The 47378-nt window shown below is 61.7% G+C and carries 49 protein-coding genes (1 of these 49 running past the window's edge); 20 read left to right on the forward strand and 29 right to left on the reverse strand.

Annotated elements, in window-relative coordinates; all coding sequences use genetic code 11:
• The 17 genes from B5F12_RS05055 to B5F12_RS05135 all read left to right on the forward strand — a co-directional run.
• Nucleotides 1–1104, forward strand: partial view of a penicillin-binding transpeptidase domain-containing protein gene (locus B5F12_RS05055; protein WP_087231264.1) — the final stretch only. It extends 1317 nt beyond the left edge of the window; 1104 of the gene's 2421 nt are visible here — the last part of the coding sequence; its start codon lies beyond the left edge, outside the window; its stop codon occupies nt 1102–1104.
• The gene (locus B5F12_RS05060) at nt 1058–1615 is read left to right on the forward strand and encodes a hypothetical protein (protein ID WP_143482335.1); all 558 of its coding nucleotides are present in this window, start codon (nt 1058–1060) and stop codon (nt 1613–1615) included. Before B5F12_RS05055 ends, B5F12_RS05060 begins: the two co-directional genes overlap by 47 nt.
• A 31-nt stretch (nt 1616–1646) precedes the next feature.
• Nucleotides 1647–2633 (forward strand): phospho-N-acetylmuramoyl-pentapeptide-transferase, encoded by a 987-nt coding sequence (gene mraY / locus B5F12_RS05065; RefSeq protein ID WP_087231270.1) that lies wholly within the window; start codon nt 1647–1649, stop codon nt 2631–2633.
• Between the two features lie 57 nt (nt 2634–2690).
• Nucleotides 2691–3917, forward strand: a complete 1227-nt coding sequence (gene ftsW / locus B5F12_RS05070; protein WP_242954898.1) for a putative lipid II flippase FtsW — start codon at nt 2691–2693, stop codon at nt 3915–3917.
• A gap of 10 nt (nt 3918–3927) precedes the next feature.
• A complete protein-coding gene (gene murG, locus B5F12_RS05075; protein ID WP_087231273.1) occupies nt 3928–5037 on the forward strand; it encodes an undecaprenyldiphospho-muramoylpentapeptide beta-N-acetylglucosaminyltransferase in 1110 nt (369 codons plus the stop codon).
• 56 nt (nt 5038–5093) lie between these two features.
• On the forward strand, nt 5094–6347 hold the full coding sequence (gene murA, locus B5F12_RS05080) for a UDP-N-acetylglucosamine 1-carboxyvinyltransferase (RefSeq protein ID WP_087231276.1): 1254 nt from the start codon (nt 5094–5096) through the stop codon (nt 6345–6347).
• A gap of 23 nt (nt 6348–6370) precedes the next feature.
• Nucleotides 6371–7282 (forward strand): FtsQ-type POTRA domain-containing protein, encoded by a 912-nt coding sequence (locus tag B5F12_RS05085; protein ID WP_087231279.1) that lies wholly within the window; start codon nt 6371–6373, stop codon nt 7280–7282.
• A gap of 216 nt (nt 7283–7498) precedes the next feature.
• Nucleotides 7499–8551: a cell division protein FtsZ gene (gene ftsZ / locus B5F12_RS05090; RefSeq protein ID WP_087231282.1), complete on the forward strand. Its 1053-nt coding sequence runs from the start codon at nt 7499–7501 to the stop codon at nt 8549–8551.
• Between the two features lie 70 nt (nt 8552–8621).
• Nucleotides 8622–9548 (forward strand): tRNA glutamyl-Q(34) synthetase GluQRS, encoded by a 927-nt coding sequence (gene gluQRS, locus B5F12_RS05095; RefSeq protein ID WP_087231285.1) that lies wholly within the window; start codon nt 8622–8624, stop codon nt 9546–9548.
• Between the two features lie 58 nt (nt 9549–9606).
• The gene (guaB, locus tag B5F12_RS05100) at nt 9607–11082 is read left to right on the forward strand and encodes an IMP dehydrogenase (RefSeq protein WP_087231288.1); all 1476 of its coding nucleotides are present in this window, start codon (nt 9607–9609) and stop codon (nt 11080–11082) included.
• A 337-nt stretch (nt 11083–11419) separates the two neighbouring features.
• Entirely contained in the window at nt 11420–12451 is a 1032-nt protein-coding gene (locus B5F12_RS05105; RefSeq protein ID WP_158096753.1) for a glycoside hydrolase family 25 protein, read from the forward strand.
• A 109-nt stretch (nt 12452–12560) separates the two neighbouring features.
• A complete protein-coding gene (locus tag B5F12_RS05110; protein ID WP_242954899.1) occupies nt 12561–15842 on the forward strand; it encodes a PD-(D/E)XK nuclease family protein in 3282 nt (1093 codons plus the stop codon).
• A complete protein-coding gene (gene addA, locus B5F12_RS05115) occupies nt 15832–19392 on the forward strand; it encodes a helicase-exonuclease AddAB subunit AddA (protein ID WP_087231294.1) in 3561 nt (1186 codons plus the stop codon). Before B5F12_RS05110 ends, addA begins: the two co-directional genes overlap by 11 nt.
• Nucleotides 19393–19500: 108 nt before the next feature.
• Entirely contained in the window at nt 19501–19701 is a 201-nt protein-coding gene (rpmE, locus tag B5F12_RS05120) for a 50S ribosomal protein L31 (RefSeq protein WP_087231297.1), read from the forward strand.
• A gap of 106 nt (nt 19702–19807) precedes the next feature.
• The gene (locus tag B5F12_RS05125; protein WP_087231300.1) at nt 19808–20314 is read left to right on the forward strand and encodes a flavin reductase; all 507 of its coding nucleotides are present in this window, start codon (nt 19808–19810) and stop codon (nt 20312–20314) included.
• A 219-nt stretch (nt 20315–20533) separates the two neighbouring features.
• A complete protein-coding gene (gene hflX / locus B5F12_RS05130) occupies nt 20534–21823 on the forward strand; it encodes a GTPase HflX (RefSeq protein ID WP_087231303.1) in 1290 nt (429 codons plus the stop codon).
• Nucleotides 21824–21829: 6 nt separating this feature from the next.
• Entirely contained in the window at nt 21830–22456 is a 627-nt protein-coding gene (locus B5F12_RS05135) for a YigZ family protein (RefSeq protein ID WP_087231307.1), read from the forward strand.
• Here the strand turns inward: B5F12_RS05135 and B5F12_RS05140 are convergent.
• Nucleotides 22434–23090, reverse strand: a complete 657-nt coding sequence (locus tag B5F12_RS05140; RefSeq protein ID WP_158096754.1) for a TIGR01906 family membrane protein — start codon at nt 23088–23090, stop codon at nt 22434–22436. The two genes, B5F12_RS05135 and B5F12_RS05140, sit on opposite strands and share 23 nt — an antisense overlap.
• Before the next feature lie 88 nt (nt 23091–23178).
• On the opposite strand from B5F12_RS05140, the gene B5F12_RS05145 reads away from it, so the two are divergent.
• The gene (locus B5F12_RS05145) at nt 23179–24444 is read left to right on the forward strand and encodes an MFS transporter (RefSeq protein WP_158096755.1); all 1266 of its coding nucleotides are present in this window, start codon (nt 23179–23181) and stop codon (nt 24442–24444) included.
• 162 nt (nt 24445–24606) lie between these two features.
• Here the strand turns inward: B5F12_RS05145 and B5F12_RS05150 are convergent, their stop codons facing one another.
• The 6 genes from B5F12_RS05150 to B5F12_RS05175 form a co-directional block, all read right to left on the reverse strand.
• Nucleotides 24607–25227: a VanZ family protein gene (locus B5F12_RS05150; RefSeq protein WP_087231313.1), complete on the reverse strand. Its 621-nt coding sequence runs from the start codon at nt 25225–25227 to the stop codon at nt 24607–24609.
• Between the two features lie 213 nt (nt 25228–25440).
• On the reverse strand, nt 25441–25908 hold the full coding sequence (locus B5F12_RS05155) for a helix-turn-helix transcriptional regulator (RefSeq protein ID WP_087231316.1): 468 nt from the start codon (nt 25906–25908) through the stop codon (nt 25441–25443).
• A 193-nt stretch (nt 25909–26101) separates the two neighbouring features.
• Nucleotides 26102–26431 carry a hypothetical protein gene (locus B5F12_RS05160; protein ID WP_087231319.1) on the reverse strand — a complete coding sequence of 110 codons (330 nt, stop codon included), beginning with the start codon at nt 26429–26431 and terminating at the stop codon, nt 26102–26104.
• Between the two features lie 77 nt (nt 26432–26508).
• Nucleotides 26509–26847 carry a hypothetical protein gene (locus B5F12_RS05165; protein WP_087231322.1) on the reverse strand — a complete coding sequence of 113 codons (339 nt, stop codon included), beginning with the start codon at nt 26845–26847 and terminating at the stop codon, nt 26509–26511.
• A gap of 1 nt (nt 26848) precedes the next feature.
• The gene (locus B5F12_RS05170; RefSeq protein WP_087231325.1) at nt 26849–27148 is read right to left on the reverse strand and encodes a DUF2089 family protein; all 300 of its coding nucleotides are present in this window, start codon (nt 27146–27148) and stop codon (nt 26849–26851) included.
• Between the two features lie 101 nt (nt 27149–27249).
• Nucleotides 27250–28101: a LysR family transcriptional regulator gene (locus B5F12_RS05175; protein ID WP_087231328.1), complete on the reverse strand. Its 852-nt coding sequence runs from the start codon at nt 28099–28101 to the stop codon at nt 27250–27252.
• Between the two features lie 146 nt (nt 28102–28247).
• On the opposite strand from B5F12_RS05175, the gene B5F12_RS05180 reads away from it, so the two are divergent.
• Together B5F12_RS05180 and B5F12_RS12270 are read left to right on the forward strand one after the other, a co-directional pair.
• Nucleotides 28248–30821 (forward strand): FAD-dependent oxidoreductase, encoded by a 2574-nt coding sequence (locus B5F12_RS05180; protein WP_087231330.1) that lies wholly within the window; start codon nt 28248–28250, stop codon nt 30819–30821.
• Between the two features lie 48 nt (nt 30822–30869).
• A complete protein-coding gene (locus tag B5F12_RS12270; RefSeq protein ID WP_275532701.1) occupies nt 30870–31004 on the forward strand; it encodes a hypothetical protein in 135 nt (44 codons plus the stop codon).
• 51 nt (nt 31005–31055) lie between these two features.
• Here B5F12_RS12270 and B5F12_RS05185 read toward each other — a convergent pair whose 3' ends face one another.
• The 22 genes from B5F12_RS05185 to B5F12_RS12005 form a co-directional block, all read right to left on the reverse strand.
• Nucleotides 31056–31439: an NADH-quinone oxidoreductase subunit C gene (locus B5F12_RS05185; protein ID WP_087231333.1), complete on the reverse strand. Its 384-nt coding sequence runs from the start codon at nt 31437–31439 to the stop codon at nt 31056–31058.
• Nucleotides 31440–31458: 19 nt separating this feature from the next.
• Nucleotides 31459–32460 carry a hydrogenase expression/formation protein HypE gene (hypE, locus tag B5F12_RS05190; RefSeq protein ID WP_087231336.1) on the reverse strand — a complete coding sequence of 334 codons (1002 nt, stop codon included), beginning with the start codon at nt 32458–32460 and terminating at the stop codon, nt 31459–31461.
• A 6-nt stretch (nt 32461–32466) separates the two neighbouring features.
• Nucleotides 32467–33558, reverse strand: a complete 1092-nt coding sequence (gene hypD, locus B5F12_RS05195; protein ID WP_087231339.1) for a hydrogenase formation protein HypD — start codon at nt 33556–33558, stop codon at nt 32467–32469.
• Entirely contained in the window at nt 33548–33772 is a 225-nt protein-coding gene (locus tag B5F12_RS05200; protein WP_242954900.1) for a HypC/HybG/HupF family hydrogenase formation chaperone, read from the reverse strand. Before B5F12_RS05200 ends, hypD begins: the two co-directional genes overlap by 11 nt.
• A complete protein-coding gene (gene hypF, locus B5F12_RS05205) occupies nt 33769–36006 on the reverse strand; it encodes a carbamoyltransferase HypF (protein ID WP_087231345.1) in 2238 nt (745 codons plus the stop codon). The genes B5F12_RS05200 and hypF overlap by 4 nt, the downstream gene beginning before the upstream one ends.
• Nucleotides 35999–36466: a hypothetical protein gene (locus B5F12_RS05210; protein ID WP_087231348.1), complete on the reverse strand. Its 468-nt coding sequence runs from the start codon at nt 36464–36466 to the stop codon at nt 35999–36001. Before B5F12_RS05210 ends, hypF begins: the two co-directional genes overlap by 8 nt.
• The gene (locus B5F12_RS05215) at nt 36463–36912 is read right to left on the reverse strand and encodes an NADH-quinone oxidoreductase subunit B (RefSeq protein WP_087231351.1); all 450 of its coding nucleotides are present in this window, start codon (nt 36910–36912) and stop codon (nt 36463–36465) included. Before B5F12_RS05215 ends, B5F12_RS05210 begins: the two co-directional genes overlap by 4 nt.
• A gap of 14 nt (nt 36913–36926) precedes the next feature.
• Nucleotides 36927–37889 carry a complex I subunit 1 family protein gene (locus tag B5F12_RS05220; protein WP_087231354.1) on the reverse strand — a complete coding sequence of 321 codons (963 nt, stop codon included), beginning with the start codon at nt 37887–37889 and terminating at the stop codon, nt 36927–36929.
• Between the two features lie 14 nt (nt 37890–37903).
• Nucleotides 37904–39844, reverse strand: coding sequence for a proton-conducting transporter membrane subunit (locus B5F12_RS05225; RefSeq protein WP_087231357.1), 1941 nt, complete (start codon nt 39842–39844; stop codon nt 37904–37906).
• The gene (locus B5F12_RS05230; RefSeq protein WP_087231360.1) at nt 39841–40191 is read right to left on the reverse strand and encodes an NADH-quinone oxidoreductase subunit K; all 351 of its coding nucleotides are present in this window, start codon (nt 40189–40191) and stop codon (nt 39841–39843) included. The genes B5F12_RS05225 and B5F12_RS05230 overlap by 4 nt, the downstream gene beginning before the upstream one ends.
• Complete coding sequence (locus tag B5F12_RS05235) at nt 40188–40649, reverse strand: MnhB domain-containing protein (RefSeq protein ID WP_087231362.1); 462 nt, start codon at nt 40647–40649, stop codon at nt 40188–40190. Before B5F12_RS05235 ends, B5F12_RS05230 begins: the two co-directional genes overlap by 4 nt.
• Nucleotides 40636–41010, reverse strand: a complete 375-nt coding sequence (locus B5F12_RS05240; RefSeq protein ID WP_087231365.1) for a hypothetical protein — start codon at nt 41008–41010, stop codon at nt 40636–40638. Before B5F12_RS05240 ends, B5F12_RS05235 begins: the two co-directional genes overlap by 14 nt.
• Entirely contained in the window at nt 41007–41270 is a 264-nt protein-coding gene (locus B5F12_RS05245) for a hydrogenase subunit MbhD domain-containing protein (protein ID WP_087231368.1), read from the reverse strand. The genes B5F12_RS05240 and B5F12_RS05245 overlap by 4 nt, the downstream gene beginning before the upstream one ends.
• Nucleotides 41267–41611 (reverse strand): monovalent cation/H(+) antiporter subunit G, encoded by a 345-nt coding sequence (mnhG, locus tag B5F12_RS05250; RefSeq protein WP_087231371.1) that lies wholly within the window; start codon nt 41609–41611, stop codon nt 41267–41269. Before mnhG ends, B5F12_RS05245 begins: the two co-directional genes overlap by 4 nt.
• 3 nt (nt 41612–41614) lie before the next feature.
• The gene (locus tag B5F12_RS05255; protein WP_087231374.1) at nt 41615–41869 is read right to left on the reverse strand and encodes a monovalent cation/H+ antiporter complex subunit F; all 255 of its coding nucleotides are present in this window, start codon (nt 41867–41869) and stop codon (nt 41615–41617) included.
• Nucleotides 41866–42396 carry a Na+/H+ antiporter subunit E gene (locus B5F12_RS05260; protein ID WP_087231377.1) on the reverse strand — a complete coding sequence of 177 codons (531 nt, stop codon included), beginning with the start codon at nt 42394–42396 and terminating at the stop codon, nt 41866–41868. Before B5F12_RS05260 ends, B5F12_RS05255 begins: the two co-directional genes overlap by 4 nt.
• Nucleotides 42393–43061: a hydrogenase nickel incorporation protein HypB gene (hypB, locus tag B5F12_RS05265; RefSeq protein WP_087231380.1), complete on the reverse strand. Its 669-nt coding sequence runs from the start codon at nt 43059–43061 to the stop codon at nt 42393–42395. Before hypB ends, B5F12_RS05260 begins: the two co-directional genes overlap by 4 nt.
• Nucleotides 43061–43402 carry a hydrogenase maturation nickel metallochaperone HypA gene (hypA, locus tag B5F12_RS05270; RefSeq protein WP_087231383.1) on the reverse strand — a complete coding sequence of 114 codons (342 nt, stop codon included), beginning with the start codon at nt 43400–43402 and terminating at the stop codon, nt 43061–43063. The genes hypB and hypA overlap by 1 nt, the downstream gene beginning before the upstream one ends.
• A 6-nt stretch (nt 43403–43408) precedes the next feature.
• Entirely contained in the window at nt 43409–44491 is a 1083-nt protein-coding gene (locus B5F12_RS05275) for a nickel-dependent hydrogenase large subunit (protein WP_087231385.1), read from the reverse strand.
• Nucleotides 44492–44757: 266 nt separating this feature from the next.
• Nucleotides 44758–45594, reverse strand: coding sequence for an RNA methyltransferase (locus B5F12_RS05280; protein ID WP_087231387.1), 837 nt, complete (start codon nt 45592–45594; stop codon nt 44758–44760).
• A gap of 59 nt (nt 45595–45653) precedes the next feature.
• On the reverse strand, nt 45654–47180 hold the full coding sequence (locus tag B5F12_RS05285) for an LCP family protein (protein WP_087231390.1): 1527 nt from the start codon (nt 47178–47180) through the stop codon (nt 45654–45656).
• Nucleotides 47137–47378 (reverse strand): hypothetical protein (locus B5F12_RS12005; protein ID WP_204221479.1); only part of this gene is annotated, 242 nt, incomplete at its 5' end. The genes B5F12_RS05285 and B5F12_RS12005, both read right to left, overlap by 44 nt.

Below are 47378 nucleotides of genomic sequence, written 5' to 3' on the forward strand. Positions count from 1 at the left end.
GCAGACACCTTCTGGGACTACCTGGAGAATTATGGCCTGTTTGACTCCACCGGTATCGACCTATTTGGCGAGGGAACCAGTGTCTTCTGGCCCGGCGGACGGGACTTCTTCACCAGCATCTACGGTGAGACTTCCGTGGCCACCGCCTCCTTCGGTCAGACCTTTAAGATTACCCCCATTCAGATGGCCACTGCATTTGCCTCTATGATCAACGGCGGCCATTTGTTGGAGCCCTACGTGGTGCAGTCGGTGAGTGACGACGATGGCAACAGCACCTACTACCACCAGGTGCAGGAGGTGCGCCAGGTCATCAGCGAGGAGACCTCTTCCACCCTCCGCGGTATGCTGGAGAGCGTGGTGGCCGGCCCCTCCGCCTCTGGCCGTAACGCCTACATGGCGGGCTACCGCATCGGCGGTAAGACCGGTACCTCCCAGAAGCGAGACGAAACTTCCGGCGACCTGATCTGTTCCTTCATGGGCTTTGCCCCTGTGGATAACCCCAAGGTGCTGGTGCTGCTGGCCTACGACTCCCCCGAGCAGTCGGCCTCCAACTCCAACTACACCCCCTCCGGCACCTACATCAGCGGCGGTAACATCGCCGCCCCCATGGCCGGGCAGCTGCTGGCCGACATTCTGGACTACATGGGTGTGGAGAAGCAGTATACCACCGACGAGCTGGAAGCTTCGGACACCACCATGATCAACGTCACCGGCTATGAGCTCACCGTGGCCAAGGGCCTGCTCACCGACCGCGGTATCCGTTGCCGCACCGTGGGCAGTGGCAATACCGTCACCGGGCAGCTGCCCGCCTCCGGTGTGACCATCCCCGGCAGCTCCACCGTGATCTTGTATCTGGGCGAAGAGGTGCCCAAGGACAAGGTAAAGGTGCCCGACCTGGAGGGCTTGAGCCCCTCGGAGGCCAAAAATACCCTGGAAGAGATGGGCCTATTCCTGCGTGCCACAGGTGTGACCGATGACGGCGGCAACCTGGAGGCCATCAACCAGAGCATCGCCGCCAATACCGAGGTATCACCGGGCACCGTGGTGGAAGTGAGGTTTGTCAGCAGTGTTATCGACTACGCCGATCAAGAACTCCCAGATTGATGACCCCATTGCCGTGGTGGGGCGGGGCAACACCGCCACGGCCCACCTGCTGCGCCGATTGACCGGGGCACCGGTGGTGGAATTGACCCCATATGAGGCCGCCATGGCTGGGGACGACACGTCCCGCTACCAGGCTGTGGTGGTGGAAAACTTCGAGCCCCGGGACCGCCGCACCCTATCCCCCTGTGCGGTGGCCCGGTGGGAGCTATCCCGGCGGGCCGGGGTCACCGTGGTGGCCCTGGACGACGGGGAGGGGCGGCGGACGGCCCGGGCCATGAGGGGCCGGGTGTTCGCCTACTCCGACGGCAGGCCCCAGGCGGACCTCACCGCCAAAAATGTCTGTCTGCGCCGCCAGCGGGTGGAGTTTGAGGCTCTCACCCGAGACGATTTGCTCCGGGTGCGGGTACCCCGGGGGCAGGGCGGCCTCTATGAGAGCCTGGCCGCCTTGGCGGCGGCTGTGGCGCTGGGCGTGCCGCTGGAGCAGGCGGCCCAGCGTTTGAACCAATCCTAGATACAAAAGAGAGAGTGGAGGTTAATAAACCATGATGAGTTTCGCAGCGGCGGCAACCGCCTTTCTGGTCACTGCGGTGGTGGGTAAGTTCCTGATTCCCGTCCTCCGGGCCATGAAGGCCGGCCAATCCATCAAAGAGATTGGCCCCAACTGGCACATGACCAAGCAGGGTACCCCCACCATGGGCGGTATTATGTTTATGGTGGGCATCACGGTGGCGGTGCTGATCTTCTGTTGGAAGGACCTGATGAGCGGAGACTATTCCGCCCTCATCGTGCTGGGCTTGGCCCTGGTATACGGGGGGATTGGCTTCATCGACGACTTTGCCAAGGTGCGCAAGCACGAGAACACCGGCCTCACCGCCGGGTGGAAGCTGCTGCTGCAGCTGGCCGTGTCCGTGGCCTTCCTGGCCCTGATGCGCAATTTCGGCTATCTCTCCCCCAACCTGTACGTCCCCTTTGCCAACATCGACATTCCTCTGCCCTGGGCGGTGTACCTGGTGTTTGCCGCCTTCGTGCTGGTGGGCTGTGTCAACTCGGTGAACCTCACCGACGGCCTGGACGGCTTGGCGGGCTCTGTGACCCTGCCCGTGGCCATCTTCTTCTCCCTGCTGGCTGCCTGGTGGGATAAGGGCAGTGTGGGTGCCTTTGCCGCCGCTCTGGCCGGAGGCATTCTGGGCTTCCTCATTTACAATTTCTATCCCGCCAAGGTGTTCATGGGGGATACCGGCTCCCTGTTTTTGGGCGGCGCCGTGTGCGGCATGGCCTTCGCCGTGGACGCACCCCTCATCCTCATCCCCGTGGGTATCATCTACATCGCTGAGACCATGAGCGATATCATCCAGGTGACCTACTTCAAGCTCACCCACGGCAAGCGTATTTTCCGTATGGCCCCCCTCCACCACCACCTGGAGCTGGGTGGGTGGAGCGAGGTGCGCATTGTGCTCACCTTTACCGCCATCACCGTGGCCTTCTGTCTGCTGGCCTTCGCCGGCGTGATGTACCGCTACGGCGTATAACAGGACCTGATTCCAGGCCCTACTTCGCATTTTTCGTTCCGGGAAGGAGGCGCACCCGTGCGCAAAACAGCCAAACGAGATCTCACCATAGAGCAGCAGCTGGCCCGGGGGCCGCTGGACCTGCCCTACCTGGCCCTGGTGCTGCTGCTGACGGCCATCGGCCTGGTTATGCTGCTCTCGGCCTCCTACGCTTCTGCCTACTACAACTTGGACCCCAGCGTGGACACCGGAGGCAACCCCTATTACTACTTTTTGGGACAGCTGAAGTTTGCCGTGGCAGGTGTGGTCGGCATGTATATCGTGTCGAAAATCGACTACCAGTGGTGGCGGGGGCTGTCTGTACCCGCCCTTGCGGGCAGTATCTTCCTGCTGATTCTGGTCTTTACCCCTCTGGGACGGTCCAGTAACGGCGCACGGCGCTGGCTGGACATCGGCTTCTCCTTCCAGCCCTCCGAGCTGGTGAAGGTGGCGGTGATTCTGTTCTTCGCCGCCCGGCTGTCCAAGCGGAAGGACCAGATCAAAGCGCCCCCCAAGAAGTGGAATCGGCGTACCCTCCGGGGGCGCATGGGAGAGTTTGCCGAGAACATCGGCCTGCTGGAGCTGATTCCCTACGGGGTGATTCTGCTGTTTATCCTCTTTTTGCTCTACAAGCAGCCCCACATGTCCGGTATGATTCTGGTGTGCTCGGGGGCGGCGGCGGTACTGTTCGCCTCGGGCATCCGGCTGTATTGGTTTGTGGGCGGCGGCGCTGCCGTGGGTGCGGCGCTGCTCTTCCTCATTACCCAGACCGAGTACATGACCGCCCGTATGCAGTCCTGGCTCAACCCTGGCAGCGATCTGCGGGGAGACGGCTATCAGCTGTGGCAGTCCCAGATTGCCATCGGCTCCGGCGGCCTGCTGGGCACCGGGCTGGGTAACAGCCGCCAGAAGTACATGTTCCTCCCCGAGGAGCACAACGACTTTGTATTCGCCATTGTCTGTGAGGAGCTGGGGCTTATCGGCGCCTGCCTCATCATTATCCTCTTCGCCCTGCTCATCGTCCGGGGCTATTGGCTGGCCCTCCACGCCCGAGACCGCTTCGGCAGCCTGATGATCGTGGGTATCAACACCCAGCTGGCGGCCCAGGTCATCCTGAACATCGGCGTGGTCACCGGCGCTCTGCCCACCACCGGTATCTCTCTTCCCTTCTTCAGCTACGGCGGCACCGCCTTGATGGTGCAGCTGGCAGAAGTGGGCCTGATCTTAGCGGTGTCCAGGCAAATCGTGGCGCCAAAGGAAGAGTAGGAGGGGGAGCATGAAGGTACTGTTTACCTGCGGCGGCACGGCGGGGCACGTCAACCCGGCCCTGGCCGTGGCCCAGACCTTTGAAAAATACCATCCCGGCTGTCAGGTCCTCTTTGTGGGGGCCGAGAAGGGGATGGAAAAGCGATTGGTGGAGCAGGCGGGGTATCCCATCCGCTGCGTGAAGGTGTCCACCTTCGAGCGGCAGCTGAGTTGGAAGATCATCCGCCACAACTTCAAAAGCGTGTTTAAAGTGCCGGTGGGGCAGTGGCAGGCCTCCCGGATTTTGCGACAGTTCAAGCCCGACCTGGTGGTGGGCACCGGTGGCTACGCCTCCTTTCCCGCTGTGCGGGAGGCCACCCGCATGGGCATCCCCACCGCCATTCACGAGTCCAACGCCTTCCCCGGCCTCACCACTCGGGTGCTGGCCAAGCGGGTGGACCTGGTGATGGTGGGCTTCCCCGAGGCGGCGGAGTATTATACCCACGCCAAAAAAGTGGCGGTGACAGGTACCCCGGTGCGGGGTGCCTTTTTCCGCCTGGACCGGGAGCAGGCCCGACGGGAGCTGCGCATCACCGACGACAAGCCTCTGGTGGTGTCCTTCTGGGGCTCCCAGGGGGCCCGGGACATGAACCTTATGACCGAGGACTTTGTGCAGCGGTGGGTGGAGGAGGGCAGACCCTTCCACTACATCCACAGCGGTGGCCGGGACTATGAGACCATGGCCCAACACCTCAAAGAGCGGGGCGTGTCGGTGACGGACCAGGAGGTGCGCCCCTACATTGACAACATGCCCACGGTGATGGCAGCTGCCGACCTGGTGATCTGTCGGGCTGGGGCCTCCACTCTGGGCGAGCTCACTGCCATGGGCAAGCCTGCGGTGCTGGTGCCCTCTCCCTATGTAGCCGCCAACCATCAGTTTAAAAACGCCAAGGTGTTGGCGGACCGTGGGGCGGCGGAGCTGCTGGAGGAAAAAAACTGCTCCGGCCAGAGCTTGTACGACACTGCGGTATCCCTGCTGGCCAACGCCGACAAGCGCCGGGAGATGAGCCGGGCCATGAAGGAACTGGCCACTCCCCGAGCGGCCGAGGATATCTATAAGGCTCTGATGGAACTTCTTTAACCCTTTTCCCTTTTCTTTCATAGAATGTGCCAATGGAAGGAAAGGGAGGCGTTTTCATGAGCGTCATGTACATACAGGGCGGTGCCCCACTGGAGGGGGCATGGCGGGTCCAAGGGGCGAAAAACAGTGTGCTCCCCGTTTTGGCGGGGTGCCTGCTGGCCCCCCAGCCGGTGGTGATTCGCAACTGTCCCCGCCTGTCCGACGTGGACGCCGCCGTGGACATCCTCCAACACCTGGGGGCCAGCTGCCGCTGGGAGGGGGAGGAACTGGTGGTGGATGCCGGGCAAGCCTCGGGCACCGCCATTGACGAGGGCCGTATGCGGGCCATGCGGTCCTCCATTATGTTTCTGGGACCTCTGGCCGCCCGGATGGGGGAGGCCACTCTAACCTATCCCGGTGGCTGTGAGTTGGGGCCCCGGCCCATCGACCTGCACCTGGAGGCCCTGCGGGCCATGGGGTGCCAGGTGGAGGAGCAAGACGGCACCATCACCTGCCGGGGCCGTCCCCGGGGCGGAGTGGTGACCTTGAGATTCCCCAGCGTGGGGGCCACGGAAAATGCCATGTTGTGCGGGGCAGGGGCGGTGGAGGACACCACCATTGTCAACGCCGCCCGGGAGCCGGAGATTGTCCAGCTCCAGCAGTTTCTCAACGCCCTGGGCGGTGAGGTGACGGGTGCCGGAGGCAGCGTCATCACCGTCCGGGGTGGGCGACCCCTCCACGGCGGAGCGATCTCCATTTTGGGCGACCGCATTGTGGCGGCCACTCTGCTGTCCGGGGTGGCGGCGGCAGGGGGCGAGGTGGAGCTCCAGGGCGTGGACTGGCGGCACCTGTCCACGGTGCTCCAGCTGTTTGAGCAGGGGGGATGCCGGGTGCGCAGCGCACCGGGCCGCATCTGGTTTTGCCGTAGGGGAGATATCCCCATGAAGTCGGTGGGGCCGGTGGCCACTGCCCCCTATCCCGGCTTTCCCACCGACGCCCAGGCTCCGGTGATGGCGGCCTTTGCCACTGCCCGGGGTACCACCATTTTTCAAGAGACCATGTTCTCCCGCCGCTTCGGCCATGTGCCGGAATTGCGGGAGATGGGAGCGGATATCTCCCTCCACGGCCAAGGGGCGTGGGTGCGGGGAGTGAAGCGGCTCCACGGGGCCCAAGTGTCCGCCACCGACCTGCGGGGCGGGGGCGCACTGGCCGTGGCCGCCCTGGGGGCCCAGGGTGAGACCCAGCTGCGAGGTGTAGAACACATCGACCGGGGCTATGAGCGCCTGGAGGAGATTTTTAACCGCCTGGGGGCCCAGATACAGCGCAGATAAATTTACCACAGAGGTGATTTGGCATGGCACGTGAGCGGAAGCACCCCCGGCGCACCAGGCGCCGAGGCCGGTTTCGTTTTTTCTATAAATTGATCTCTCTGGTGGCAGTGGTAGCAGCCATTGTCACCGCCTGTGTCATCTTCTTCCGCGTCAATGAGGTGAAGGTAGAGGGCAACTCCCACTACACCGCCCAGGAGATCATTGACGCCTCGGAGATCGAGATGGGGGATAACCTGGTGACCCTGTGGACTTGGCAGATCAACCAGCTGGTGGGCAGCAAGCTGCCCTATGTCCAGCGGGTGGTGGTGGGCCACACCTTCCCGGACAAGGTGACCCTCCAGGTGGTGGAGCGCACGGTGGCCGCCACCGTGGAAGGCAATGGCCGCCAATGGCTCATGGCCTCCGACGGCTACCTGCTGGAGACCACCAACCAAAACCAGGGCATTGCCATTGTGGGCCTGGAGGTGGTGGACCCCCAGGCGGGCCAGCCCATGCAGGTCAGCGAAGCGGACCAGTCCAAGGGGGAGGCCATCGTCCCTCTGATGGAGGCCTTGGACCAGGCGGGGAAGCTGAGCCAGTGTACCCAGTTTGACTGCTCGGCAGCCTCTTCCATTCTGGTCAACTACGGCATCCATCAGCTGCGGTTCCCCCTCCACGGGGACTATGCCCAGATGCTCAACCTGTTCCAGGCGGCTTTGGACAGCGGGCAGGTCCCCAACGAGCCCCGGGTGTTTGACTTTACCATCTTGGATAACCGGGTGTTCATGCAAAATCCCAAGCAGTCTGACAAGCCGGAGCCCAGCCAGGACCCGGACGCCACAGCTTCGGACGCTCCGGACCCCGCGGCCTCCCAGTCTCCGGACCCTGAGCCTTCGGCCTCCACAGAGCCCGCAGCCTCGGCGTCCCCGGAGCCCTCTGCCGCTCCAGAAGCGTGAGACCCATGAGTCCCCATCCCGCCCATGTGTGCGGGGTGGGGGCTTTTTTCGTTTTATTGGCTGGAACTGCCAAAAGGACGCGACAAAATTCTGCAAAAAAACTTGCATTTCACTATTGACCCCGTGAGGAAAAGCCGCTAAAATAAAATGTGATTTGTAGTCTGGATTATTGCAGGCATTGACACAAACTGTTTTGGATATAGGAGGGTCATATTTATGGCTTTTGTCATGGATTCTGAGGTAAAAAGTGGCGACACCTTGAAGGTCATCGGTGTCGGCGGCGGCGGTTGTAACGTGGTCAACCGCATGGTGCGTGTGGGCATGCAGGGCGTGGAGTTCATTGCTGTGAACACCGACCGTCAGTGCCTGGCCGCCTCCGAGGCCACCCAGAAGCTGCCCATCGGCGAGAAGCTCACCGCCGGTAAGGGCGCTGGCGCCAACCCCGAGGTGGGCCGTGAGTCCGCCAAGGAGAGCAAGGACCAGATTTCCGCTCTGCTGGACAACACCGACATGGTGTTCGTCACCGCCGGTATGGGCGGCGGCACCGGCACCGGCGCCGCTCCCGTGGTGGCTGAGATCGCCAAGTCCCGTGGTATCCTCACTGTGGGTGTGGTCACCAAGCCCTTCAGCTTTGAGGGCCGCCGCCGTATGGACCAGGCCATGAAGGGCATTGAGGAGCTGCAGTCCAAGGTGGACTCCCTGGTCATCATCCCCAACGACCGCCTCCAGTACGCCACCGACGAGAAGATCACCTTCGCCAACGCCTTCGCCATCGCCGACGATGTGCTGCGTCAGGCTGTGCAGTCCATCTCCGACCTGATCACCACCACTGGTCTGATCAACCTGGACTTCGCCGACGTCACCGCCGTCATGAAGGATGCCGGTCTGGCCCACATGGGCGTGGGCCGCGCCGCCGGTAAGAACCGCGCGGAGGAGGCCACCCGTCTGGCCATCAACAGCCCCCTGCTGGAGACCTCCATCCAGGGCGCCAAGGGCATCATCGTCAACATCACCGGTCCCATGGACATCGGTCTGGACGAGGTGGAAGTGGCCGCCGAGATGGTCAAGGAAGTGGCCGATCCCGACGCCCTGTTCATGATGGGCGCTGCCTTTGACGACTCCCTCCAGGATGAGATCCGGGTCACCGTCATCGCCACCGGCTTCGGCGGCGTGAGCAACCCCACTCCCGGCAAGGAGGAGGCTGAGCAGCCCAAGGAGAAGGAGAAGGACCCCTTCGACGACATCTTCCAGATTTTCCAGAATAAGTAATCCATATTCACTCGTGCCGCTGCTTTTTGCAGCGGCACGAGCGCTATTTTATCAACAGGAGAGATGGACCATGACGGTACGGGGACGGTTTGCCCCCAGTCCCAGCGGGCGGATGCACCTGGGCAATCTGCTGGCGGCGCTGCTGGCCTGGCTGGATGTGCGCAGCCAGGGCGGGGTGATGGTGCTGCGCATTGAAGACCTGGACCCCCAGCGGTGCTCTCTGGACAAGGCAGCTCAGCTGGTGGAGGATTTACAGTGGCTGGGCCTGGACTGGGACGAGGGCGGCTTAGAGCCGGAGTATTGCCAGTCCCAACGCTCCCACCACTATGAGGCGGCGTTCCGGCGCCTGGAAGAGCTGGGGCTGATCTACCCCTGCTACTGCACCCGGGCGGAGCGCCTGGCCGCCTCGGCCCCCCACGCCTCGGACGGGGCGGTGGTGTATTCAGGCCGCTGCGCCCACCTCACGGCCCAGCAGCAGCAGGACCTGGAGGCAGCGGGGAGACGCCCGGCCTTCCGGGTGCGGGTGCCCCGAGAGGAGATTACCATAGAGGACGGCCACATGGGCCCCTACACCCAGCAGCTGGACCGGGACTGCGGGGACTTCATTGTCCGCCGCTCCGACGGGGTGTGGGCCTATCAGCTGGCTGTGGTGGTGGACGACGCCCTCATGGGCGTGAGCCACGTGGTGCGGGGCTGTGATCTGCTCTCCTCGTCCCCCGCCCAGGCGTGGTTACACCGGACCCTGGGGTATGAGCCGCCCCAGTTTTACCACCTGCCTCTGCTGGTGGACGCCCAGGGGCGGCGGCTATCCAAGCGGGACCGGGACCTGGATATGGGGGTGCTGCGAGAGAAATACACGCCCCAGGAGCTGGTGGGCTGGCTGGGCTGGCTGGCGGGTTTGCAAGATAAGCCAAAAAGTGCCACACCGGACCAGCTGATTTCCCGGTTCCACTGGTCAAAAGTACCGAAAACGTCCATTGTTGTCGGTTCAACTTGACACCCTTTTTTCCAGAGCGTAAAATAAAATATCAATACAATTTTGGAGGAGTGGTAAAATGTCGCAGATTCAATACAATGACAAATTTGTAAAAATGGGTCTGACCTTCGACGACGTGCTGCTGATTCCTGCCGAGAGCAACGTGCTCCCCGCAGACATCGACCTGCACACCCGTCTCACCCGCAAGATCACCCTGAATATCCCTGTGGTGAGTGCCGCCATGGACACGGTCACCGAGTCCCGGATGGCCATCGCCCTGGCCCGGGAAGGCGGTCTGGGTATCATCCACAAGAATATGTCCATCGGCGCTCAGGCCGAGCAGGTGGACATGGTCAAGCGCAGTGAGAACGGCGTTATCACCAACCCCTTCTTCCTCGGCCCAGGCCACACCCTGGCTGAGGCAGACGAGCTGATGGCGAAGTACCGCATCTCTGGTGTGCCCATCTGCGACAACGGCAAGCTCATTGGTATCATCACCAACCGTGATATGAAGTTTGAGACTGACATGTCTCAGCTCATTGACAACGTGATGACCAAGGACAACCTGGTCACCGCTCCCGAGGGCACCACCCTCCAGGAGGCCCGTGAGATCCTCCGCCGCCACAAGATTGAGAAGCTGCCCATCGTGGACAGCGAGAACCACCTGAAGGGCCTCATCACCATCAAGGACATCGACAAGGCCCAGGTGTACCCCAACTCTGCCCGTGATGAGAAGGGCCGCCTGATGGTAGGCGCCGCCATCGGCGTCACCGCCGACGTGCTGGACCGTGTGGCCGCCCTGGTGGAGGCTGGCGCTGACGTGCTGTGCCTGGACTCCGCTCACGGCCACTCCCAGAACATCCTCAACTGCGTCAAGCGCATCAAGAGCCTGTACCCCGACGTGCAGCTCATCGCCGGCAACGTGGCCACTGCCGAGGGCACTCGCGCCCTCATCGAGGCTGGCGCCGACTGCGTGAAGATCGGTATCGGCCCCGGCTCCATCTGCACCACCCGTGTGGTGGCTGGTATCGGCGTGCCTCAGATCACCGCCGTGTACGACGCCGCCCGTGTGGCCGCGGAGTACGACGTGCCCATCATCGCCGACGGCGGTATCAAGTTCTCCGGCGACATCGCCAAGGCCATTGCCGCTGGCGGCAACGTGGTTATGCTGGGCTCCCTGCTGGCTGGCTGCGAGGAGTCCCCCGGCGACACCGAGGTCTACCAGGGCCGTCAGTTCAAGGTCTACCGTGGCATGGGCTCTCTGGGTGCCATGGCCTGCGGCTCCAAGGACCGTTACTTCCAGCAGAACAACAAGAAGCTGGTGCCCGAAGGCGTGGAAGGCCGCGTGCCTTACAAGGGACCTGTGGCCGACACCATCTATCAGATGATGGGCGGCCTGAAGGCCGGTATGGGCTACTGCGGCTGCGGCACCATCGACGAGCTGCGCACCAAGGCCCAGTTCACCCAGATCACTGCCGCCGGTCTCCGGGAGTCTCACCCCCACGATATCTACATCACCAAGGAAGCTCCCAACTACACCGTCAATCCCCAATAATTCTTCGAAAAAATTCCAGAATTTTTTCGAGGGGATGCAGCCCGCTGCATGCATAATCGGGTCAAAGGACGACCCGATTCCACACTGGCGGGCTGAGAGAAGTGTTTTTTCCGATGCGCATGTCCTCGGAAAAAACGCCATTCCAATTTATTTTCCCGCCAGCGGGCGGGAAAACTCTGCCGAGGGCTTTGGCCCATGCAAGCAAGTCCGAATTTCTTGTATGGACGTTGGCTTTTTGACAGTCTTCATCTGCCACAGAGGGAAACCTCTGTGGCAGATTTTTTCATTGCATTCAGTAGCGAAAATCCATATAATGTGGGGAAAGGAGGGATACCCGTTGGAACATCAGATGTTAGACCAGGAGAGAGAGACAGCGGAGGAGACCTCTGAACGGCTGGGGCGGGCACCTCAGCGAACCTCGCAGAAACGGAAACGGCCGGGGAAAACCTGGGTGATGGCCCTGTGTCTGTTGGCGGCCATCTTCGGCGGCCTGTGCTGGAAGGTGTATCAGCTCCACAACCGGGTGGAGTGGCTGCTGGAGAACACTGTGGCCAAGAGCACCATCCGGGACCTGGCCTACCAGTACGGCCTCACCACCACCTTTCTCCAAAAGCTGTTCCCCCAGTCCTATGTGTACATGGGGGCCAACGGCATCACCATTTCGCCTCTCAAGGACGATCTGGCCCAGCACAGCTACGACTGGAGCGGGCTGAGTGAGGAGAACGGACGATATCAGTATACCGCCCCAGACGGCACCCAGGCTCTGGCTGGGGTGGATGTATCCACCTACAATGGGGACATCGACTGGGCGGCGGTGAAGGCTGACGGCATCTCCTTTGCCATGATACGCCTGGGCTTCCGGGGCTACGGGGAGACAGGCAACCTGGTGCTGGATGACAAGTTCCAGCAAAACATCCAGGGAGCCACCCAGGCGGGGCTAGACGTGGGGGTGTACTTCTTCTCCCAGGCCGTCACCGTGGACGAGGCGGTGGAGGAGGCAGAGTATGTGCTGGACGCCCTGGAGGGGGATTCCATCACCTACCCCGTGGTGTTTGACCTGGAGCAGGTGGCCCATGACGAGGCCCGCACCGACGATCTGAGCGTGGAGACTGCCACGGAAATCACCCAGGCGTTTTGCCAAACCATTGCCCAGGCGGGCTATCAGCCTATGATTTACGGCAATGTCACGTGGCTCATGGACCGCATCGACCTGACCCAGCTCACCGAGTACCAGCTGTGGCTGGCTCAGTATCAGAGCACCCCTACCTTCCCCTATCAGTTTACCATGTGGCAGTACAGCCATCAGGGCAGCGTGGCGGGGATTGAGGGGAATGTGGACCTGAATCTACTGCTGACGACCTTGTCCTGAGATGCGTACAACAACCAAAACCACCCATCTGACCTTGCTCGGATGGGTGGTTTTCTTATGATATTGGGTATGGTAGAATAGGAAAAAACTCAGGAAGGAGTGAGAGACTTTGCTCACCCTATTGTATGCCCGGGCGGGGCAGGAAATACGAAGAGACTTGCTGGAGCGGCTGGGGGCGTCCCCGGCCCAGCGCCGCCTGCTGCTGGTGCCTGAGCAGTACTCCCACGAGAGCGAGCGGGCCATGTGCCAGGTGCTGGGAAACGGAGCCTCCCGCACCTGCGAGGTGCTCTCCTTCACCCGACTGGCCGGACGGCTGCGGGAGGTGGCAGGGGGCGGCGCCGCCCCGGTGCTGGACGGGGGCGGGCGGATGCTGCTGATGTACGCCGCCCTGCGTCAGTGCGCCCCCCAGCTGCGTATCTACCGCTCCCCCTCCCGAAAGCCCGCCTTCCTCACCCACGTGCTGGCCACCATCGACGAGTGCAAGAGCTGCTGTGTGCAGCCTCAGCAGCTTTTAGAGGCCGGGGAGGAGCTGGGGGGCCAGCAGGGGGACAAGTGGCGGGACATTGGCCTACTCTACGCCGCCTATGAGGCCCTGGCGGCTCAGGGAGCCGCCGACCCCCGCAGCCGCCTGGACGTGCTGGCCCAGCAGCTCACCGAGACGGGCTGGGCCCAGGGCAAAGAAATCGCCGTATTCGGCTTCACCGACTTCACCCCCCAGGAGGAGCAGGTGCTGGAGCAGCTGATACACCAGGCCCATGTCACCGTGGCCCTGGTATGTGACCCAGACAACGACCCCGAGGGCATCTTTGAGCCCGCCCTGCGGGCCGCCTCCCGGCTCAAGCGTCTGGCTCGCCGGGGCGGGACAGGGGTGGAGGAGCAGAGCCTCCACCGCCCCCAGCCCAGCCACCCGGCCCTGGCCTGGATGGAGGGCTACCTGTACGGGCCCCTGCCTGATCCCTGGACAGCGGAATGCCCTGTGACCCTGGCCCAGGCCGCCACCCCTCGGCAGGAGGTGGAGTGGGCGGCCAGTGAGATTGTGGCGTTGCTGCGCACGGGAGACGTGCGGTGCCGGGACATTGTGGTGTGTCCCCGGCGGCTGGAGGGGTACGGGGAGCTGGTGGAGAGCGTCTTTGCCCAGTACGGCATCCCCGTCTACCTCAGCGCCATGGAGGACGTGCTGCGCCACCCGGTGCTGGCCCTGGTCACTTCGGCTTTGGCGGCGGCTGCCCAGGACTACCCCTATGAGGAGCTGTTCCGCTACCTGAAAACCGACCTCACCCCCCTGACCCAGGACCAGCGGGACACGCTGGAGAACTACGTCCTCACCTGGAACATCAAGGGGAGCCTGTGGACCCGGAAAAAGCCCTGGAACATGCACCCCCAGGGGTACGGCCTCCCCTTCTCGGAGGAGGACACCGCTCTGGTGCAGCGACTGGACAATCTGCGCCGCCAGGTCATCGCCCCTCTGGAGCGGATGCGTAAGTGTCCCGACCAGGGAGGAGCCGGGCGGGCCCAGGCCCTCTATCAGCTGTTGGAGGACATCGACCTGCCCAAGCGCCTGGAAGAGCGGGCGGCCAGCCTGGAGCGCCGGGGCGACCTGAACACTGCCGCCCAGTACCGCCAGCTGTGGGATATTGTGGTGGGTGGCCTGGAGCAGTGCGCCCTGCTGCTGGGGGATACCCAGCTGGAGATGGAGGAGTTTGCCCGCCTCTTCGCCCTGGTGCTCAGCCAGTACGACGTGGGAGCCATCCCCGTGTCCCTGGACCGGGTCACGGTCGGCGAGGCCCCCCGCATGGCCCACAAGGAGTGCAAATACCTGTTTTTCCTGGGGGCGGACTCCACCGCCATCCCCAGCTGTGCCCCCGCCGCCGGACTCTTCTCCGACCAGGACCGGGAGGCTCTGGCGGCCTTGGAGGTGGAGCTGGCCTCCCGGCAGGAGGAGCAGCTGCGGCGAGAATTGACCATCGTGTACGAGACCTGTGCTCGCCCCACCCAGGGGCTGTATGTCAGCTACGCCCAGCAGGACGGGGCGGGGCAGGAGCGGGGGCCCAGCTTCCTCTATGAGCGGCTCACCCAGCTGTTTCCCACTGCCCGACACGGCGACCCCGCCGACGTGGCCTGTCGTCTGGCCGCCCCCGGCCCCGCCTTAGAGGCGGCGGGACGAGTGGGGCAGGTGCGGACGGTGTTGTCCCAGCTGCCCGACATGCGGGACCGGGTGCAGCGGCTCCAGGAGGCGGGACAGTGGCGGCGCGGCCGCCTGTCCCCCCAGGGGGTGCGTACCTTGTACGGCAAGGCGGTGCCCATGTCCGCCACCCGGCTGGACCTGTACCAGTCCTGTCACTTCTGCCACTTCCTCCGGTTTGGACTCAAGGCCCAGCCCCGGAAGCGGGCCAAGTTCGCCCCCTCTGACTACGGCACCTTTGTCCATGCGGTGCTGGAGGAAGTGCTGGGCCAGCACCCCGCCCCAGAGCAGTGCCGGGCCCTGGCCAAGGAGGCGGCGGACCGCTATGAAACCGAGGTGCTCCAGGGCCTGGAGGACGAGACTGCCCGGTTCCGCTGGCTCTTCGACCGCATGAAACAGTCGGTGCTCACCGTGGTGGACAGCGTGGCCGGGGAGCTGTCCGCCTCCCAGTTCGTCCCCGTGTGGCTGGAGCTGGGCTTCGGCCGCGGGGAGCAGCTGCCCCCGGTGGAGGTGGAGCAGGACGGCATTACCCTGCGTCTGTCCGGCTTTGTGGACCGGGTGGACAGCTGGGAGCACGAAGGAAAGCGCTACCTGCGGGTGGTGGACTATAAAACCGGAAAGAAGGCCTTCGACTTTGCGGAGGTGGAGGACGGGCGGGGCTTACAGATGCTCCTCTACCTCTTCGCCCTCAGCCGCAACGGCGAGGCCCTGTTTGGAGACCAGACCCTCATCCCCGCCGGGGTGCTGTATGTGCCTGCCCGCACCGCTCTGGTGGACGGCAGCCGCAACACCGACCCTCAAGCGGTGGCCCAGGAGCAGGAAAAACAGCTTCGCCGCCAGGGGCTGGTGCTGGATGACCCGGCGGTCATTGACGCCATGGAGGAGGCTCCAGACGGCAAATACCGCTATCTGCCCATCAACTCCCGCAACCGGGACTGCCTGGTCAATGCCGAGCAGATGCAGGAGCTGGACGAGTATGTCACCCAGGTGCTGCGCCAGGCCGCCAGCCAGGTGGCGGTGGGCAACATTGACGCCGACCCCTATTGGCGGGACGCCCAGCACAACGCCTGTCAGTGGTGTGAGTTCCGCTCCGCCTGCCACTTTGAGGAGTGCCTGGGGGACACCCTGCGCCGGAGACGGAGCAAGCGGGCGGTGGAATTTTGGAATTGGATGAAGGACCGAATGGGAGGTGGAGACCATGGCAATTGAACTCACTCGCCAGCAGCAGGCGGTGGTGGATAATCGGGGGGGCGACCTGCTGGTGTCTGCGGCCGCCGGTTCCGGCAAGACCCGGGTGTTGGTGGAGCGTCTGATGCAGCGCATCGAGCAGGGGGAAGATGTGGACCGCTTCCTGGTCATCACCTTCACCAATGCCGCCGCCGCGGAGCTGCGGGACCGCATTGCCGCCGCCATCCATGCCCGGCTGGCCCAAAGACCCAACGACCGCCACCTGCGCCGCAATGCTACTCTAGTCTATCAGGCCCAGATCTGCACCATTGACGCCTTCTGTCTGGACTTCTTGCGCCAATGGGGCCACCTGGCCGGGCTGGACCCGGACTTCCGCCTGTGTGACCAGGGCACCGGGGAGGAGCTGCGGAGGGAGGCCCTGGAGGAGGTGCTGGAGAGGAGGTACGCCAACATTGCAAACGATCCGGGCTTCCAGGCCCTGGCCGACAGCATGGCCGGGGACCGGGACGACCAGACCCTGGAGTCGGTCATTCTGGATATCCACGCCAAGGTGCAGAGCCAGGCCAGTCCCCTGGACTGGCTCATGGAGCGCAAGGCAGACTTTGATTTGACCGGGGAGACCGCCCCGGAGGACACCCCCTGGGGCAAGCTGCTCCTCTCCGATGCCCAGGAGCTGGCCCAATACTGGGCCCACACTCTGCAAGGGGTGTTGCAGGAACTGGAGGACGACCCCATTTTGTGGAACAACTATGGAGGCACCTTGGGCACCACCATTTACGGCCTGGAGCGGGTGCGGGAGGCCCAGGGCTGGGACGAGCTGGCCCAGGCCTTGCAGCAGGTGGCCTTCGAGCGCCCCAAGGCCAAGCGAGGGGACTGCGACGAGGCCCTGAAGGAGCGGGCCAAGGGATTGCGGGAGAGTTGCAAAAAGCAGCTGGAGAAGCTGCGCCAGCGCTTCCAGGTGTCCGCAGCGGAGGCCATGGAGGACCTGCGGGCCATTGCCCCCGCCATGACCGCCCTGTTGGACGTGGTGGCGGAGTTCGACCGGGCCTTTGTGGCCCTCAAGGGCCGACACCGCCTCATTGACTTTGCCGATGGGGAGCACCTCACCGCCGCCCTCCTCACCGACGGGGAGGGGAATCCCTCGCCCCTGGCCCTGGAGTGGCGCAAGCGGTATGTGGAAATCATGGTGGACGAGTACCAGGACACCAACGGGGTGCAAAACGCCATTTTTGATGCCCTGTCCCAGGGGGACAACCTGTTCCTGGTGGGAGACGTGAAGCAGTCCATCTATCGCTTTCGCCTGGCAGACCCCACCATCTTCCTGGACAAGTACCGTTGCTTTGCCCCCTGGGAGACGGCGGAAAAAGGGCAGGGGCGCACCATCCCCCTGTCCGCCAACTTCCGCTCTCGCCCGGAGGTGCTGGACGCTACCAACTTTGTCTTTCGCAACGTGATGACCCAATCCGTGGGAGAGCTGGACTACGATGAGAACCAGGCCCTGCGCCACGGGCGGCAGGATTTGCAGCCCGACCCCCAGTATGCCACCGAGCTTTGTTGTGTGGACTTGTCCCAGCTGCCCGACCAGGAGGACAAGGTGAACAAGGACCTGGTGCAGGCCCGGCTGGTGGCCCGGCGGATGAAGGAGCTGCTGGCCTCGGGGCTTCCCATCGGGGACCGCCCCCTGCGCCCCGACGACATGGTGATTTTGCTCCGCTCCCCCGGCTCCACCCTGCGGTGGTATGCCGCCGCCCTGGACGAGGCGGGTATTCCCTGGAGCGCCGAAGGGGGGAGGGAGTTCTTCGGCACCACCGAGATTTCGGTGGCCATCTCCCTGTTGCAGGTGGTGGACAACCCCCGCCAGGATGTGCCCCTGCTGGCCGTCCTCCGCTCCCCGGTGTTGGGATTCTCCCCGGACCGTCTGGCCCAGCTGCGGGCCGGGTGCTCTGGCTGCGTGTATGAGGCGGTGGAGGCGGGGGCCCAGCGGGAGGAGGCGGACTGCGTGGCCTTCCTGGCCCTCTTGGGGGAGCTGCGGGCCCTGGCCGCCGAAGAGAGCAGCCACAAGCTGCTGTGGTACATCTACCAGCGCACCGACCTGCCCGCCATCTTTGCCGCCATGCCCCAGGGCGGGGCTCGCAGAGCCAACCTCATGGCCCTGTACGAGGAGGCCAGGCGGTTTGAATCTGGAGGCCACAAGGGCCTCATGGCCTTTCTCATCCACCTCACCCGCCTGGCGGAAAACGGCCTGCCTGTCCCTGTGGAGGGGGAGAGCGTGGGGGGCGTGCGCATTCTGTCCATCCACCGCTCCAAGGGTCTGGAGTTCCCCGTGGTGTTCCTGTGCGGCTTAGAGCACCAGTTCAACACCGAGGACACCCGGTCCACCATCCTCTTCCACCCGGACTTAGGCCTGGGGCCCAAGCGGGTGGACCGCCAGCGGATGCTCCGCTACTCCACCATTGCCCGGGACGGGGTGGCTCTTCGTTTGAGCCAGCAGCTCATCGCCGAGGAGATGCGCCTTTTGTACGTGGCCATGACCCGGGCCGAGCACAAGCTCATTCTATTCACCAGCGTCAACGGCAAGAATTTGAAGCTGGACAAGCTGGCGGCCCAGGCCCAGTGCCCGCCGCCGCCCCGGCAGGTGGCGGGGGCCTCCTGCATGGCCGAGTGGGTGCTCACCCCCGCTCTGTGCCGGGAGGACAGCCAGCCCCTGTGGGATGAGCTGGGCCTCCAGCGCCCGTGCAGCGCCCCCCAGCAGGGGTACCGCTGGGACGTGAAGCTACTAACCCCCACCCAGGAGGATGCGGCCCGGGTGGGCCCCCTGGAGATGGGCGGGGAGGCAGAGCAGGGGGTGGAGCTGCCCGCTGGGTGGCAGGACGCCCTCACCTGGAGCTATCCACACCAGGTGTCTGCCCAGATGCCCTCCAAGCTTACCGCCACCCAGCTCAAGGGCCGGGATAAGGACGCCGAGGCGGCCCAGGACGGGGTGGAATATGCCCCCGCCAAGCCCACGGTGACATTGCGCCGCCCGGTGTTCCAGGGTCAGCGGCCCCTCACCCCCGCCCAACAGGGTACCGCCCTGCACATGGTGATGCAGTATCTGAACTTTGACCGCACCCATACCCTGGAGGAGATTCAGGAGGAGATTGCCCGGCTGGTGGCGATGCAGTTTATCACACCCCAGCAGGGGGAGGCGGTGGACCCAGGGCGGGTGCTGGCCTTTTTCCGGTCTCCGCTGGGCCAGCGACTGGTGGCCTCGCCCCAGATGGAGCGGGAATTTAAATTTTCCATGCTGGTGCCCGCCGCCGACTACTACCCCAACGCCGAGGCGGGGGAGGAGGTGCTGCTCCAGGGCGTGGTGGACTGCTGGTTTGTGGAGGAAGACGGCACGGTGACGGTGCTGGACTTCAAGACCGACCGGGTCAGTGAGGCCACCGTGGAGCAGCGAGCCAAGGAATATCGACCCCAGCTGGAGGCTTACAGCCGGGCCCTGTCCCAGGCTCTGGAGCGTCCGGTGGGCCGCTGTACCCTGTGGTTTTTCAGCCTGGGGGAAGAAATCAGCTGGAAAATAAAATAATTTGAAAAAGCCCTTGCTTTTTCTCCCTAAGCGTGGTAAGATACATGTTGCGTTTACATGGAGTCATTGGGCTCCTGGACTTATTTTCGAAAGAAAGAGGTGAATTCCATGAAGGAAGGCATCCATCCCAACTATCAGCAGACCACTATTACTTGCGCCTGTGGCAACGTGATCGAGACTGGTTCTACTAAGAAGGACATTAAGGTGGAAGTCTGCTCCAAGTGTCACCCCTTCTACACCGGTAAGCAGAAGATGGTGGACACCGGCGGACGTGTCAGCCGCTTCAACAAGAAGTTCGGTTTGGGCTAATCTTATGGTTTCTTTCAAGGAGACGTTGCAGTGTGCAACGTCTCCTTGTCTTTTTATGCAAAGGTGCATATAATGAAACTATCAAAGATACAAGGAGGCTACCATCATGTTGAAAAAAGTGGAACCCAAGGAGTTGGACTTTAACGTCTTTTCCGCCATTGGTGACCAGTGGATGCTCATTACCGCCGGGGACAAGGAGGACTGCAACACCATGACCGCCTCCTGGGGTGGCCTGGGCATCCTGTGGGGCAGCCCCATTGCCATTGCCTATATCCGGCCCCAGCGGTACACCAAGGAGTTTGTGGACCGTGAGGAGTATTTCACCCTTTCTTTCTTTGGCCCTGAGTACCGTCCTCAGCTGGCCCTGTGCGGGTCCAAGAGCGGCAGAGATGTGGACAAGGTGGCAGAGTGCGGCTTCACCGTGGCCACAGCAGCGGGGGACGCCCCGTATTTTGAAGAAGCGGACATGGTGCTGGTGTGCCGCAAGCGCATGGCCCAGCGCATGAATCCCTCCTATATCCCGGAGGACGTGCGGGAGAAGTGGTACCCGGAGGGAGATTACCACACCATGTACATCGGGGAGATTGTGGAGGCCCTGGTCAAACACCATTGAACGGACACCATGTGCCCGTTCAATGGTGGAGTGTTGCAGCCCACTGCGCGCAAGGCTTGCCCAAAGGACGGGCAAGCCTCACACTTGCGGGCTGAGAAGTGTTTTTCCCGATGCGCATGTCCTCGGGAAAAACGGGATTTCAATTGATTTCCCCGCCTGGGGGCGGGGAAACTCTGCCGAGGGCACGGTCCGAGCAAGACGAATGTTAGAGGAGTTTCTATGTTCGAAGATACACAAGTAAAAGAAATTAACCGCGCCATCCTGGTGGGGCTCAACGCCCCCAGCCTCACCAGGGAGGAGAACGCCACCGAGGAGACCCTGGAGGAGCTGGCGGCTCTGTTGGACACCGCTGGGGGCACCTGCCTGGGCACCGTGCTGCAAAATCGGCCCAATCCCGAGCCCCGCACCTTCATCGGCGAGGGCAAAACCGCCGAGATCAAGGAGCTGGTGGGGACTCTGGGGGCGGACATTGTCATCTTTGACAACCCCCTCTCGCCCTCTCAGCAGCGGGTGCTCACCGAGGAGCTGGGGGTGACGGTGATGGACCGGGCCGCCCTCATTCTGGACATCTTCGCCAAGCGGGCCCGCACCAGCGAGGGCCGCTTGCAGGTGGAGCTGGCCCAGTACAAGTATCTGCTGCCCCGCCTGACCGGCATGTGGAAGCACCTGGAGCGGCAGGAGGGCGCCATCGGCACCCGTGGCCCCGGTGAGACCCAGCTGGAGAGCGACCGCCGCCACATCCACCGGAAAATTGCCAAGCTGGAGGATGAGCTCAAGGACGTGCGCCGGGTGCGGGCCACCCAGCGGGAGCGCCGGGAGAAAAACGAGGTGCCGGTGGTGGCCATCGTGGGCTACACCAACGCCGGAAAGTCCACCTTGCTCAACGCCCTCACCGGGGCGGACATTCCCGCCAACAACCGCCTCTTTGACACCCTGGACACCACCACTCGGATGCTGGAGATCTCGGACACCTGCACCGTGCTCATCTCCGACACCGTGGGCTTTATCTCCAAGCTGCCCCACCAGCTGGTGGACGCCTTCAAGGCCACCCTGGAGGAGCTGACCTTTGCAGACCTGCTGCTCCACGTCATCGACACCTCCGACCCCCTGTGGCGGGAGCAGGCGGACGTGGTGGACCGGCTCATTCTGGAACTGGGCGCTGCGGAGACCCCCCGCCTGGAGGTCTTTAACAAGTGCGACCTGGCCCCGGCGGAGATTCTCCCCCACGGGGAGGACATTGTGTCCATCTCCGCCCGCACGGGAGCGGGCTTGCCCCAGCTGCTGGAGGCCATTGGCCGCCGTCTGGACACCGGGGCACGCCGGGTCACCATCCACCTGCCCTATGACCAGGGCGGCCTGCTGGACACCCTGTACCGGGAGAGCAAGGTGGAGAAGGTGGACTACACCGAGACCATCGACGTGGTGGCGGTGTGTACCCCCAAGACCATCGGACGGCTGGGCCCTCTGGTGGAGGGGTGGAAGCCCCACAAAGAGGACTGGGAGGACTGAAACAACATGAGTGAATACCTCATCCCCACCCGGGAGGCCCAGGCCACCCTGGTGGAAAAGCGCTCGGAGTTCATCGGCCATGTGTGGCCCATTGAGACCGAGGAGGAGGCCCGGGCCTGCATCGAGTGGGCCAAGAAGAAATATCACGACGCCCGGCACAACTGCTGGTGCTACATCGTCAAGGACGGCGCTGTGCGCTACTCCGACGACGGCGAGCCCCAGGGCACGGCGGGCCAGCCCATGCTGGGGGTATTCCAAAAAGAAGGAGTGACCAACGTCTGCTGCGTGGTCACTCGCTACTTTGGCGGTATTCTGTTGGGGGCCGGGGGTCTGGTGCGGGCCTATACCCAGGCCTCGAAAATGGCCCTGGATGAGTCGGGCATCTCGGTGGTACGCCGCTGGGTGGAAGTCACCGTGGATTGCCCCTATAACTTCTTCGAGCGGGTGAAGCTGGAGGTCACCGCCCTCAATGGGGTGGTGGGGGATGTGGACTATACCGACCACGTCACCGTCCGCGCCCTGCTGCCGGAGGGCCAGGAGGTGCCTTTCGGGGCTAGAATCACCGAGATTTCCGCAGGCGGCTTTTCCGCTGTGGAAGTGGGGGAAGTTTTTAAACCCGTGCCTTTGGCCTGACGAAATCCCAGACAATCATCCCGATACATCCCACCAGCAACAGCCCTAAAATCAAAAGGGCACAGTTGCGGAAAAACACCTGGGGGAGAATGAAGATAATGGGGTCGGTGTTGGGGTTGAAGAGCCAGTTGTCTTTGCCGGGGAAGAACAGGTGGTGAAAGACCACAAAGGCCCGGTCAAAGTCCAGGGCGGCCAGGCCGCCGATCACGGCGAAGCTGACCCCCAGCCCGGCTCCTGCCCAGAATCCGGGCCCACGGCCCCAAATGGGCGCACACCGGCGTTTTAGAAGGCGGGTGAGGACGAAGAGCACCACACACGCCGCCACACTCCCAGCCAACAATCCCAGGTCCAGCAAAAACAGGCTCCGCACGTCGGCAAAGTGGCTGGCCCCTTCCTGGGAATGGGGGAGGATGCCGGTGGAAAAGGTGTCGCCGCCGATACAGTAGTCCATCATCTCGTTATAGGCCCGGCGGATTTCGGTCTCAGACAGGCCGATCTGCTCGGTGAGGTCCAGCGCGTCGATGTGGGCATAGTAGAAGGAGCGGCACAAAATGGGGGCGGCAATGGCTCCGGTGAGCAGCACCACAGCCGCCAGCACCGCCCACAAGAGAGTGAGGATTTTACTGCGTTTCATGGGAGGACCCCTCCTTGGTGGATTCCCTGACAGTATACCACGCATTGAGGCGTTTTCCAATCGTATTGTTCTGCGAGAGAGGAGAGTTTTGAGTACCCCGTCTACGTTGTGGACCCGGGACTTCACCATCATCACATTGGGCAGTGTGGTGTCTATGGTGGGTAGTACCTTGTCCGGCTTTGCCATGAGTATCATGGTGCTGGACTACACCGGGTCCACCCTTTTATACGCAATTTTCAACATCGGTTTCCAGCTTCCGGTGCTGGTGGTCCCCCTGTTGGCGGGGCCGTACCTGGACCGGATGAGCCGGAAAAAAGTGATTTATCGGCTGGACTTCTTGTCCGCCTTTCTCTACCTGTTGATGTTCCTGCTCATGAGTCAGGGCTGGTTTAACTACCTGGTGCTGCTGGCCTTCTGCCTCATCACAGGCGCCATCAACAGCGTGTATTCCGTGGCCTATGACAGTTTCTATCCCAACCTTATCACGGAAGGGAACTTCTCCAAGGCCTATTCCATCTCCAGTCTGCTCTGGCCTCTGGCGGCCATGACCTCCCCCATTGCGGCCCTCATCTATGACCGTATGGGTACCATCCTGCCTCTGTTGGCCCTGGATGGCGTGAGTTTCTTCATTGCCGCCTGCTTTGAGCGCACCATCCGCTACCAGGAGACCCACATGGACAAGGCCGCCCCGGTGCAGAGTCAGAACCCTCTGCGGCAGTTCGGCGTGGACTTCAAGGAGGGTATGTCCTACATTCTCTCCGAGAAGGGTCTACTGGCGGTGACGCTGTACTTCACCGTGAGCAACTTTGCCGGAAGCGGCGGCGGCACCCTGCACCTGCCCTTTTTCCGCAGCCACGCCTATCTGTATATCATGTGGCCGGTGGCGGCGGTGACCCTGTATGCCATCGTGTCCAACGCTGCGGTGATCGGGCGGCTGATTGGCGGCCTCATCCACTACAAGGTGCATTTTCCCACCCACTTGAAGTTCCGCATCGCCCTGTGCGTGTACGTTGTGGTGGGACTGAATGCGGCCATGGAGCTGTATCTCCCCATCCCCCTCATGGCCCTGGCCTTTTTCATCACCGGGGTGCTGGGGGTTACCAGCTACAATATCCGCATTGCCGCCACCCAGTCCTATGTGCCGGACACGAAACGGGCCCGTTTCAACGGCACCTTCCAGATGCTGTGCTCTCTGGGCGGTGTGGCGGGCACCCTGTTGGCCGGAACGCTGGCCGAGGGCATGGATGAGCGCCACGTCATCCTCCTGCTGGAGGCGGTGGACCTGGCGGCCATCCTGCTGTTTATGGTGGGGGGGCGGAAGTTTGTGGCCAAGCTGTACAATCGAGATTTGTAAGAAGTCAAACACCCCATGGTGCGAGAGAATTCTTCGCACCATGGGGTGTTTGAAAATGGGCTAGACTGAGTGCAGAATTGACTGGCCAGATACTTTGATTTCTCGGCATAGATTGAACCGCTTTATACCGAAGGTTCATGCGGTGACGTGAGAGAAGGCCACTCAGTGAATGGGCAGTCTCCTATATAACTTTTTTCGGATGGGATAGGTGAGAATGAAACATAGGACCCATCCACAAAGAGTTCCTAGGGTGTTGAGGATGATGTCATCTATATCGAAACTGCGTCCAACTATCGGCTGCAACAGTTCCACAGCCAGGGTAATGGCCAAGGCGATTCCAACTATATATTTCTGGAATGTTTTTTTCAAGAGTAGCCGAAGGAAGATACCCATGGGCACGAACATGAGGAAGTTGAGAAACAGCATGGTTTTTACCCATTCGCCCAGAATCAGCTCGCCCCGTAAGACAGACAGAATGGTGGGAGTGAAATTGAAATCGAACACAAATAGCGGGCCGATGTGGGAGCCGGGGAAGCCATAGAAGAGATAGAACCACATGGTGCTCCATAGATTTTGGGGTGTCAGCACCAGAGCCACCAGTCCAGTGAGATAGCAGACAAATAGGAAGAGCACGACTTCCTTCCATGAGAAGGAAATTCCATTGTTTTTACGTTGCCGAAACCGGATGATACCGTAGATAACCCCAACTACAGCTGTCACAGGGAGAACTTGGATGAAATAGCTGAAAGGGGTGCCGTTTAAAAATAATTGAAACATTGTCATTCAATATTTACTCACTAATTACGATGGGATTCCACTTGTTGTACTGCGAACTGGGAATAAAGCAAAGTTTGAGGAGAGTTTTTAGTCTGATACTCTGCGGCTAAGGCTTGTGTGGTACACAGAAAGGATGCGCTAAAGAAGAGCGACAATGCAAGGACTTTCTTTGTAATCTGATTCATAGTCTTGCCTCCATCATAACTTCCAGAAATGTATTTACTCAAACTCAAACGTGCCATCAGGGGAAGGGGTTCCACCATCAAACATGTCTTCATATCGTATGGTGTCATATCCATCATCATCTTTTTGAACCTTACTGGCGTTCCATAGGCTGGCGACCAGCAGGCACAAGAAAGCCAGAAACACCACGGCGCAGCCGAGAAAAAATTTTTCCTTGGGAATATGAACCATGTCTATTTTCTGTTGATGGGGTACAGGCTCCTCATGTACTGCTTCCCTCTCGGGAGTGACTTGCGTGGGGCTTTCTGCATCGCGGCCCACCAATTCATCCAGGGACACCCCGTACAGGCGGCTGAGCTCCATCAGGTTTTCCGTGGAGGGGACAGAACTGCCCACCTCCCACCGGGAGATGGCCTGGCGGGACACGTTGAGACGCTCCGCAACATACAGCTGAGAATATCCATGCTCTTTTCGCAGCGCCGCTAGTTTTTCTGACAGTACCATGTTGACACCTCAAATCTATCTGATATTGAACCAAAATGAAACCGCATCGGGGTTGCGTTCAGGCAAGTTTTGGTTGCACCTCCAGTTTACAGCAGATGGGAGCCTTTGTCCAGCCAAGAAAAAGCCCCGCCCTTGGGATAGCATTGTGCCATCCGAAGGGGCGGGGCTTTGTTTGTACGGTGAAACCATCAGGTCAATACATTTCCACAATGCGATAGTCGCCTGGGCCGGTGGGGAGGATACTGCTGATCATACCCTGGAAGACCTCCTCAAAGGTGACGTCCTCCCGCTGGCTCAGAACGACAAAGGTGGAATCCTCCACGGCAAGGCGCTCCCGTCCGGTGAGCTCCAGACGGTACTGGTACACGGTGTCCTCACACTTCCAGGTGCCGTCTTTCAGCTCCTGGTAGGTGACCATCACATTGTCCTGGCCGCTCTCATAGGTCTTGACCACATTGGAGGCAGAACAGCCAGCCAGCAAAACCAAACTCAGGGCCAGGCCCATCAACCATTGCTTTCTCATGGGGAGACACTCCTTTCCTGGGTGGGGGCGGTTGCCCCTCAGATTCAAGTCCAGTGTATCCCATTCTGCGGGGGCCGTCAACCGTCCAGGTCTTGAATGTTCATCTTGTCCAGCTGTTTTTTCCGGCTGTACTTCTCCTGACAGGCAAAGTAGATGCCCAACAGCACCAAGGTGGGAATGTTGTACATCAAAAACAGCAGGAGGGTGGGGACGAGAATGTCACCAAAGCTCTGATGCTCCGTGGGCACATAGGCGTATAGGGCGGCCCCAAAGGTGACGCACAGGCTAAAGAGGAAGGTAAGACTGGGCAGCACCAGCCCCGGCCAGCGGCTCTCCCGGCGGGAGAGGAAGATTTGCAGAAGAACGATGCCCACCAGCAGGGCAAGGGTGATGAGGGCGTTTATGGGATTGAACATATCATGGTCCTCCTTGTTGTTTTTTGTACTGGGTGATGAGCAGCTTGGCAGTGTCAAAGTCCAGCTTATCCTGGAGGGCCAGCCGCTTGATGAGGGCGATGTACGGCTCGCCCTCCACTTGGTCGCTGAGTTGGATTTTCTGAATCAGTCGGTCCAGACGCAGCCGAACTGTAGGGTAGGTCACCCCATATTGACGGGCCATCTCCTTCAAAGACCCGGAGGAGAGGAGAAACTTTTTGATAAACACCAGGTCTTCCTCCTCCAGATTGGCCATCCACTCGGGCATGATGTCCAAAGCCACGAGGCATACCCTCCTTTCTTTAATAATATTGATTATATACTTTAATAAAATTAAAGTCAATATGAAAGTAAGAGCTACCGCATCTGCGACAGCTCTTGGGTTTACCCCTGGAGAAAGAGCCGGATTTTCTCCTGTGGGTCGGTATTTTTTAAGTATACAATGTTAAATTCCCGGATAATGGGGTCTCCTTCCATCCAGAACTTGCCCAGCTGGGGGTCGCTGTCCGCCAAAGCCTCATAGACGAAGCTGACCCCCAGGTTTTGCTTGACTGCATCCAAAATCAGCTTAAAGGAGCTGATACAGATGTGGCGGTCAAACCGCTCCAGAGACTCGTTGTAGCCCTTGAGCTTCTGTTCCAGAATGGCTCGGGTGCCGGAGCCCGCCTCCCGGTGGATGATGGTGGCGGAGAGCAGCTCAGGCAGGCCCACCTTGCGGCCACAGAAGGGGTGGTTTTTGTGGCAGATCCCCACAAAGGGCTCCTGGCGGAACAGCTGCCATTCAAAGTGGGTCTTGCTAAAATACCCCTCCACCACTGCAAAGTCCAGCTGGCCGTCGTCCAGCATTTGCAGCAGGTGCTCGGTGTTGTCCACAATGAAGGTGAGGGCGTGGTCCTGGCTGGTGAGGAAGCGGTTGACCCGGTGGTTGATGACATAGTCCCCGATGGTCTTGGTGGCTCCCACCTTCAGCTCCAGCACGTGCTGATTGGAGAGTTTGCGCCGCACTTCCAGGTCGTTGTGCTTCACCGAGCGGGCATACTCCTCCAAAGCCCGCCCCTGGGGGGTCTGAATCAGCTGCCGCCCGGCGTAGGTAAACAGGCTGCACCCGTACTCGTGCTCCAGAAATTGAATGTGATGGGTGACGGCAGGCTGAGAAAGATGCAGAATTTGGGCGGTTTTGCGGTAATTCATCTCCTCACACAGGATGAGGAAGGTTTCCATTCGATAATCCAGCATAGATATACCCCAGTTCTTTCATAGGTAAAGTGGGTGATTCAGAATTTGAATCGTTGTATCATTAAGTCGAATCAATTATATCATCGAAGGTATGGTATAATCAACACGCTTAATTCTGCGAAAAAATGAACAAAGGAGAGGGAGATATGAACGTGATCGTCATCGGCGGCGTTGCCGCAGGCACCAAGACCGCCGCCAAGCTCAAGCGTGAGAACCGGGACGCCAACGTCACCATCTACACCAAGAGCCAGGACATTTCCTACGCCGGGTGCGGCCTGCCCTACTATGTGGGCGGCAGCATTGAGACCCGGGACGAGCTGATCGTCAACACCCCCGCAAAGTACAAGGGCCTGACCGGCGTGGACGTGGTCACCGGTATGGAGGCCACCTCCGTGGACGCCAACGCCAAGACCGTGACCGTGCGCAACGTGGTGAGCGGTGAGGCCAACACCGTCAGCTATGACAAGCTGGTGGTGGCCGTGGGCGCTGAGCCCTTTGTGCCCCCCGTGGAGGGCGTGAACCGGAAGGGCGTGTACACCATGCGTACCCCCGACGATGCCATCGGTCTGCGTGCTTACGTGGACGACAACCACTGCCGCAACGCCGTGGTGGTGGGCGGCGGCTTCATCGGCCTGGAGATTGCCGAGAACCTCATGGCCAAGGGCCTGAACGTCACTGTGGTGGACATGGCCGACCAGCTGATGCCCAACATCTTTGACGCTGAGGTGGCCGACTACGTCCGCCGCAAGCTCCAGGCTAAGGGCATGCGTGTGCGCACTGGCACCGCCCTCAAGGGCATTGTGGGCACCGAGAAGGCCACTGGCGTGGACACCAGCGCCGGTGTGCTGCCCGCCGACGTGGTGGTGCTGGCCATCGGCATCCGTCCCGCCACCGGTTTCCTGGCTGAGTCCGGCCTGGAGATGGTGAAGGGCACCATCGTGGTGGACGACCACCAGCGCACCAACCTCAACGATGTGTACGCCGTGGGCGACTGCGCCATGGTGCACAACCGCATCACCGGCAAGGGCCAGTGGTCCGCCATGGGCTCCACCGCCAACATCACCGGCCGGTGCCTTGCCAAGAACCTCACCGGCACCGACGCCCCCTACCTGGGCTGCATGGGCACCGGCGTGGTCCGTCTGGCCGACGACCTCAACGCTGGCCGCACCGGCCTGACCGAGGCTCAGGCCAAGGCTGAGGGCTATGACGTGGTCACCGTGACCTGCGTCACCGACGACAAGGCCCACTACTATGCCGACGCCTCCTCTTTTGTCACCAAGCTCATCGCCGACAAGACCACCGGCAAGCTGCTGGGTATCCAGGTGCTGGGCGGTGGCGCTGTGGACAAGATGGTGGACATCGCCGTCACCGGCATTGCCATGGGCGCCAAGGTTGCCGACTTCGACACCCTGGACTACGCCTATGCGCCTCCCTTCTCCACTGCCATTCATCCCTTCGTCCAGGCCTGCTACATCCTGGAGAACAAGATGTCCGGCGCGTTCGAGACCTTCACTCCCGCCGAGTACGCCGCTGGCGCTGCCAAGGAGTACCGCGTGCTGGACGCTCACCCCGCCGCCACTCTGCCCGGCGCCACTTGGGTGAACCTGTCCACCGTCAACGGCCCCATCGAGGGCACCACCCTGGACGACAAGCTGCTGCTGGTGTGCGCCAAGGGCAAGCGCGGCTACTTCCTCCAGAACCGCCTCAAGGCCCTGGGCTACACCAACACCCGCGTGTTGGAGGGCGGCGCCTTCATCAACACTGTGAAGATTTCCGTCCCCGGCACCGCTCTGAGCGCCGCTGAGATCAAGCGGGTGAAGGGCCTGGGCTGCCTCCAGGACAAGCGTTACCCCGACGTGTTTAACGTGCGTATCATCACCCGCAACGGTAAGATCACCGCCGACGAGCACCGTGCCGTCATCGAGGCCGCCGAAAAGTTCGGCAGCGGCGAGGTGACCATGACCACCCGTCTGACCCTGGAGATTCAGGGCGTGAAGTACGAGAACATTCAGCCCCTCATCGACTTTGTCAACGAGCGCGGCCTGCTCACCGGCGGTACCGGCTCTCTGGTGCGTCCTGTGGTGGCCTGTAAGGGTACCACCTGCCAGTACGGCCTGCTGGATTCCTTCGGCCTCAGCGACAAGATCCACGAGCGGTTCTACCTGGGCTACCACACCGTGACCCTGCCCCACAAGTTCAAGATCGCCGTGGGCGGCTGTCCCAACAACTGCGTCAAGCCTGACCTGAACGACCTGGGCATCGTGGGTCAGCGTGTCCCCATGGTGGACCTGTCCAAGTGCCGTGGCTGCAAGGTGTGCCAGGTGGAGAACGCCTGCCCCATCAAGGTGGCCAAGGTTGTGGACGGCAAGGTGATCATCGATCCCAACGAGTGTAACAACTGCGGCCGCTGCAAGGGCAAGTGTCCCTTCGGCGCTCTGGAGGAGTACACCGAGGGCTACAAGGTCTACGTGGGCGGCCGCTGGGGCAAGAAGGTTGCCCATGGCCACCCCCTGAGCAAGATCTTCACCAGCGAGGAAGAGGTTCTGGACGTGGTGGAGCGCGCCATCCTGTTCTTCCGTGACGAGGGCATCACCGGCGAGCGTTTTGCCGATACCATTGATCGTCTGGGTATGGAGTATGTGGAGGATAAGCTGCTCAACCAGGCCATCAACAAGGAAGCCATCCTGAACAAGACCGTTAAGGGCGGCGCAACCTGCTAAGGAGAGAGAAATGAAGAGAGAGACAACCCATAAAGTGACTCCCCCCTGATGGTGGTCAAGAAGGCCTTCCCCATGTTCATCCTGTGGTTCGTGGTCATGGCCGGCCTGAACACCTGCGGCTTCTTCTCCGAGGTGGGCATCAACGTGCTGGGCAAGTACCTGTTCGCCGGGTACGTGGGCTAATCTCTAATATATAAAAAAGGTTCCATTCTCTCGGATGGAACCTTTTTTGCTTTATTCTAGGTTGTTTTCCTTGCGCAGCACGTCAATGGGGGTGACGGTGATCTGCCCCTCGCCGCTGAGCAGGTTGTCGGGCATAAACAGCCGCTGGCTGCAATCCAGGCCCTCAAAGGTGATGGGGACCAGCTCCGCCACGTCCCGCTCCGCCCACTGGGCGGCGGCGTCGTAGATGTGGGAGATGGTGGGCACGGTGGCGTGGCCCCGTACCTCATAGCTCAAAACGTTGGGGCCGTCGTCGTAGTCGTAGGTGACCACGGGGGTGCCGTCGTTTTCAATGTGTCCGTGAATCATGATGAGCAGCCGCCCCGCCTGGCGCATCTTCTCTGCGGTGGGTACGATTTCCTCGGGCTGGATTTGAATTTTTTCATTGGTCTGCATGGTGACATCCCCTCACTTATTAACAGATTCTCGGCAGCTGTGCGCCGGATAGCTTGGATAACACACGGTGGGCTCCAAAGGCGGTTTTCAGTACCGCCCGGCCTGGGAATTGGGTGGTGATGGAGCCGATGATGGCGGCGTTCTCGCCGCCGGGAGTGGAGCGCAGGGCCTCCAGCACCGCCGGAGCGGTCTCGAGGTCCACCACCGCCAGCAGCTTGCCCTCATTGGCGCAGTACAGGGGGTCCAGCCCCAGAAGGGCACAGGCGGCCTCCACCTGGGGCCGCACCGGCACGGCGTCCTCCTGCACCTGGGCACACAGGGGGGTGCCCTCCACAAACTCATTGAGCACCGTGGCCACGCCGCCCCGGGTGGGGTCACGCAGCACCCGCACGCCGCCCACAGAGAGAGCCGCAGCGGCCAGCTGATTCAGAGGCATACAGTCAGAGACCAGTTCATCCCCCTGGAGCATCCCGCTTCGAGCCAGCATCACGGCGGTGCCGTGGTCGCCCACGGTGCCGCTGACCAGAATTTGATCTCCCTCCTGGATGGCCTGGGGGGACAGTCCCGGCCATTTCACCACACCGATACCGGAGGTGTTCAGGTAGATTCCATGGCCGTGGCCACGCTCCACCACCTTGGTGTCCCCGGTGACCACCTGTACCCCACAGGAGGCGGCGGTGTGGGCCAGAGAGGTGATGATGCGCTTTAAATCTTCCGCCGGGAAGCCCTCTTCCAAGATCATGCCCAGGCTCAGATATTTGGGCACCGCTCCGCACATGGCAAGATCGTTGACGGTGCCGCACACGGCCAGCTTGCCAATGTCCCCGCCGGGGAAGAAGATGGGGTCAATGACAAAGCTGTCGGTGGAGAAGGCCAGGGGGCCGCTCACATCCAGCAATGCCCCGTCCCCCAGGGGGGCCAGGTGGGGGTTTTGCAGGGCGGGGAGAAGCAGCTCCTCAATGAGCTGGGCGGTGCGGCCTCCGCCGCTGCCGTGGTCTAAGGTGATATATTGTGGTTCCATCCTGGGTCATTCCCTTCCATAGAGATAGGCGGCGGCGCAGGCTCCCTCCCCGGACACCATACACGGCCCCACCGGATTGTCCGGGGTACACACGGTGCCGAACAGAGGGCACTCACGGGGGCCAATGCGCCCACAGATCACATCCCCGCACCGACAGGGGGAGGGGGTAGTATGTGGGGCAGGGGAGAAGCCAAAGCGGGCGGCGGCGTCATAGGCGGCAAACTCCTCGTTCAACCCAAAGCCGCTGTTTGGAATATTACCCAGCCCCCGCCAGGTGTCGTCACGGGGCTCCAACACCTGGGCCATCACCGCCTGAGCCATCTGGTTGCCCGACCGGGACACCGCCCGGGTGTATTCGTTTTCCAGCTTGGGGGTGTGGTCCTTCACCTGCTGGATGAGCATATGGAGGGCCGCCACCAGATCCCCCGCCTCAAATCCCGCCACTACGGCGGGTTTTTTATATTCCTGGGGGAGAAACTGGAAGGCATCCGCACCCAAAATGGTGGCCACATGGCCGGGACACAGAAAGCCGTCCACCCCGAAGTCCTCTTGGCTCAGCAGAGCCCGGAGGGCGGGGGGCGTGGCTTTCAGCAGGCACAGCAGGGAGAAGTTTTTCAGGCCCTGCCGCTGGGCCTCCAGCACCGCCAGGGCGGTGCCGGGGGCAGTGGTCTCAAACCCCACCCCCAGGAACACCACCTGTTGTTCTGGATGGGCTTTGGCCAGCTCCAGAGCATCCATGGGGGAGTATACCACCTGGATGTCCGCCCCCAGGGCCTTTTGCCGCCTCAAATCAAACCCAGGCTTGGAGCCAGGCACCCGCATCAAATCCCCGTAGGTGGTGAGGGTGACCCCGGGCAGAGCGGCTATGCGCAATACCTCGTCTATCACATTGGCGGGGGTGACGCACACCGGACAGCCGGGCCCGGAGATCAGCTGCACCTGAGGGGGCAGCAGCTGCCGCACCCCGGTGAGGGCCAGGGCCATGGTGTGGGTGCCGCACACCTCCATCAGGCGCATGGGGGGCAGGCTTTGGTCCTGGATGGACGCTACCAGCCGCTCTAGCCCCTGGGGGCGGCGGAAATCCGCTTCACAGAGCATTGGCCACCTCCTGGAGGGCTTGCAGGTTTTGCAGCGCCTGCTCCTGGCTGAGCCGCTCCATGGCAAACCCGGCGTGGACCAGCACGTAGTCCCCCACCTGGGGGTTGCGGATAAAGTCCAGGCGCACCGAGCGGCGAATGCCGCCCGCCTCGGCGATGCCCTCCTTGTTGTGAATTTCTAGGAGCCGCAGGGGCACGGCCAGACACATAGTCATCCTTCCTTTCTCCGCGCTGCCGCGGCGATCAGCTGTCCCAGGGCAATTCCCTCGTCGTTGGTGGACACCCGGGAGTGGTGATAGGCCCGGAAACCCTGGGCGGTCAGTGCGTCCAAGATACGGGGTAGTAGATACATGTTTTGAAAGACGCCGCCGGAGAGCACCACCCGACTGAGTCCGGTGTGCTTCCGGGCAAATTGGCACTGTTTCACCGCCAATTCCACCATGGCGTTCATAAACTGGGCCGCCAGCAGGTTTGGGGAATCGCCCGCCGCTTTGCGTTCCATCAGGGCGGCGGTGAGGGCGGGGGTGATCAGGCGGCACACGCCGTCCACCGTCTCCACCTCCACCGGGAGGGACTGGGTGATACCAGCCTGGGCCATATGCTCCAGGCGGATGGCGCTCTCCCCCTCGTAGTGGACGGGGGAGGAGCCCCCCAACAGGGCATAGACCCCGTCAAAGAGCCGCCCCATGCTGGAGGCAGGGGGACAGTTGAGCCCGGCTGTTAGCTGCATGGTGAGCAGTTGGGCCTGAGGGGCGGTGGACTGTTCTTCCAGCCCTGCTTCCACCAGCAGGCTGTGGGCGATGCGCTGGGGGTCCCGGGCGCAGGCGTCCCCGCCAGGCAGGCGAATGGGGGAGATGGAGCCCAGGCGGGTGAAGCTGTGGGCGTCTCCCGCCAGACACTCCGCCCCCCAGATGGTGGAGTCGGTGCCCAGCCCGGTGCCATCCCAGATGAGGCCGATGCAGGGCCCTGTGAGGCCGTTATCCGCCATGCAGGAGAGCATGTGGGCGTGGTGGTGCTGCACCTGTGTGAGAGGTACGTCCAGTTCTTTGGCCAGTTGTTGGGCCACCTGGGTGGACAGGTAGTCCGGGTGGAGATCGCAGGCCAGCCCTTCCACCGCCACCCCGAAGAGAGTGCGGAAGTGTTGAAGCTGGGTTTGGTAGTGCTCCAACGTCTCCATGTTTTTCAAATCCCCGATGTGCTGGCTTAATAGGGCATCCTGGCCTTTTCCCAGGGCAAACCCCGCTTTTTGCTCGGCTCCGCAGGCCAGCAGGCCGTGGACGGGGACGGGCACCTCCAAGGGCTGGGGCACATAGCCCCGGCTGCGGCGCAAGGGGTACTCTTTTCCTCGGAAGAGTCGGAGGAGGGAGTCGTCACACCGGGTCACAATGTCCCGGTTGTGGAGGAGAAAGCCGTCGGCGATGCCTTGCAAGCCCTCCACGGCCTCCCGGTTACCGATGAACACAGGACAGTCCGAGGGGTTGGCGCTGGTCATCACCAGGGCGGAAAAGCCCTCCATGAGCAGATCGTGCAGGGGAGTATAGGGGAGCATGAGCCCCAGCTCTGGGGTGTGGCTGAGGACATCCGGGGCGGGGTCACGTTTTTGCAGCAGCACGATGGGCCGCCGCCAGCTGTTCAGCGCTTTCTCTTCTTCCGGGGAGATATGGCACAGGGCCCGGGCGGCGTCCAGGTCGGCGCACATGAGAGCCAGAGGTTTCCCCTCCCGCTCTTTGCGCGCTCGCAGCCGAGAAGCGTACTCGGGCAGACAAGCCAGGTGAAAGCCACCCAGCCCCTTCACTGCCACAATCCCGCCCTGTCTCAGCTGTGCCTGGGCCAGCCGGATGGGGTCGCCCGCCACTTCCTGTCCCGCCCCGTCCAGGTAGGTGAGGGTGGGGCCGCAGTGGGGGCAGCAGGTGGGCTGGGCGTGGTAGCGGCGGTCGGTGATGTCGGTGTACTCGCCTTGGCAGTCTTCGCACATGGGGAACACCCCCATGGCGGTGCGCTCCCGGTCGTAGGGCACGCTTTGGACAATGGTGAACCGGGGCCCGCAGTTGGTGCAGTTGAGAAAGGGGTGACGGTATCGCCGGTCGCTGGGGTCTCGCATCTCCCGCAGACAGTCCTCGCAGATGCCCACGTCCGGGCTCACCTGGGTGTCCGGGAGGGTTTCCCCCACGCTGGGCAGGATGTGAAAGCCCGTCTCTCCCGTGGGGGGAATGGAAACGGTGCTGACCCGGCGAATGCGGGCCAGCACCGGGGCCTGTTGCTGCAAAAGGGGGACAAACTGGGCCACCTGGTCTGGCTGCCCCTCCAGCTCCAGCTCCGCCCCCTGGGAGGTGTTGCGGATGAAGCCGGACAGGCCCAGCTGGGTGGTGAGGCGGTGGACGGTGGGGCGAAACCCCACCCCCTGCACCAGCCCCTCCACCTCCAGGCGAATGCGGGAGCGCTCAGCCATCGGCTTGTTCGGCTGCTGCCTTGGCGGCTTTGGCGGCCTCCGCCTTGGCCTTCAACTCGGCGATCTGCTCCGGGGTCAGCTTGGGGGGCGGCGCCTTCTTGATGAAGGTGCCGGAGACCAGGAAGTCCTCGGGCTTGGTGCCCACGATCATGTAGTCGTCGGAAAGCTCAATGGACTTTCGGGCGCAGAAGTCGGCGCACATGGAGCAGAAGGTGCAGCTGGTCAGGTCAAAGGTGAGGGTGATTTTCTGGTCCCCGTTGGGCAGGGGCTCCATGGTGCGCTCCATGCACTGGGGGGCGCACACCCGCATACACATCCCGCAGTTGACGCAGGTTTCCGGGTGGTAGATGATGCGGCCCCGGTAGCCGGGGGCTGCCTTGGGGGGCTCTCCCTTGGGAAACTTCTCGGTGGCGGGGGCGCGGAACAGGTTGCCCAGAGCTTTGGTGAGGTAGGGAATCATGCCTGACGCATCTCCTTCCGCTTTTCAGCCAGAATTTCGGCGGCCTTGGCCAGAGCGGCCATGATGGCCTCGGGCTTGGGGGTGCAGCCGCCCACGGACACATCCACATGGGTGTACTTCTCCAGGGGGCCGTCCACACAGTAGCTGCCCTTAAAGACGTTACCGGAGCGGGGGCAGGAGCCCAAGCTCACCACCACCCGGGGTTCGGGTACCTGGGCCAGGGTGCGCACCAGGCGATCTTTGGTCTGAGAGGTGACGGGGCCGCTGACCACCACGATGTCCGCCTGGCGGGGGGTTCCGGTGAGGCGGAAGCCCAGCCGTTCGGCGTCATACCGGGGGGTGAGCACCGACACCAATTCAATGTCACAGCCGTTGCAGGAGCCTGCATTGATGTGGAAAATCCAGGGACTTTTGGCCATGCTCTTGTCAATCATTCGTTGAAACATTTCCTTGTCCCTCCTTACAGGCCCAGCCAGACCAGAATGAGACTGATGAGGGCCAGACCGGCCACCACCGTCCAGTAGAATTGGAACACTTGCTCCACCTTGAACCGGGCGCACACGGCGTGGGGCACGCTCATAGTCACAAAGGTGAGCACCACGCTGAGGACCACCATTACCAGGGCGTCCAGAGCGGCGTACCCGGTGGAGATGCCGCCCAGGAACAGCACGCAGAAGAGGGCGCACATGACGTACATTTTCACGCAGTGGGTGAGCCGGAACAGCCCGGCGGGGGGGCCGCTGTACTCGGCCAGGGTGCCCTCGCAGATCTCGGTCTCCGCCTCGGCAATGTCAAAGGGGTGCATGCCGATCTCGCAGGGGATGACGAAGAGCATGGCCAGGGCGGCGGGAATCATGCTCCAATGGAAGAGCATGTTGCCGTTGACGGCCTGCCAGTCCACAATGGCCTGGAGGGAGAAGGTGACCCCCAGCGGGGAGCCCTCGCCCGCCATGCGGCCCACCGCCAGTATCACCAGCACGAAGGGCAGCTCGTAGGAGATCATGGCCACCATTTCCCGGCTCAGGCCCACCCCGGCGAAGGGGGAGCCGGAGGCGGCAGCGCCCACGATCATGGACACGCCCACTACTGTCAGGAGGTAGAGGATGACCACCAGGTCCGCGGAGGTGGAGTACACGGAGTAGGAGAACACGGGGACGAACAGGGCCACGGTGATCAGGGCGGCAAAGCCCAGCACCGGGGCGGCCAGGAACAGTCCCTTGCGGGCGTGGCGGGGGATGATGGTCTCCTTGCCGCAGCACTTGAGGAAATCATACCAGGGCTGGAGTAGGGGCGGGCCCACCCGGTTTTGCATCCGGGCCACCAGCTTGCGGTCCAGGCCCGCCAGCAGCACTCCCACTACCACACAGAACAGCAGGCCGGGGAATACCAGCACATGGAAGATCGTCCAGAGAAGATTTGTCATGTCAGGTACCCCCTTTACAGAAAGATGACGCACAGCACCAGAGCCACAGCCATGGCGGCGGCGCCGTACAGGGTGTAGTCGTTGACTACGCCGCTGTGCCAGTTGTGCATGAAGGAGAAGTAGTGTCTCCAGTTGTGCTTGAATCCCCAGAACAGGTCGCTGCCTCCCACCTGGGAGTACACGCTGGCCTCACCGGAGAAGAAGGAGTCGTACTTGGGGTCCGTATCCGTGTCGGCGGCGATCTGGGAGGTGACGGTGGCCTTCTCGTCCCCGCCCAGCAGGGCCACGATGCACACGGCCAGGGTCACGGAGATGAGCAGCAGCAGCCACATCACCGGCTGCCAGGCCCCGGACAGGGAGAAGCCGGAGACCAGGGAAGATTCCACCCCGTGGGCGGCGGCGTACCCGGTGCCCATGGCGGCGTCAATGTACCCGGAGGCATTGGTAGCGGCCTGGGTGGCGGGGGTGAGCAGCCACTGCTGCACCTGGTCGGGGAACAGACCGGGCAGGATGCACAGGGCGGCCAGAATCCACATGGGAATGCGCATCCCCAGGGAGACTTCACGGGTATGTGCAAACTTGGGGTTGAGCTGGCCGAAGAACACGCTCTGAGCCACCTTGATGAAGGAGGCCAGAGTGAGCACACTGGTGATCAGGGCGGCCACGCACACCACCACGAAGAAGAAGTTACCCGTCTCTCCCGCCTTCTGGAAAGTGGCCTGATAGATCATCCACTTGGAGGCAAAGCCGTTGAAGGGGGGCAGGCCGCTGATGGAGGCCGCACCGATGAGGAAGAGGGCGCAGGTGCCGGGCATCTTCTTGGAGAGGCCGCCCAGCTCGTCCAGGTCCAGGCTTCCGGTGGCGTGCTGGACGGCTCCGGCGGTGAGGAACAAAAGACCCTTGAAGATGGTGTGGTTCATGGCGTGGAACAGGCCAGCAGACATGCCAAGAGCGGAGCCCAGGCCGATGACGGTGATCACATACCCCACCTGGGAGATGGAGTGGAAGGCCAGCAGCCGCTTAAAGTTGTGCTGGTTGAAGGCCATGGTGACGCACACAAACATGGAGATGACACCCACCCCGGTGACAAAGTACTGCACGAAGGGCTGGTCCATGTTCTGGTACAGGCAGTAGCACAGGCGGATGATGCCGTACACGCCGCACTTGGTCAGAACGCCCGAGATCATCAGGGAGATGGAGGCGGGGGCCACGGCGTGGGCGTCGGCGGCCAGGGGGTGGAAGGGGAACAGGAAGGCCTTGGAGCCAAAGCCCACAAAGAGGAAGGCGAAGGCGATGAGAATCACCGGGGAGGAGGCAGTGGGCAGCAGAGAGGCAATCTGGGCCAGATTCAGGGTGTGAAGCTGGGAGTAGAGGAGGGCGATGCCAATGAGCACCGAGGTGGAGCCCAGAGAGCCCACCACCAGGTACTTGAAGGCGCCCTCCAGAGCCCCCTCGTAGTGGTTGCGGAAGGCGGTGAGGGCCACGGCGGTGAAGGTCATGATCTCGATCATGACGAACATGTTGAAGAGGTCCCCGGACAGCACCAGGCCCAGCACGGAGCCGGACAGCATCAAAAAGAGGGTGTAGTAGTTGACCAGGGAGTCGTCGTGGCTCATGTAGAAGAAGGAGTAGACGCCGGAGACGAACACGGCCACCACCACAATGAGGGCGAAGAACAGGCTCAGAGCGTCCACTTCCAGGCTGTTGCCGATGGCCCAGCCCTCTACCGGCTCCCAGTTGCCCAGCCAGTAGTTGATGACCTGGCCCTCCAGCAGCACCGGCTGGATGAGGGCGAGGATGAGCACCAGGGAGACCAACATGGCCAGAAACACCACAGTGTTGCGCACCTTGGCGTTGTGCCGTCCCACCAGGGAGGAGATAAAGGCCCCCAAAAACAGGGACATGATGGCCAGGATGGGGAAGTTGTTGATGAAGTTAGAAAAATCGAATGTCATCCTCGTAACCTCCTAATCTGGTCCGACTCCAAAGTGCCGTACTGTTTGTAGAGCATGATGATGAGACTCAGGGTCATGGCGGTGGTACACGCGCCGATGACGATGGAGGTGAGGGTGAGGGCCTGGGGAATGGGGTCCACAAAGAAGGTGTCGCGGGTGAGCTCCGAGATGTTGAAGATGGGAGCGGTGCCGCCGTCATGGAAGCCCACGGAGACGATGAGCAGGTTGACGCCGTAGTCCACCAGGCCCATGCCCACGCAGATCTTGAAGAGGTTCTTTTTCGTCACCATACAGTAGATGCCCAGGGCGATGAGAAAGAAGCAGACCAGGTAATTGGTGAATATCATGCCGCATCCTCCTCCTTTTCCTCGGGAGACTCGTGTTTGTCATCCTCCAGCACGCTGAGCATCATGATCAGGAGGCAGGTAATGCCCGCCATCACGTGGTAGCCCACCGCATCGTTCATCAGGATGCTGGTGTCCACCTGTTGCCCGGCAAAGACGAAGTTGACGCAGAAGTTCAGGCCTGTGAACACACCCACCAGGGCGATGACCACGTACATGATCTCCGCCACCGTCTCACTGGAGTGGAGCATGTGCTCGTTGAAGGAGTGCTTGACGCCCCAGCCGCCGTACCCCAGGTACACCAGCAAAATGGCGCTGGCCACCAGTACGCCGCCCTGGAAGCCGCCGCCGGGGCTGGTGCTGCCGTGGAGCACCACGTAGCAGCCGAAGACGCAGGCCAGGGGAAGGAACAAATCGGAGGCGCACCGGGAGATGGCATGGGTCTTTTTATAGGTCTTCATGGCCCTGGTCCTCCTTTTTCACAGAATGGGCAGCCTTGCGCAGGATCACCAGGGAGCCTGCGATGGCGGCGATGAGAATGAAGCTCTCACCCATGGTATCGTAACCACGGAAGTTGAAGACCACGGAGAAGACCACGTTGTCGGCGGCGGTCTTTTCCAGGTTCTCGTTGACCATAATGGCGGCGGCGCCGTCGGCGTTGGAGTTGTCATAGGAGCTGGGGTCTTCGTACAGCCCCACCAGGTCGGTGTTGGTGCCGTCGTAGGTGGGAGGGCTGCCTGCCATGCGCCACCCGGCCCACACGCCGCAGGCCAGAATGACCACAAGGGTCAGAGCCAAGACCACTTTTTTCGTGCCGCTCATTGCTGCTCCCCCTTTCGTCCGTACACCTTGCGCAGGGCGATGATGTAGAGAATGGTGGACAGCACCGCCCCCACGCTGGCTTCCGCGATGGCCACGTCCGGGGCCTGCAAGAGCACAAACTCCAGGGCCACAAAGGAGCCGGTGGCTGCCAGGGCGATCACCGAGTCGATGACCTTTTTGGCGTTCACCGCCACAATGGCGGAGGCCACAATGCCGCAGAGCACCAGGGTGTTCAGGACAAAAACCAAGGTACCATTCATTGGGGATCATCCTCCTTATAGTCGTCGATGATCGGCTCCGGGTTGGGCTTCACCGAGCGGTAAGCACCCTTGCACAGAGCGTGGTTGGACACCGGGTTGGTGCCCAGCACAAACAGCAGGATGAACACCAGCTTCACCACCACAGAGCCGCTCATGCCGTTGGCCACCACATACACGATGCTGGCCAGGATGACAAAGATGGTGCCCATGGTGGAGATGCAGGTGGAGGCCTGGAGCCGCCCGAACACGTCCGGCATGCGCAGGATGCCCAGGGTGCCGATGAAGGCGAAGAACAGGCCGATGGCCATGAGGACAGCCACCACAATATCAACCGTTTCCATACCTCACAGCCTCCTTTCCAGATAGCGGCCCACAAACACGGTGCTGACAAAGCCCAGCAGGGCCACCACCAGGGCGATGTCCAGGTAGATGGTGCGCCCGGTGTGCAGGGAGTAGAGCACCAGGGCCAGAGCGGTCACCAGGTCCAAGGCGTCCATGGCGCAGATGCGGTCGGCTGCCGTGGGGCCCCGGAATACCCGGTAGAGCAGGAGCAGGTCCAGGATGATGCACACAATGGCGCCAATCAAAAATACCGTCATTTCCAAATCCTCCCGATCCAGCGTTCCATGGTTCCCTTGATGGCGTCCCCGGCCTTGTCCCGGTCGGTCTCCGCCACGTCGATCCAGTGGACGTAGTAGTAGTTGCGCCCCTCCTGGTCCTGGGCGGTCTCCATGGTAATGGTGCCCGGGGTGAGGGTGATGCAGTTGGACACCATGGCGATGCCGTAGTCGCTTTTCAGGTCGGGGGAGCCGGGAATGCGCAGAATGCCCGGCTTGTAGCTGAGCTTGGGGCTCAAAACCAGCTTGGCCATGCTCACGTTGGCCTTGATGATCTCCCAGAAGAAGATGATGACGCAGTAAAACACCAGCAGAATGAGCCGCACCGGGTTGTAGAGGTAGAAGGCCCGGCTGTGGATGAAGAAGCGGCAGGCGAAGGCCGCCACAATCACCGACACGATGCCGCCCAGGATGAGCTCCCGGGGGGCAAAGGACCAGGTGAGGAGCATCCAGAAGAGGAAGCACACAATGGCGGTGGACAGCCAGGCGGTAAAGCGGAAGCCCTTCATGACGGACACCTCCCGATCTGAGCGTCGATTTTCTGGCTCAGCCAGTTCACCAGCTCATGGAGGCCGGAGCCATCCCGGTTGGACAGGCGGAACACCGCCACCTCCGGGTTCTGCTCCCGGGCGGAGTGCTCCACCCGCTGGTCGTCAAAGTCAAAATAGTCCTTCAAGTCGTACTTGTTCATCACCAGTGCCTGGGTGGTGGCGAACATCAGGGGGTATTTCTCCACCTTGTCGTCCCCCTCGGGGATGGAGAGAAGGGCCACCCGGAAGCTCTCGCCGATGTTGAACTCCGCCGGGCACACCAGGTTTCCGATGTTCTCCACGAAGATGACGTCCAGGTTGTCCAGATCGAACTCGGGGAGCATCTTCTCAATGCTCATGGCCTCAATGTGGCAGGCCCCGTCGGTGTCAATCTGGGTGACGGGAATGCCCATGGCGTGGATGGCGTCGGCGTCAATTTGTCCGGCGATGTCCCCTTCGATGACGCCAATGCGGTATTTCTCCCGCAGGGCATTTATGAGGGCTACAATGGTGCTGGTCTTGCCCGCACCGGGGGAGCCCATGACGTTGACCAGGCACACCTGATGTTGGGCCAGCTTTGCCTTCACGGCGTCGCTGACGTCCTCGTTCCAGGCCATGACCTGGTGCATAACTTTGATTTCCATCAGTCAACCTCCAAACTCTCAATATAGAATTCCCGGCCTTGAATCAGCTTTAGGTGGGTGGACCCGCACTGGGGGCAGCGGACATGGCGGCGGTCGATAGGACTATCCTGATTGCAGTCCAGACAGTGGATGACCACCGGAAGGCGCTGGATGTCCAGCACTGCCCCCTGGGCGATGGTGCCCTGGCTGATGACGTCGAAGTAATCCTGGACACACTGGGGAACCACGCCGGAATACTCTCCCAGCTTGATGTGTACCGTTTTCACCTTTGTGGCCCCGTGTTCTTGGGCCACTTGTTCGGCAATGTCCAGAATGCTCTGGGTGATGGCTAGCTCATGCATGGCAGTTTAACGGTCCAGGCAGGAGAAGCAGGGGTCGATGGAGGCCACGATGAGGCCTGCGTCTGCCACGGTGTTCCCCCGCAGCATCACCGGCACCGTGGGGGCATTTTTGAAGGTGGGCACATGGAGGCTCACCCGGTGGTTGGTGAGGCCGCCGTCGGTGACTACCTTGTACACCAGATGGCCACGGGGCGCCTCGTGGCGGGCGATGAACTCCCCGGCGGGCACTTTGGGAATCTTATTGCCCAGGTTGATGGGCCCTTCGGGCAGATTGTCCACCGCCTGGCGGATGATCTTGATGCTCTCGTAGATCTCCAGCACCCGGATCACTACCCGGGCGTACACGTCACCGGACTCCTGGACGGGGACGGTGAAGTCGAAATCCTCGTAAGAAGAGTAGGGGGCGTCCCGGCGCACGTCCATGTCCACCCCGGATGCCCGGGCGTGGGGACCCACCGCGCCCAGCCGGATGGCGTCCTCTCGGGTGAGAATGCCCACGCCCTTGGTGCGCATGGCCAGGGTCTTGTCGTGGGTGAGCCAGTGGGTGATGGGGCCCATGCGCTTTTCCAGGTCGTCCATGGCGGCCATCAGGTCCCGGCGCTGGTCGTCGGTGAAATCCCGGCGGGCGCCGCCGATGATGTTCATGCCATAGTTGACCCGGTTGCCTGTCAGGGCTTCCAGCACGTCCATGGTGCCCTCCCGGTCGTTCCAGCACTGCATGAACAGGGAGTCGTGGCCCACAATATGGCAGGCGATGCCCAGCCACAGAAGGTGGGAGTGGATGCGCTCCAGCTCCTCGATGATGACCCGGATGTATTGGCCCCGCTTGGGCACTTCCATCCCGGCGATGTGCTCAATGCACAGCGCGTAGGTCAGGGAGTGGGAGTGGGAACAGATGCCGCACACGCGCTCCACCAGCACCAGGGTCTGGATAAAGTTGCGCTCCTGGGCCAGCCGCTCAATGCCCCGGTGGTTGTAGCCCACAAAGACCTCGGCGTCGGTGATGCGCTCGCCGTCCACGGTGAGACGGGCGTGAATGGGCTCCTCCAGAGCGGGATGGTAGGGGCCGATGGGAATGGTATAACTCATAATGACCTCCCGGACTTGGCAGCTGGGCTGCCGCAGAATAATGGCTGTAAGATGCAAAAAAGGCCCGCACGTCTCCGAAAATTCCCAGAAACTGCCCACAGGAATTTCAACCAGATGTCTCTAACATATGGAAAATCCTGTGGCGCACTTTGTGAGTTTCGGCAAAACGTACAGGCCCACCACATCAGGTCTTGATGAAAATTATAAATCCGTCCTGCGTGGTTGTCAAGAATGTAACAAAAAAACCTCTGAAACTGTGTGGAATTTTACATATCGGATAAGGGGGGCTGGCGGTAGCGCAGTTCCCAGAAAGCGACAGCACTGGCGGCGGCCACGTTGAGGGAGTCCACGTCGTGGGACATGGGGATGCACACGGCCTCGTTGCACCCGTCGATGGTGGTCCGGGCCAAGCCGTCCCCCTCAGTACCCAGCAGCAGGGCCAGCTTTTCGGCTTGGTGCAGACCGGGGTCTTCAATGGAGTGGGCGTCGGGGGTGAGGGCCAGGGCGACGGTGCGAAAGCCCAGGGTGTGGAGCTGCTCCAGCCCACCCTCCGGCCACTGGGGGATGCGGGTCCAGGGAATTTGAAATACCGTGCCCATGCTCACCCGCACCGAGCGGCGGTACAGGGGGTCGCAGCAGTTGGGGGTGACCAGCACCGCATCCATGTGCATGGCGGCGGCCGAGCGGAAGATGGCCCCCACGTTGGTGGGGTCTGCAATGCCCTCCAGCACCGCCACCCGGTGGGCGTTGCGGCACAGCTGCTCCACCGTGGGGAGGAGGGGACGTCGCATGGCGCACAGCACTCCTCGGGTGAGGGGGAATCCGGTGAGCTGGGCCAACAGGTCCGAAGGCCCGGTGTATACCGGAATCCCGGGGCACCGCTCCAGAAGGGGCTGGGCCTGTCCGGTGATGTGCTTTTCCTCCATGAGAAAGGAGAGGGGCTCATAGCCCCCATTCAACGCCCGCTCAATGACCTTGGGGCTCTCGGCGATGAAGATGCCCTTCTCCGGCTCCCGGCGGTTTCTCAGCTGGGCCTCGGTGAGGCGGGCGAAGGCGTCCAGCCCCGGGTGGTCCAGGGTGTCCACATAGATGATATTTGCCATGTCAATTCCTCCTAAGAGAAAGGCCAGGTGCATGCACACCTGGCCTAAATCAGTATTTGTTAATAGGAAGGGGCGTCAGAGGCCTCAGCGTTGGGGTCCTCAATGATCTTGCCGTCCCGCACCTGCTGCATCAGGTCCTTGGCCATTTCCACGGTGGATTCATCGGGGATGGTGACGTAGGCCTTCTGGCTGGGGATGGAGTAGGTGTACTCGCTGGAGCCAGTGCCGGAGACGTAGTAGGTGACGATGTTCCAGTCGCCGCCGTTGGCCAGCTGATCCCGCACCAGAGCGGTGATGAGGTCGGTGGGGATGGAGGTCTTGAAGCAGTCATCCACCGCATCCATCAGGGAAGTGAAGTTGGTGAGCATGGCAGGGGACATGGCCTTCTTAGCCACGGCCTGGATGACCTGCATCTGGTTGATGCCGCGCTGATAGTCGCCGTTGACAAAGGCGTAGCGCTCACGGACGTAGTACAGAGCTTCGTAGCCGTCCAGCTTGTTGATGCCCTGGGTGTAGTGGATGGTGGTGGGAGCGATGGTGGAGTAGAAGTCGTGCTCGGAATCCACCTCAATGCCGCCCAGGGCATCGATGATGGTCTCAAATCCGGTGAAGTTTACCCGGAAGTAGTAGTCGATGTCGATGCCGTAGTACTGGGCCAGGGTGTCCTTGCTCTCGTCCACACCGTAGAGTCCGGCGTGGGTGAGCTTGTCGGGGTAGTCGTAGGAGCTGCTGCGGGCCAGGGGAATATAGAAGTCGCGGGGAGTGTTGAGCAGCAGCACCTGGCGGGTCTCGGTGTTGACGGTGGCGATGATGTTCACGTCGCTGCGGCCGGTGGCCATGATGTTGCTGTCCCGGGAGTCGCTGCCGCTGATGTACACGGAGAACACAGAGTCCGCCTTGGAGATGGAGGTCTTGTCGTTGTTGTTCTCCGTCTCCACCACCACGTGGAAGGACTTGACTTCCCGCAGCCCGTCCATGGCGTTCTCATAGCCCTCCAGGTCCTCCAGCACACTCATGTGGCCCTGGTCGGTGAGAATGGCATCCACCTCGCCCTCAGCCAGAGCGTCCACCAGCTCGGTGGCGCTGGCGTAGGCCTTGGTGGAAAGGGTGGTCTTGTATTCCTGGTCCAGCTGCTGGATGGCGGCCTTGGTGTTGGCCTCCGTCATGGACAGGGTGCCGAAGGTCTCGTCCAGCAGGTCCTCCATGTTCCGGTCATCGTCGGAGCGGACATAGACGGTCATCAGAGAGGTCTCATCTTCTTCGGCGGTGATGTTGTTCAGGGTGTCCATGCCGATGTTGATGTAGCGAATGCCCACGGCGAAGATCAGGCAGAAGATCATGGCCAGCACCGAGCCGATGGCCAGCCGCACCGGCTTGGAACGGGTCAGACTCAGCCACCACACCACGATCACGGGAACGGCTACCACTGCGCACAGCAGCCCGATGCGCAAAGCGTCCAGCATCTGGGTGGAGATGGCGGTGTAGACAAAATATCCGCCTAATACGGTAAAGGCAATCAGGGCGAGTTTGTTGAGAAAAAAGTCAAAACCAAGGCGTCCAGACTTCTTGTTTGGATATTTTCCCATAATATGTTCCTTCCTTTGACACCGCTTCCAGAGGGGCGGGCGTCAGGGTGATGTGTGCGGCGACCCTGCCGCAGCGGATAACTTCCGACATTATAGTACAAAAGAAGGAAAATGGCAATGGAAGTATCCGGGAATTTCCACCTGTTTTCGATTTTTGTGGGAAATTACAGACGGCCCGGCGCGTCAAGCGGCGGGGCG

Source organism: Pseudoflavonifractor sp. An176 (assembly GCF_002160435.1).
GTDB lineage: Bacteria > Bacillota > Clostridia > Oscillospirales > Oscillospiraceae > Enterenecus > Enterenecus faecium.

Coding starts and splice junctions, on each gene's coding strand:
- mraY (WP_087231270.1), top strand. CDS start 1,647: ATGATGAGTTTCGCAGCGGCGGCAACCGCCTTTCTGGTCACTGCGGTG.
- murG (WP_087231273.1), top strand. CDS start 3,928: ATGAAGGTACTGTTTACCTGCGGCGGCACGGCGGGGCACGTCAACCCG.
- murA (WP_087231276.1), top strand. CDS start 5,094: ATGAGCGTCATGTACATACAGGGCGGTGCCCCACTGGAGGGGGCATGG.
- B5F12_RS05085 (WP_087231279.1), top strand. CDS start 6,371: ATGGCACGTGAGCGGAAGCACCCCCGGCGCACCAGGCGCCGAGGCCGG.
- ftsZ (WP_087231282.1), top strand. CDS start 7,499: ATGGCTTTTGTCATGGATTCTGAGGTAAAAAGTGGCGACACCTTGAAG.
- gluQRS (WP_087231285.1), top strand. CDS start 8,622: ATGACGGTACGGGGACGGTTTGCCCCCAGTCCCAGCGGGCGGATGCAC.
- guaB (WP_087231288.1), top strand. CDS start 9,607: ATGTCGCAGATTCAATACAATGACAAATTTGTAAAAATGGGTCTGACC.
- addA (WP_087231294.1), top strand. CDS start 15,832: ATGGCAATTGAACTCACTCGCCAGCAGCAGGCGGTGGTGGATAATCGG.
- rpmE (WP_087231297.1), top strand. CDS start 19,501: ATGAAGGAAGGCATCCATCCCAACTATCAGCAGACCACTATTACTTGC.
- B5F12_RS05125 (WP_087231300.1), top strand. CDS start 19,808: ATGTTGAAAAAAGTGGAACCCAAGGAGTTGGACTTTAACGTCTTTTCC.
- hflX (WP_087231303.1), top strand. CDS start 20,534: ATGTTCGAAGATACACAAGTAAAAGAAATTAACCGCGCCATCCTGGTG.
- B5F12_RS05135 (WP_087231307.1), top strand. CDS start 21,830: ATGAGTGAATACCTCATCCCCACCCGGGAGGCCCAGGCCACCCTGGTG.
- B5F12_RS05140 (WP_158096754.1), bottom strand. CDS start 23,090: ATGAAACGCAGTAAAATCCTCACTCTCTTGTGGGCGGTGCTGGCGGCT.
- B5F12_RS05150 (WP_087231313.1), bottom strand. CDS start 25,227: ATGACAATGTTTCAATTATTTTTAAACGGCACCCCTTTCAGCTATTTC.
- B5F12_RS05155 (WP_087231316.1), bottom strand. CDS start 25,908: ATGGTACTGTCAGAAAAACTAGCGGCGCTGCGAAAAGAGCATGGATAT.
- B5F12_RS05160 (WP_087231319.1), bottom strand. CDS start 26,431: ATGAGAAAGCAATGGTTGATGGGCCTGGCCCTGAGTTTGGTTTTGCTG.
- B5F12_RS05165 (WP_087231322.1), bottom strand. CDS start 26,847: ATGTTCAATCCCATAAACGCCCTCATCACCCTTGCCCTGCTGGTGGGC.
- B5F12_RS05175 (WP_087231328.1), bottom strand. CDS start 28,101: ATGCTGGATTATCGAATGGAAACCTTCCTCATCCTGTGTGAGGAGATG.
- B5F12_RS05180 (WP_087231330.1), top strand. CDS start 28,248: ATGAACGTGATCGTCATCGGCGGCGTTGCCGCAGGCACCAAGACCGCC.
- B5F12_RS12270 (WP_275532701.1), top strand. CDS start 30,870: ATGGTGGTCAAGAAGGCCTTCCCCATGTTCATCCTGTGGTTCGTGGTC.
- B5F12_RS05185 (WP_087231333.1), bottom strand. CDS start 31,439: ATGCAGACCAATGAAAAAATTCAAATCCAGCCCGAGGAAATCGTACCC.
- hypE (WP_087231336.1), bottom strand. CDS start 32,460: ATGGAACCACAATATATCACCTTAGACCACGGCAGCGGCGGAGGCCGC.
- hypD (WP_087231339.1), bottom strand. CDS start 33,558: ATGCTCTGTGAAGCGGATTTCCGCCGCCCCCAGGGGCTAGAGCGGCTG.
- B5F12_RS05200 (WP_242954900.1), bottom strand. CDS start 33,772: ATGACTATGTGTCTGGCCGTGCCCCTGCGGCTCCTAGAAATTCACAAC.
- hypF (WP_087231345.1), bottom strand. CDS start 36,006: ATGGCTGAGCGCTCCCGCATTCGCCTGGAGGTGGAGGGGCTGGTGCAG.
- B5F12_RS05210 (WP_087231348.1), bottom strand. CDS start 36,466: ATGATTCCCTACCTCACCAAAGCTCTGGGCAACCTGTTCCGCGCCCCC.
- B5F12_RS05215 (WP_087231351.1), bottom strand. CDS start 36,912: ATGTTTCAACGAATGATTGACAAGAGCATGGCCAAAAGTCCCTGGATT.
- B5F12_RS05220 (WP_087231354.1), bottom strand. CDS start 37,889: ATGACAAATCTTCTCTGGACGATCTTCCATGTGCTGGTATTCCCCGGC.
- B5F12_RS05225 (WP_087231357.1), bottom strand. CDS start 39,844: ATGACATTCGATTTTTCTAACTTCATCAACAACTTCCCCATCCTGGCC.
- B5F12_RS05230 (WP_087231360.1), bottom strand. CDS start 40,191: ATGATATTCACCAATTACCTGGTCTGCTTCTTTCTCATCGCCCTGGGC.
- B5F12_RS05235 (WP_087231362.1), bottom strand. CDS start 40,649: ATGAAGACCTATAAAAAGACCCATGCCATCTCCCGGTGCGCCTCCGAT.
- B5F12_RS05240 (WP_087231365.1), bottom strand. CDS start 41,010: ATGAGCGGCACGAAAAAAGTGGTCTTGGCTCTGACCCTTGTGGTCATT.
- B5F12_RS05245 (WP_087231368.1), bottom strand. CDS start 41,270: ATGAATGGTACCTTGGTTTTTGTCCTGAACACCCTGGTGCTCTGCGGC.
- mnhG (WP_087231371.1), bottom strand. CDS start 41,611: ATGGAAACGGTTGATATTGTGGTGGCTGTCCTCATGGCCATCGGCCTG.
- B5F12_RS05255 (WP_087231374.1), bottom strand. CDS start 41,869: ATGACGGTATTTTTGATTGGCGCCATTGTGTGCATCATCCTGGACCTG.
- B5F12_RS05260 (WP_087231377.1), bottom strand. CDS start 42,396: ATGAAGGGCTTCCGCTTTACCGCCTGGCTGTCCACCGCCATTGTGTGC.
- hypB (WP_087231380.1), bottom strand. CDS start 43,061: ATGGAAATCAAAGTTATGCACCAGGTCATGGCCTGGAACGAGGACGTC.
- hypA (WP_087231383.1), bottom strand. CDS start 43,402: ATGCATGAGCTAGCCATCACCCAGAGCATTCTGGACATTGCCGAACAA.
- B5F12_RS05275 (WP_087231385.1), bottom strand. CDS start 44,491: ATGAGTTATACCATTCCCATCGGCCCCTACCATCCCGCTCTGGAGGAG.
- B5F12_RS05280 (WP_087231387.1), bottom strand. CDS start 45,594: ATGGCAAATATCATCTATGTGGACACCCTGGACCACCCGGGGCTGGAC.
- B5F12_RS05285 (WP_087231390.1), bottom strand. CDS start 47,180: ATGGGAAAATATCCAAACAAGAAGTCTGGACGCCTTGGTTTTGACTTT.